Origin of the sequence: Lysinibacillus mangiferihumi, from assembly GCF_003049665.1 — a bacterium.
Taxonomy (GTDB): domain Bacteria; phylum Bacillota; class Bacilli; order Bacillales_A; family Planococcaceae; genus Lysinibacillus; species Lysinibacillus mangiferihumi.
This window is the reverse complement of the sequence record NZ_PYWM01000038.1, coordinates 1-42512: the sequence shown is the minus strand read 5'-3', so window position 1 is coordinate 42512 and position 42512 is coordinate 1. Positions and strand designations below refer to the sequence as shown.

41 protein-coding genes, 1 other RNA gene, 1 pseudogene and 1 riboswitch are annotated in these 42512 nt (G+C 36.6%); of the genes and pseudogenes, 27 read left to right on the top strand and 16 right to left on the bottom strand.

Annotated elements, in window-relative coordinates; all coding sequences use genetic code 11:
* Window positions 1-43: 43 nt before the first annotated feature.
* Both C9J37_RS28565 and C9J37_RS23865 read right to left on the bottom strand, forming a co-directional pair.
* Window positions 44-211: a hypothetical protein gene (locus C9J37_RS28565; protein ID WP_158497882.1), complete on the bottom strand. Its 168-nt coding sequence runs from the start codon at window positions 209-211 to the stop codon at window positions 44-46.
* Between the two features lie 21 nt (window positions 212-232).
* The gene (locus C9J37_RS23865) at window positions 233-436 is read right to left on the bottom strand and encodes a helix-turn-helix transcriptional regulator (RefSeq protein WP_107897406.1); all 204 of its coding nucleotides are present in this window, start codon (window positions 434-436) and stop codon (window positions 233-235) included.
* A 166-nt stretch (window positions 437-602) separates the two neighbouring features.
* Between C9J37_RS23865 and C9J37_RS28560 the strand changes: the two genes are divergently transcribed.
* The 3 genes from C9J37_RS28560 to C9J37_RS28555 all read left to right on the top strand — a co-directional run bounded on the left by C9J37_RS28560 (window position 603) and on the right by C9J37_RS28555 (window position 1998).
* Window positions 603-779 carry a hypothetical protein gene (locus C9J37_RS28560; RefSeq protein WP_167397425.1) on the top strand — a complete coding sequence of 59 codons (177 nt, stop codon included), beginning with the start codon at window positions 603-605 and terminating at the stop codon, window positions 777-779.
* A 21-nt stretch (window positions 780-800) separates the two neighbouring features.
* Window positions 801-1694 carry a helix-turn-helix domain-containing protein gene (locus C9J37_RS23860; protein WP_167397424.1) on the top strand — a complete coding sequence of 298 codons (894 nt, stop codon included), beginning with the start codon at window positions 801-803 and terminating at the stop codon, window positions 1692-1694.
* A gap of 136 nt (window positions 1695-1830) precedes the next feature.
* Window positions 1831-1998, top strand: a complete 168-nt coding sequence (locus tag C9J37_RS28555; protein WP_167397423.1) for a hypothetical protein — start codon at window positions 1831-1833, stop codon at window positions 1996-1998.
* Between the two features lie 140 nt (window positions 1999-2138).
* On the opposite strand, the gene ssrS is transcribed toward C9J37_RS28555, so the two are convergent.
* Window positions 2139-2331: non-coding RNA, 6S RNA (ssrS, locus tag C9J37_RS23855), on the bottom strand.
* A 242-nt stretch (window positions 2332-2573) separates the two neighbouring features.
* On the opposite strand from ssrS, the gene C9J37_RS23850 reads away from it, so the two are divergent.
* On the top strand, window positions 2574-2912 hold the full coding sequence (locus C9J37_RS23850) for a zinc ribbon domain-containing protein YjdM (protein WP_107897405.1): 339 nt from the start codon (window positions 2574-2576) through the stop codon (window positions 2910-2912).
* Window positions 2913-2964: 52 nt separating this feature from the next.
* Here C9J37_RS23850 and C9J37_RS23845 read toward each other — a convergent pair whose 3' ends face one another.
* Together C9J37_RS23845 and C9J37_RS23840 are read right to left on the bottom strand one after the other, a co-directional pair.
* Window positions 2965-3471 (bottom strand): zf-HC2 domain-containing protein, encoded by a 507-nt coding sequence (locus tag C9J37_RS23845; RefSeq protein ID WP_107897404.1) that lies wholly within the window; start codon window positions 3469-3471, stop codon window positions 2965-2967.
* A gap of 95 nt (window positions 3472-3566) precedes the next feature.
* Entirely contained in the window at window positions 3567-4208 is a 642-nt protein-coding gene (locus tag C9J37_RS23840) for a YfbR-like 5'-deoxynucleotidase (RefSeq protein WP_029747446.1), read from the bottom strand.
* Window positions 4209-4380: 172 nt separating this feature from the next.
* Between C9J37_RS23840 and C9J37_RS23835 the strand changes: the two genes are divergently transcribed.
* A complete protein-coding gene (locus tag C9J37_RS23835; protein WP_024364661.1) occupies window positions 4381-4821 on the top strand; it encodes a DUF2269 family protein in 441 nt (146 codons plus the stop codon).
* 104 nt (window positions 4822-4925) lie between these two features.
* Here C9J37_RS23835 and C9J37_RS23830 read toward each other — a convergent pair whose 3' ends face one another.
* Window positions 4926-7949 (bottom strand): hybrid sensor histidine kinase/response regulator, encoded by a 3024-nt coding sequence (locus C9J37_RS23830; protein WP_107897403.1) that lies wholly within the window; start codon window positions 7947-7949, stop codon window positions 4926-4928.
* Between the two features lie 303 nt (window positions 7950-8252).
* Between C9J37_RS23830 and C9J37_RS23825 the strand changes: the two genes are divergently transcribed.
* Window positions 8253-9269, top strand: a complete 1017-nt coding sequence (locus C9J37_RS23825; protein ID WP_107897402.1) for a GGDEF domain-containing protein — start codon at window positions 8253-8255, stop codon at window positions 9267-9269.
* Between the two features lie 52 nt (window positions 9270-9321).
* On the opposite strand, the gene C9J37_RS23820 is transcribed toward C9J37_RS23825, so the two are convergent.
* Window positions 9322-10449, bottom strand: coding sequence for a response regulator (locus C9J37_RS23820; RefSeq protein WP_107897401.1), 1128 nt, complete (start codon window positions 10447-10449; stop codon window positions 9322-9324).
* A 546-nt stretch (window positions 10450-10995) separates the two neighbouring features.
* Here C9J37_RS23820 and C9J37_RS23815 point away from each other — a divergent pair.
* The 10 genes and pseudogenes from C9J37_RS23815 (at window position 10996) to nhaC (ending at window position 22379) form a co-directional block, all read left to right on the top strand.
* Window positions 10996-11787: a 3D domain-containing protein gene (locus C9J37_RS23815; RefSeq protein ID WP_107897400.1), complete on the top strand. Its 792-nt coding sequence runs from the start codon at window positions 10996-10998 to the stop codon at window positions 11785-11787.
* Window positions 11788-12019: 232 nt separating this feature from the next.
* A pseudogene (locus C9J37_RS29165) lies at window positions 12020-12808 on the top strand (RNA-guided endonuclease InsQ/TnpB family protein); the annotation flags it as partial.
* Between the two features lie 208 nt (window positions 12809-13016).
* Window positions 13017-13529 (top strand): superoxide dismutase family protein, encoded by a 513-nt coding sequence (locus C9J37_RS23805; RefSeq protein ID WP_235617233.1) that lies wholly within the window; start codon window positions 13017-13019, stop codon window positions 13527-13529.
* Between the two features lie 644 nt (window positions 13530-14173).
* Window positions 14174-14731 (top strand): superoxide dismutase family protein, encoded by a 558-nt coding sequence (locus tag C9J37_RS23800; RefSeq protein ID WP_107897398.1) that lies wholly within the window; start codon window positions 14174-14176, stop codon window positions 14729-14731.
* A 436-nt stretch (window positions 14732-15167) separates the two neighbouring features.
* Window positions 15168-16163, top strand: a complete 996-nt coding sequence (locus C9J37_RS23795; RefSeq protein WP_107897397.1) for a TAXI family TRAP transporter solute-binding subunit — start codon at window positions 15168-15170, stop codon at window positions 16161-16163.
* 206 nt (window positions 16164-16369) lie between these two features.
* Window positions 16370-16879 (top strand): DUF1850 domain-containing protein, encoded by a 510-nt coding sequence (locus tag C9J37_RS23790; RefSeq protein ID WP_107897396.1) that lies wholly within the window; start codon window positions 16370-16372, stop codon window positions 16877-16879.
* A complete protein-coding gene (locus tag C9J37_RS23785) occupies window positions 16876-18912 on the top strand; it encodes a TRAP transporter permease (RefSeq protein WP_107897395.1) in 2037 nt (678 codons plus the stop codon). The genes C9J37_RS23790 and C9J37_RS23785 overlap by 4 nt, the downstream gene beginning before the upstream one ends.
* A 238-nt stretch (window positions 18913-19150) precedes the next feature.
* The gene (locus C9J37_RS28550; protein ID WP_167397422.1) at window positions 19151-19294 is read left to right on the top strand and encodes a hypothetical protein; all 144 of its coding nucleotides are present in this window, start codon (window positions 19151-19153) and stop codon (window positions 19292-19294) included.
* 243 nt (window positions 19295-19537) lie between these two features.
* Window positions 19538-20653, top strand: coding sequence for an amidohydrolase (locus C9J37_RS23780; RefSeq protein WP_025218494.1), 1116 nt, complete (start codon window positions 19538-19540; stop codon window positions 20651-20653).
* Window positions 20654-20930: 277 nt separating this feature from the next.
* The gene (nhaC, locus tag C9J37_RS23775; protein ID WP_024362726.1) at window positions 20931-22379 is read left to right on the top strand and encodes a Na+/H+ antiporter NhaC; all 1449 of its coding nucleotides are present in this window, start codon (window positions 20931-20933) and stop codon (window positions 22377-22379) included.
* A 182-nt stretch (window positions 22380-22561) separates the two neighbouring features.
* Here the strand turns inward: nhaC and C9J37_RS23770 are convergent, their stop codons facing one another.
* Window positions 22562-23803, bottom strand: a complete 1242-nt coding sequence (locus tag C9J37_RS23770) for an HTH domain-containing protein (RefSeq protein WP_107897394.1) — start codon at window positions 23801-23803, stop codon at window positions 22562-22564.
* Between the two features lie 81 nt (window positions 23804-23884).
* On the opposite strand from C9J37_RS23770, the gene C9J37_RS23765 reads away from it, so the two are divergent.
* The gene (locus C9J37_RS23765; RefSeq protein WP_107897393.1) at window positions 23885-24997 is read left to right on the top strand and encodes a mandelate racemase/muconate lactonizing enzyme family protein; all 1113 of its coding nucleotides are present in this window, start codon (window positions 23885-23887) and stop codon (window positions 24995-24997) included.
* Between the two features lie 12 nt (window positions 24998-25009).
* Window positions 25010-25690, top strand: a complete 681-nt coding sequence (locus C9J37_RS23760) for an N-acetyltransferase (protein WP_107897392.1) — start codon at window positions 25010-25012, stop codon at window positions 25688-25690.
* A 55-nt stretch (window positions 25691-25745) separates the two neighbouring features.
* On the opposite strand, the gene C9J37_RS23755 is transcribed toward C9J37_RS23760, so the two are convergent.
* Window positions 25746-26456, bottom strand: coding sequence for a Fe-S oxidoreductase (locus tag C9J37_RS23755; RefSeq protein WP_107897391.1), 711 nt, complete (start codon window positions 26454-26456; stop codon window positions 25746-25748).
* Window positions 26457-26573: 117 nt separating this feature from the next.
* Here C9J37_RS23755 and C9J37_RS23750 point away from each other — a divergent pair, with 117 nt between their 5' ends.
* Window positions 26574-27005 (top strand): DUF4395 domain-containing protein, encoded by a 432-nt coding sequence (locus tag C9J37_RS23750; protein WP_107897390.1) that lies wholly within the window; start codon window positions 26574-26576, stop codon window positions 27003-27005.
* A 264-nt stretch (window positions 27006-27269) separates the two neighbouring features.
* Here the strand turns inward: C9J37_RS23750 and C9J37_RS23745 are convergent, their stop codons facing one another.
* From C9J37_RS23745 to C9J37_RS23735, 3 genes are all read right to left on the bottom strand, one after another.
* On the bottom strand, window positions 27270-28244 hold the full coding sequence (locus tag C9J37_RS23745; protein WP_107897389.1) for a DMT family transporter: 975 nt from the start codon (window positions 28242-28244) through the stop codon (window positions 27270-27272).
* Window positions 28245-28487: 243 nt separating this feature from the next.
* Window positions 28488-29717 carry a peptidase T gene (pepT, locus tag C9J37_RS23740; protein WP_107897388.1) on the bottom strand — a complete coding sequence of 410 codons (1230 nt, stop codon included), beginning with the start codon at window positions 29715-29717 and terminating at the stop codon, window positions 28488-28490.
* A gap of 71 nt (window positions 29718-29788) precedes the next feature.
* The gene (locus C9J37_RS23735; RefSeq protein ID WP_025218500.1) at window positions 29789-30439 is read right to left on the bottom strand and encodes a lysoplasmalogenase; all 651 of its coding nucleotides are present in this window, start codon (window positions 30437-30439) and stop codon (window positions 29789-29791) included.
* A 190-nt stretch (window positions 30440-30629) separates the two neighbouring features.
* Here C9J37_RS23735 and C9J37_RS23730 point away from each other — a divergent pair, with 190 nt between their 5' ends.
* On the top strand, window positions 30630-32309 hold the full coding sequence (locus C9J37_RS23730; RefSeq protein ID WP_107897387.1) for a hypothetical protein: 1680 nt from the start codon (window positions 30630-30632) through the stop codon (window positions 32307-32309).
* 47 nt (window positions 32310-32356) lie between these two features.
* Here C9J37_RS23730 and C9J37_RS23725 read toward each other — a convergent pair whose 3' ends face one another.
* Together C9J37_RS23725 and chrR are read right to left on the bottom strand one after the other, a co-directional pair.
* Window positions 32357-32782, bottom strand: coding sequence for a hypothetical protein (locus C9J37_RS23725; RefSeq protein WP_107897386.1), 426 nt, complete (start codon window positions 32780-32782; stop codon window positions 32357-32359).
* Between the two features lie 203 nt (window positions 32783-32985).
* On the bottom strand, window positions 32986-33717 hold the full coding sequence (chrR, locus tag C9J37_RS23720) for a class II chromate reductase ChrR (RefSeq protein ID WP_107897385.1): 732 nt from the start codon (window positions 33715-33717) through the stop codon (window positions 32986-32988).
* Window positions 33718-34025: 308 nt separating this feature from the next.
* On the opposite strand from chrR, the gene C9J37_RS23715 reads away from it, so the two are divergent.
* Window positions 34026-35546, top strand: a complete 1521-nt coding sequence (locus tag C9J37_RS23715; protein WP_107897384.1) for a succinyl-CoA:acetate CoA-transferase ScpC — start codon at window positions 34026-34028, stop codon at window positions 35544-35546.
* Window positions 35547-35606: 60 nt separating this feature from the next.
* On the opposite strand, the gene C9J37_RS23710 is transcribed toward C9J37_RS23715, so the two are convergent.
* A complete protein-coding gene (locus C9J37_RS23710; protein ID WP_107897383.1) occupies window positions 35607-36236 on the bottom strand; it encodes a glycerol-3-phosphate acyltransferase in 630 nt (209 codons plus the stop codon).
* 155 nt (window positions 36237-36391) lie between these two features.
* Window positions 36392-36505: riboswitch (SAM riboswitch) on the top strand.
* 114 nt (window positions 36506-36619) lie between these two features.
* On the opposite strand from C9J37_RS23710, the gene C9J37_RS23705 reads away from it, so the two are divergent.
* The 3 genes from C9J37_RS23705 (at window position 36620) to C9J37_RS23695 (ending at window position 40104) form a co-directional block, all read left to right on the top strand.
* Entirely contained in the window at window positions 36620-37921 is a 1302-nt protein-coding gene (locus tag C9J37_RS23705; RefSeq protein WP_024362740.1) for an O-acetylhomoserine aminocarboxypropyltransferase/cysteine synthase family protein, read from the top strand.
* A 398-nt stretch (window positions 37922-38319) separates the two neighbouring features.
* Window positions 38320-38706 carry a hypothetical protein gene (locus tag C9J37_RS23700; RefSeq protein WP_107897382.1) on the top strand — a complete coding sequence of 129 codons (387 nt, stop codon included), beginning with the start codon at window positions 38320-38322 and terminating at the stop codon, window positions 38704-38706.
* A 411-nt stretch (window positions 38707-39117) separates the two neighbouring features.
* The gene (locus C9J37_RS23695) at window positions 39118-40104 is read left to right on the top strand and encodes a homoserine dehydrogenase family protein (protein ID WP_024362742.1); all 987 of its coding nucleotides are present in this window, start codon (window positions 39118-39120) and stop codon (window positions 40102-40104) included.
* A gap of 54 nt (window positions 40105-40158) precedes the next feature.
* Here C9J37_RS23695 and C9J37_RS23690 read toward each other — a convergent pair whose 3' ends face one another.
* Complete coding sequence (locus tag C9J37_RS23690; protein ID WP_024362743.1) at window positions 40159-40389, bottom strand: MerR family transcriptional regulator; 231 nt, start codon at window positions 40387-40389, stop codon at window positions 40159-40161.
* A gap of 154 nt (window positions 40390-40543) precedes the next feature.
* Between C9J37_RS23690 and C9J37_RS23685 the strand changes: the two genes are divergently transcribed.
* The 3 genes from C9J37_RS23685 (at window position 40544) to C9J37_RS28545 (ending at window position 42331) form a co-directional block, all read left to right on the top strand.
* Window positions 40544-41404: a DMT family transporter gene (locus C9J37_RS23685; protein ID WP_107897381.1), complete on the top strand. Its 861-nt coding sequence runs from the start codon at window positions 40544-40546 to the stop codon at window positions 41402-41404.
* 101 nt (window positions 41405-41505) lie between these two features.
* Complete coding sequence (locus C9J37_RS23680) at window positions 41506-42198, top strand: response regulator transcription factor (RefSeq protein WP_107897380.1); 693 nt, start codon at window positions 41506-41508, stop codon at window positions 42196-42198.
* A complete protein-coding gene (locus tag C9J37_RS28545) occupies window positions 42176-42331 on the top strand; it encodes a hypothetical protein (RefSeq protein ID WP_162832719.1) in 156 nt (51 codons plus the stop codon). The genes C9J37_RS23680 and C9J37_RS28545 overlap by 23 nt, the downstream gene beginning before the upstream one ends.
* Window positions 42332-42512: the final 181 nt, after the last annotated feature.

The following is a 42512-nucleotide window of genomic DNA, read 5'->3' as shown; positions in this document are numbered from 1 at the left end:
TGAAAGTACATAAAAAAACAGACAACCATAATTAGTTATCTGCTTAAAATAATTTTTTAATAGCACTTTTTAAAGATGGTTTACGTTTTTTCTTAATCAATGGCTTTGGCTTTTTAATCTTAATAGGCTTAATTCCAGTTGCTTCGTATATTGCCTTTTTAGCTTGTTTCTTTAATTGTCGCTTCTTTTTACTAATCAACTTTTTAAACATGGTTAGTCCTCCACAGATTATTTATATCTTCGTGCCATCTTCCATTTCAAAATATATTTCAAATTTAACCTCTAATGCTTCTGCAATCTCTTTTAATTCACTCATTTTAAAATCATTACGTTTTAATTTATTTGATAGGTTTTGCGTAGATGTACCTATCTTCTTTGCTAAATCAGTAATAGTCAGTCCCTTTTTTATTAGCAAAATTTTAATCTGCTCAGCCATATCCAACCCTCCACTTCATTTATTAATTTCATTATACACTAAAGAGTTTAAAAATAAACATAAAAATGTTTACATATAAATTTTTGTGTGTATAATTAAATTATTAAGTTTAATATTATTATTAATAAATGTAACTTTAAACGATATTTTAAGTGAGGTGAACAAATTGAAAACCATCCAACAACGCAATGAGTACCTTCAAGCAAAGATGAAACAACACAAGGCAATTACAGATGTCCACAAGTATCAGCGACGCTTGAAATGGATTATAAGGTATCACAGTCTGTTGACTGATTTAGAAGTAAAAGAAATACGTGAGAATTTACGAAAAACATTTAAGTAATATGAAAACGAGGTGAAAACGATGGCATTCGAATACTTAGCACAATATACAACATTCGATTCAGTAGCAGATATGGATAAGAGTGTGGAAGACCACATGGCGGTTCATTACTATGATTTAACAGAATCAGAGCGTGCCATCGTTTATAAACTTGCTTCTCATAGTTTAGAACATACTGGAGCATGTCATTTAAAAGCATCTACAATTGCTGATGCATTGGAGATCAGTACGAAGACGGTTTATCGTAGCGTAAAAAAATTAGAGTCATTAGGCATCATTGAAAAAGTACCAGGAACGAAATTAAACGGTATTAAAGGGGCTAGTATTTATCGCATTTTACCTTATGTCCCATCGAGCGTGTCCCAACGAATAACAGCAGATGAAGCTAGTAATGACGCGGTTTGTCGTCCACAATCTGAAAACCAACCATCTAATTCTTTTAATCTTTTAAATTCTAAACAAGCAAATAATATTATGAGTCTAGGTAATGAATTGGCTTTGCAAGTTGAAAAGAAAAAAGAGTATATGAACGAGTATCAAGTCATGCTATTTGATTTCATGAATAGCTTACCGTTAGCAGATAACTTAAAAGATGAAATGCACAAGGTTGTATTGGCAGCACAGGTTCAAAGTGCACCTGACTTCATTAAAGCTAAAAATGTGCTATTCAAAATTGCTATGGATATTAAAGAAGGTACATTAACTGTAGCAAGTACATTAAGAGCTGTATTTGTAGGAGCGTATAGCAAGGCTGTAGAGCGTTCAAATAATAGGTTATATAAATCACCTTCTATAGAAGAAACATCATATAAAGAACGTCCTGTTCCTTTTTATAATTGGTTAAAGGAAAGGGATAGCCTTCCACAATCAACGGTGCATGGTGAACCATCGTTAGAAAACTGGCTTGAATGGTGATCGCTATGAACTACAGGGGAAAGAAAAAGGGGTTTAGTTATTTTCGAGTTCATAGCGATTCCCCCTTACAGACTTCATCATTTACTTAACTGGAATGTTTTAAACAATAAATTATTTATAGAGAGGGGAAGAGAACGTGACTCATTTCGAATACATGGAACAACAGGGGCAATTAACAATATTTGATTTATTGGACCAATATGAAGAAATGGAATTTAAAAAGTCTTCCACAAATGTTAATAGGCCTGTTGATAAGAAGAAATTAAAAGGGCCACGTATTGTTGGCTATATTGTGCGGAGGTAAACAGTCGATTATGTTTATTTGTTATAAATTACAAAGAAGTTTAACCCCAATTTAACCCCATCGGTTATTTCGGCATTAAAAAAGCACCTTAACCAAATTGGCTAAGATGCTATATAAACCTTGATATAACAACATTTAGAGTAAAAGCCGCGTATGCCGTAGTTATTATAGAAAGTTTTAAACCACCACTCCTCAAAGTGGGTGTTCGCAGAAGTTTTCCTGCTTATCCTCATGCACCTTGGTGTGAGGCCCGTCATTCCAACTCCAATAATAAAACTCCCTTTTACAGCTTAAAGGTTAAAACTTAATATTATACGAACAATGCAGCCTTTAAGGATATAATAAGGCATGCTAAACAAACTTGCAAGTAAGATGGTTTATGAAAAAAAGTCAATGGGCACATGCTATAAAATAAAAAGTTATGGCCGAAAAATAGTTGGATAATAAGGCATCGTTTCATATATTTTTCACAAATGCGAACAAAAAATACGAACAACCTTTGCGAAATCAGACTAAGTGTGTGAAGATAGGAGCATAATCATTTATCTACCGAAAAATAAAGGGAGGAAGCAGAGATGGCAGCATATCCAAATTGTCCAAAATGTAATTCTGAATACACATATGAGGATGGCACTAATTTTGTTTGTCCAGAATGTGCACATGAATGGAGCACTAATGCAACAGAGCAGGAGTCAGATACACTCATTGTAAAAGACGCAAATGGCAACTTGTTAGCAGATGGTGATGCGGTAACAGTTATTAAAGATTTAAAAGTAAAAGGAAGTTCTTCAACATTAAAAATTGGTACAAAAGTGAAAAGTATTCGTCTTGTTGAAGGGGATCACAATATTGATTGTAAAATTGACGGTTTCGGTGCAATGAAACTAAAATCAGAGTTCGTCAAAAAAGCTTAAAAATTGGCATGATAAATGAGCATCTTTCGTAAGGAGAGATGCTTTTATCATTTTAAAGCCTACGTAAAACAATGGCAAAAGCGGCACCGAGTAGGGCAAATATGGTATGTAAAAGAGCTATATAGCTTGCACCAACTATAAGTGAACCAATATCGATAAAAGAGAAATTCTTCATATAGAGTGGATTGCTAAAATTATTAATAATGGCCCAGACGAACACAGGTATAGAGCTTATGGCAAAGACAATCCAAATATTTTTATAAAATAAATAAGTTAGGCAACCGAAAAGACCGTATAGTATGACGAAGCTTTTATGATTGCCAAGTAAAGATGAATTAAGGGCAAACATAAAAGACAGCACGATAAAAACAAGATGAAAAAAGGTTAATGTGCTTTTCATCGATAGGTTTTGATTTGTGGATAGTTGTGTAGCGGCCAAATGCTGACATGATTTACATGTAGCTAAATGCTGTTCAATAAATTCGGTCGTATCGGCTTGGAGGCCATGTGTTTTATATAAAGGTAGTAAATCTTCTACAATTGAACATTCATGTGACAATATTTTCCCTCCTATCACTCCTATTATACGACTTTTTTTAGGAAATAAAAAAAGCCTTCCGTCGATCAATTCATCGGAAAACTTGTACATGCACGTTATTTGTTTGTGTCTAATACTTCATTTGTGAGCGCTTGTATATCAATATGTGTTTTTTCTTTTACAGCATCTTTTAATATTTCAGTTCTGAAATAGCGAACTGTTGCTGGAAGAGGAATCAATAACAGCTTGGATAGTGCCGTTTGATACATGTGGACAAATTCCATGTCGGTATTGCCGCGTTTTAATTCTGCAAAGGCTTCGTAAAATTGATCTAATTTGTCTGCGAATTCAAGTAAACGACCTTCTAGTGTTTCGTCTTTTCCTTCTTTCATGCGTTCAAAAAAGATGTCTTGGAACTCTTTAGGGATTTCGTTCATAATGAATTTTTCCATCATTTTTTCTTCCACATGTGCAAGCATTTGTTTTAGCTCTGGGCTAGCATGCTTTACTGGTGTTTTAATATCTCCGATAAATACTTCAGCGAAATCATGATTGATGGTTTTTTCATATAACGATTTCCAATTCACTGTAGCTCCATTCATTTCTTCCAGCGTTGCAAAGAACATGGCATACTGTGAGACTTTCCAAGAGTGCGCAGCCACATTATGTTCTTCAAATTTGAAGCGGCCCGGGCAACGAATAATACGTTCTAAATCATTAAGACTTGTAAAAAATTGATGAATTCCTATAAGAATCACTCCTTTTTGTTTCTATAAGTGCATGTTACTATAATCCATACCCTCTTTGTTCAGATTTCAAACAATTTAACAATGATTCACGTTGCATTTACAAAGGATTCACAATTATTATGAGAGAACGCAAAGGGGAATGCTATAATGAGTAAGACTTGTTAAAGGGAGAGTATGCAATATGCTATCGATTTATACACTTCTTCTATATATACATATTTTAAGTGCAGTACTTTCGATTGGGCCATTGTTTGTTGTTTTAGTAATTGTTAAGAAAATGCGTACAGCTGCGCATGTTGAAATGCCACCATATATCCAAGTATTTCAAGGTGCAATTACGATTGTTAAACACGCGGGGCATGTGCTAGTTGCCTCGGGTATTTTATTAATGTGGCGTGGAGGATATCCATGGACAACATCGTGGGTAATCCTAACATTTCTTGTGATGGGTGGTTCGATTGTCTTTTTAGCTAGAGCCTTTAAACCAACTATCCGCACGTTCGATACGCCCGCTTATCATCAGCAAAAATTTGCTTCATTGTTACAGCGTAAAGCATGGATGTATATTGTATTATTGCTGATTATGTTATGGCTGATGGTAGCAAAACCAGTGCTTTGGTAAATTGTTTGAGTGACTGGCACTGCCGCAACCCTCGCTGATGCGAGGGTTTTTGCGTCTTGTGCCTTGAGCGGTTGCAAGAATTGTTTGAGTGACTGGCACTCATATTATTTGGGGATGTGGAAGGTGATGGTTGTGCCTTCATTTGGTGTGCTTTTGATTTGTAACCTTTGACCATAAATTCTATTGAGACGGAGGTCCGTATTGCGTAGTCCAATGCCTCTACTTGTTGTATTCGTATCGGATAGCAATTGTGCTAATGTCGTGGCGTCTATACCAATACCGTTGTCAATTACACTGACGGTCACATAATCGGCAAGCTCTTTGATTCGAATACAAACAGTGCCACCATCTTTTTGTTTTAATACACCATGTCGTAATGCATTTTCTACAAGCGTTTGCAAAGAAATTGGGGGAATCTCAACATCAATCTGTTCATCAATATCCCACTCAATTTGTAATAGTTCCCCAAAACGTTGCTGTTCGATATAAAGATATGAACGGACGAGCTCGAGTTCATGACGCAGAGGTACAACTCGTTGCAGGTTCTTTACATCGAAGCTTGCGTGGAGATATTTGCCGAAGTGATGCATTAAGTCAATCATTCGATCTGGGTCAATTGTACTCAGTGAGGCAATTGTATTAAGCGTATTATATAAAAAATGAGGCTGTATTTGTGCCTGAAGCCAAGCAGTTTCCAAATGTAGCTGCTGATTGATACTATATTTTAAATCAATTAAAGCTCGACAACGTACTTTTAGTTCCAAAGAATTAATGGGTTTCGTTACATAATCATTGGCCCCATGTGCAAACCCAGTATACACATCTTCAGGATTATTTCGAGCAGTTAACAATAAAATTGGTAGCTCTAGCAAGGTATAATGTTGTCGAATGTTTTCAATTAAGGCATATCCAGAAATATAAGGGAGCATGGCATCAATAATGACTAAATCCCATCTTTGTAAACGCAATAAATCCAGTGCCTTTTCGCTACTTGTAATGGTTGTAATGTTATATTCTGTAGCAGAAAATAAACTTCGCATCATTGTTAAATTTACAGGGTCATCATCGACCATTAAAATTTTAAACTGCTTTTCAGTAGGAGAAGCTTTTAACTGCGTGTTATTCTCCTGTAAATGAATATCCTCTGGTCGTTCATCATTCACTTGTCCCACCTCTACCATGACATCCGCAATGGGTATAGTGAAAAGCAAATCAGCTCCTTTATTAAGTAATGATCCTCCATGTAAATCAATGAGTTGCTTAGAAATCAAAAAACTAAGATGAATTTCTTCATTATCTGCAAGCCCTTTGTCAGAAGAAAAGAGATGTTCGTGAAGATTAATATCAGGATTGTTCGTTCCAGACTCTGTCAGTTTGATATAAATTACAGCCATATTTCTTTCTATTGTGGCGCTAATTTCGATTAAACTAGTGTTCGTATTTTTAATAGAACTGTGTAGCAGATTGAACAGAATTTGAATAAGCCGTTTTTCATCGGCTAGCACAAGAGGGAAGTCTCTTGCAATAGAAGATGTCATTTGAATTTGTTTTCCAACAGCAATAAAACGTAGCATATCAAATACTCCAGACACCACGCCTTGAATGCGGACATTCTTTTTATGAAGATGTAAATTTTTATCTTTTAATCGCGTATAATCCACGATGTCATTGAGCGTAAAGGACATACTGCGTCCTATATCAATTAAATATTTTAAATTCTGCTTGTCTTCCATAACAAAGCAATTGTTTGGATTATCATAAATTGTTTGTCCTAAAGTAATCATTTTATTCATAGGGTCCCAAAGCTTTTGTGCATTGCTTAATAAAAACTCATCTTTCATTTCCCCATCTTTTTGTAATTTGGCAACAAGCAGATTAATCTGTTGTTGATTTTCATAAAAGCGTTTAAACCAATAACCTGCAAAGCCCAGTGCAATCATTAAATAGTCAAATGGATAAAACGGGATGTCTAATACAAAAGACATTTTTATAAGACCCCAGATAATTCCGTTGGTTGTGCCAATAGCTGTAAATGCAATAAAAGCTGAACTTTCTTGATTTCCTATATACTCTTTTAAAGCCAGTACAACAACATATAAAAATGACACCACATAAAGCATAAAGAAGGCCAAGTTAGCTGTGTGTAGCCATTGAATAGGTAATAGGATAATAAGTAGCGCGCCTAAGGCATACAATGTTGTAAACCATCGGAAATATTTTGCTTGTTGATAGCGCACTAATAAGACACGAATAAACTGTACAAAGAAATAGGAAGCACCGAGATAAATAAGATTGGATAGCTTTAAGGACCATACATAATCCAAATGTAACCAATCAAGTATGGAACGATCATAAGTAATGAGTTCGTCAGCTAAAGGTAACAGAAAACCGACGGTGAACAACAATACGATTTTTTTACGATAAATAAAGAGGAAGACAAGAATGCTAAATAACGCAAATAAAATAAGCAACATCGAAATAGCTACAAGTGATAATTGTGTAATGAACTGATGGTGCATCATGGCTGACGCAGAGCTAAAAGAAAGACGTTTATCTATAACCATATTGGAGGGTGTATCAAAATTGGATACATGTAAAATGATGTCGATTTCAGACTGCTCTGCAGTGAAATATATGGTGTAAGGAGCGGCCTGTCCTTTATGAGTGCTGGGATTTGGTGACACTACGCCAGACTGCCCCGCAAGTTTCCCGTTAATATATATCGCTGATGCTGTAGAGATTGCAGGAACTCGGATAGCATAACGGTGATTTGAATGGTCATTAGCACTTAATAAGATTTTTACACGATATGTACCAAAATGTTGTTTTGTTGCTGAACCCTTTTGCATAGGAATTTTACGGACAGTTTGTTCGATGGAACTGCTTGTCTGATTGCTGTTAGGTGTTTTTAACAACACTTCAGGATAATAGAGCCATTCACCATTGATTTGATAGATCTCATCTTCTGATAAAGTTTGCTGGCGCATATCTAAAACACCTGCTTGTGCACTGGGCTGATGATTAGAAGGTGTAAAATATGCTAGCCAGAGTAGACGGAAGATCGTTAGGACGATAAAAATGATTAGAATAACTAGCAAATGTCTTACGATAGGTTTTCTCAACGCCAATATAAAGCCTCCTGTAAGTTAAATAGTAGATTGTATTGTTTTACCATGCCATGAAATAAAGAAAAAGAAAATATGCATTTCGCTCTAAAGAAAACTTTATGTATATAAATTGAAGATTTTCACACATTATTAGTGCTTTTTGAGTAATTATGTTTTGAGTTACAGAGGTTAAAACAATTAGTTGTTAAGTATTTTTTAAGAGGTATGACGTATAATGATGAAATAAAAACTTTTAATATGAGAATTGAACTTATTATATATAGCTTTAGCAAAATATCATCTCAATGGGAGAAATGATCTATTGTGGAGAAATTTAAGTTAAATTTATCGTTTGTCATTGTTAGTATGATAATAATTGTTGTACTCGTTACATCAAGTATCAGTATTTGGATTAGTTATAAAAGTTACAGTGAAATGCTAACACAGCCTAACCATGCTTTACAGGAAGCGTTTATAGAGGAAGTTTCTGATATAGCTGAAATCTATGTACAAGAGTCATTACAAAACTCACAAACAGAATTTTTAGTTAAGGATAGGCTTGAACAGGCAGTAAGTCAGTTACAAAAAGAAAGTGTTGTCTCTGTTAGTGTGTTTTTTAAAAAAATAATTCTTCCTTTATTGTTAATAGTAGCAATCGTTTTCATATTGGTACTGTGGTTTGTGTTGAAAATTATTCGACCTCTACAAGATATTGTTAAAAGTGGACAAGAGGGCTGTGGAATTAACGATTTAAAATTAGTGAATGACTGGTATGCTGAGGCGAGCAACTTGAAAGATGTCATGTTAAAGGTAAAAGCTGATTCACAAAATAAAATTAAGGAATTGACTGACCAGTTGAAATTAGATTCTTTAACAGGTATTCCGAATCGCCGAAGCATGGATCAAGTATTAAGTAATTTAATTGCAGAGAAAGTGCCACATGCCATTATTTTAATCGATTTAGATGAATTCAAAAGTGTCAATGATACATATGGGCATACAGTGGGGGATGAGGTTTTAAAAGCTTTTGCAAACAAAATGAAGGAAAGCGTTCAGGGAAGTTGTTTTAGATATGGAGGAGAGGAGTTTTTAATTATTTTGCCTTATACGGCAATTGAAGACGCCGTTAAATTAGCAGAGGAATTGCGAGTTAAACAAGCGCAAGCTGAAAATCCTAGTGGTCGTCCAGTTACCTTGTCGGCAGGTGTTACCGTTTTTTCTTCCTCGATTTGTGACCCGAATCAGTTAATAGCTATTGCTGATCAGGCATTGTATGAGGCAAAACAATCCGGTAGAAACTGTATACGTGTGGTGGAGGATTTCTCTCGGATTAGTAATTAATTACCTTCATCAACCAAAAAATGTAGCTGTCTCTTAGGAGGCAGCTACATTTTTACTCTTGCGCTATTGTTGCGTATAATTCTATAGTCTCTTGATTAGGTAAAATATCTAGGTCAGTAAACAAAGTCTTCTTAAAGTCTTTGTAAACTTTTACTGCATTAGCACGATTATCTTCTTCAATATAGAGTTGAAGAAGCTCTTGGATGATTTTATCTGAATAAGGGTTGTAGTCGAGCATCACTAGTAAAGTACGCTCTCTTTTTTCTGCATTGTTTGTTGTCTTATAATGCTCAACTAAGTAATTTAGTAAAAGCGTAATTTGGTTATGAATGAAATTCGACTTACTATGAATCCAAGAGTAATCTAATGTAGCCATGTATTCTCCATGAGAGTTTTGAATAAATGCTTCGGCTCTTTCTACATCTAGCTCCCCGAATTCCTCTTTGTGCTTTAACAGGTGCTCTAATTCTAAGACATCAGATTGAAAATTGTCTAGCTGTAAAATATAACAGCCGTTTACATATTGTAAAACGTTATAGTACCCTAAAGCTGAGAGAGTTGTACGTAGATAAGAAACAGTTGTATGAAGTTGCACTCTTGCCTTTTTATATTCAGTTTCAGCCCATAATGCTTCGATGATTGTATCTCTTGGCACATGGCTGTTGAGATTAGATAAAAGAAAGGCAAATAATTCTTTTGTTTTAACAGTTCGCCAATGCACGATGTTCTTATTATGTAAGACAGTGAATCCGCCTAAGCACTGGATACTAAGGGAGCACTCATTCTGTTGCACTCGAGTAGGGAGGGCTATTTCTAATTGGAATAGTTCATGTATCCTATTTATAGTCATCTCTAGTCGAGATTTAGAAATAGGCTTTAGTAAATAGTCTAAGGAATTAATTTCAAATGCCTGTACAGCATAATCTCGATACGCTGTCACAAAAACAATACAGACATTCTTCTTCCACTCCTTTAATATTTGAGCAATTTGCAAACCGTCCATTCCTGGCATTTCAACATCTAAAAAAGCGACATGATAATCCAATGTAGGTGCCTCATCAAGCAAATCTTTAATTGTTGAAAAAGCTTTAACAACCTCTACTGAATCAAATTCTTTCAACTTTTTTTCCATGTTTAAAAGAGCTAACGGTTCATCATCTGCAATGATTACTCGAATCACAGTAGGACACCAACTTTCAAATTAGTATATGACCTAACTATTTGTATTTTAGGTATTACATATAGTGTTTAAATTGTAATTATTAGGTTAATAAAACTTTATTTTACATTAACAGAGTAAACGCAATAAGTATACATAGTGATTCATTTGCTAAACACATTTTTTCTACAGCAACTAGAGTAGTGTGAATCCCCATTCGATTACTGTTTGGTTTAACCCATTAACAAAGTTCACTTTATAAAATCGCGTTCAAGGCATCTCCTTTTCTACTTTATCGGCTATAAAAACTGCATTTCCATTATATAAAATATGCAAATAGATTGTAGAGGTTTGATCTTAATTTTCCATATAATTGTTTAATTGGAGAAAAAATTGATTGAAATTGTATATTTTACTGATTAAATAGTAATAATTTGTAATATCAGGTCCAAGTCCTGTGATATTTAGTGCATTCTACAATAATGCTTGTATACTTAAGAGCCTAATTCTCTAGTGTGCTAGCAACAGATTGCAGAAAATATAAAACAACTGGAGGTATTACTTATTATGAAGAAAAAGGCAATAGCATTAGCTGTAGCATTGACTCTTGGCATGGGGATGTTCGGGAGTACCACTTCTGCTAAGGGAGTATATACTGGTCAGACGAGCAACATACTTTGGGGAATCTCACCTATTTATAATTTGAGTTTAGCCGAGTTGCAACAGTTAGATGAATTTGATTCGATATGGATTAATCCTGATCAGACCTTGAGTATGGAAAAAATACTGGAGGAAGAAAAGACAGATGACACCCACCTTATTGAGGCCGGTGATACATTATTCAGTCTTGCTAAAGTTCATAATGTTAAGGTGGACGATTTAAAAGAATGGAATAACCTCACATCTGATTTAATTTTAGTTGGTGAAACGTTAGCTGTTAAAGCTTCAGCAGCAAAGCCAAAAACAGCAAAAACCATTGCACAGAAGCCTGCAACAAAACAAGCTTCAACAAAAACGGCCACAACAAAACAAGCTACAACAACTGCAAGTGCTCCAGCGAGTCAAAATGGTCAGACATATACAATGCGTGCAACAGCTTATACAGCATATTGTAAAGGTTGTTCAGGTATTACAGCAAACGGGACAGACATACGCTCAAATCCAAATTTAAAGGTGATTGCTGTTGATCCCCGTGTTATTCCCCTTGGAACGAAGGTGTGGGTAGAAGGTTATGGCGAAGCGATAGCTGCTGATACTGGTGGTGCGATAAAAGGAAATAAAATTGATGTATTTATTCCATCTGATGGACAAGCTCGTAATTGGGGTGTTCGAACAGTTACGGTAAAAATTTTAAATTAATACAACATAGGGATTTCTCAGTATTTTTCTGAGAAGTCCCTTTATTTGTAATGAGGATAAATACCTATTTATGAGTTGCGCAAGTATTCTGATAAATGATAAACTTATAAAAAAGGGGGATGATACAGTTTAAATGAATCTATACAAATATAATTAATTTTTTAGTTGTTGCAGTGTAATCTCATTGTTGCAAATAAGATAGGCAAAACAGTTCAAAGAGAGTTGCTAGAGAATGATACTGGCAAAGAAAGTTAGATTATACCCAAGTGAATCCCAAGAACAAAAGTTATGGCGATTAGTAGGAACAGCGAGATTTATTTATAACTGGACTCTTGCAAAACAAGAAGAAAATTTTGAAAATGGCGGCAAATTTATAGCTAATGGTGTTTTAAGGAAAGAATTGACCCAATTAAAGATAAAGGAATTGTCTTGGTTAAATGAAGTATCTAACAATGTATCAAAACAGGCGGTTAAAGATGCTTGTGATGCGTACAAAAAGTTTTTCAAAGGGTTAGCAAATAAACCAACATATAAAAGCAAGAAAAAGGGCAAGAAGCCTTTATACAATGACAATGTAAAGTTAAAAGTAAAAGATAGAAAGATGGTACTTATTTAAAAGAGGGGGTGTTAGAACGAACGAGCAATTACCGCTCGGTGTTAAATACAGTAACCCTAGAATAAGCCATGACAATAAGTATTGGTATCTATCAGTGGGTATAGAAAATGAAGAAATACTAGAAGAATTAACAGATGTTTCATTAGGAATAGATGTTGGAATTAAAAAATTAGCCGTTTGTTCAGACGGCAACGTGTATAAAAATATAAACAAAATAAAAAAGGAAAGGAGTATGTCAAAACTAAAAATATTATAAAACTTGAAAAACGGATACGACTAGTCCACAGAAGATTGACTAATATACGGAATAATTATCTTCACCAAACGACAACAAGTATAGTGAAAACCAAGCCATACAGAGTTGTAATAGAAGATTTAAATATTAAAGGCATGATCACCAACAAGATCATACTAATATGTAGGATGCGTTGTATCCGAATTTACGCCCTCGGAGAGTTATATCAAACGAAAGTAGATGGGTTACTTGTAGCGATCAAAATCGGACTCGTTGAACAGGGAATTAAACAAGATTTATAGATATTTATAGATTTTTGGCAACGGTAAATTAATGAAACTGACAACTTTATTGATTATTTCTTTAGGTGTTTTTTTGGTGGGCTGCGCTGATAAGGATGAGAAGGCGGAACAACAATCAGTATCAGATAGCTCGGTTGCTTTAACTGCCACTGCGAAAGTAATTAATTCGGATAATGAAAGTTTAGGAGAAGCCAAATTTGAAGAACAGGCTGATGGTGTTAAAGTAACGGTTACGGTAAGTGGTTTACCTGCTGGAAAGCATGGTATGCATATACATGAAGTGGGGAAATGCGAAGGGCCGGATTTCGGTACTGCAGGAGGGCATTTCAATCCAACGCAGAAAGAGCATGGCAAGGATAATCCGCATGGCCATCATCTCGGGGATTTACCGAATTTAGAGGTAGCGGAGGACGGTACTGCAACTATGAGTGTCTTGGCAGAAGGTGTAACGTTACAAAAAGATGCTGAACACTCTTTAATGGATGGAGAAGGTACTGCCCTTGTCATTCATGAAAACGAGGACGACTATATGACAGATCCTACTGGTGAATCGGGCGGTAGAATTGCATGTGGTGTTATTCAATCATAATAGAGAAGGAGGCTGGGACAAAATGAAAAAGTGTTAGATTGATGGCAATCAATCTAACACTTTTTTGCTGCGCCGTTTTTGTCCGCTTCGGGGGTGCTTTCCGCTCAGCACAGTAAGCCGCAACCCTCGCTAACGCGCGGAATGCCTGCGTCTTACGCTGTGTGCGTTCTGAGCAGGAGTTACCCCTCCGCTACCAACAACTAGTGAACCCTTCTAATTTATTATTCATTGCAAAAGAAATAATAGTAAATATGTTCTATATATTTTCTTAGCAAAAATTTATCGAAACCAATGTACCTCTATTTAAGATTTTTAAGTTATGTCCCAGCCTGTTTTATTATTGGAGTTTGCATCGATAACAAGGTTTAATTACTAACTGATGGAAACGCAAGTGGTGCCCCCTGCTTAAACAGTACAATGTAAGCAAAGGGTTACGGCTTACTATGATTGGCATCAACGGCATAGTAAGCATTAGATTAATTGGGGTCAATCTAATACGCTCAATATAAAGACTCAGCCATTAATTACTGTTACAAGCAGTTTTCATGATATTACCTTTTGATTTGTGTGATGAGAAAACACCAGTATGTATTGCATAACTATTGGTAGAGATGGGTACCATCAGAAATAGAGGAGGTAATAACATGAAAAAAATATCTATATTAATTATTTCTTTGACTGTCTTTGTCGGAGGGTGCAATCTTTTTGATAAGAAAGATGAAAAAGTAGCCGTTAACTCTAATGCCAATTCGTCTTTAACGGCAACTGCAAAAGTAATTGGTTCAAATAATGAGAGCTATGGGAATGCTTTTTTTGAGGAAGAAGACAATGGGGTTAAAGTAACTTTAGCATTAAGTGGTTTACCAGCAGGCTCGCATGGTATTCATATTCATTCAGTAGCGAAGTGTGAAGCACCTAAGTTTGAATCGGCAGGTTCGCATTTTAATCCAACAAATAAGGAGCATGGAAAATTAAATCCTAACGGCTATCATTTAGGTGATTTACCAAATTTAGAAGTTGGTGAAGATGGGACGGTAGATTTAAATTTCTTAGCTGAAGGTGTAACATTACAAAAGAATGCTGAAAACTCCTTAATGGATGGAGAAGGTACTTCATTAGTTATTCATGAATCAGCAGACGATTATAAAACAGATCCTGCTGGTAATTCAGGTGCAAGAATTGCATGTGGAGCAATCCAATAAGGAAGTTAGTTCGCAAATTTGTTAACATAAAGTTGAAACACCCTACCACTACGTATTGTGGGGTGTTTTTTTGCGTTACAGGCTGCTCGCATAGACGGGCGTGGCTTATGCATCCTCCACCACTACGTTGCATATTAGGTTGTGAGTTTCATCCTATTTTCCATGTAATAAAAATAAATAGCTAGCAAGGAGTATGTTTTCATACAATATGTATACATTTCTACACTAGTATTTTTTATTGTAGTAGAGTATTTTTTAGTTTATTAGAGAAAAAAGAAGGGTAAATAACAGTGTATTATAATTGGGCGTTGTTCGCATTTATGACATTTTGTATAATTATAATTATCTGAATTTACTATAAACAGGTTGACATAATTATACTAAATTTGGTAATTTTAAATTGATTCTTAATTATAACCAAAGGGGGAAGGTTAATATGAAGAAAAAGCAATTTAGATTATTCATGCTATTAAGTGCCATTGCGCTACTAATTTTAGCGGCATGTGGATCTGATAGTAGTACAGGTTCGGATAAGGAAAATGGGAATGGTGATGCAGCTAGCACTGAAAAGCCGAAATTTTTAAGTTTATTAACGGGTGGAACGCAAGGTACTTACTATGCATTAGGTGGTACATTTGCTGATTTAATTACAACGGAAACAGGTATTAAAACGACAGCAGAAGTTTCACAAGCATCTGCAGCTAACATGACTGCCTTGCAAGAGGGTAAAGGTGAGATTGCGTTTGTGCAAACAGATATCGCTTATTACGCAACTGAAGGTAAATTTATGTTTGAGGGTAAAAAAATTGATACGATTGCAGCATTAGGTGCACTTTACCCAGAGACTGTGCAATTAGTGACAACTGAAGCTTCTGGTATTAAAACATATGCAGATTTAAAAGGGAAAAAAGTTTCTGTAGGGGCTCCGGGTTCTGGGACTTATGCCAATGCTGAACAATTACTTGAAATTCATGGTTTAACAATGAATGACATTAAAGCGCAAAATCTTGATTTTGGCGAGTCTACTGATGGTCTTAAATCAGGTCAAATCGATGCGGCATTTATTACTGCTGGTACACCAACAGCGGCTGTAGAGGCATTAAATGCGACGACAAAGGTTAATATTATCGGTGTAGATGCTGGTAAAGCAGATGAGCTTATTGCCAAATATCCTTACTATGCAAAAGATACAGTAAAAGCTGGCACTTACGGTATTGCGAGTGATACAGAGACTGTGTCAGTACTTGCAATGTTAGCAGTAAATAAAAATCTTTCGGACGATGTTGTTTACAATATGACGAAAGCGATTTATAGTAACACAGGAAAAATTTCACATGCAAAAGGTGCGTTTATTAAAGCTGAAACTGCTTTAGATGGTATCAGTATCGATATTCATCCAGGTGCTCAAAAATACTTTGATGAAAATAAATAGACAACATCGCATTACATGTTCAAAGCTATTGAAAAACTTATATTTGCTCGTAGTTTAACAAGGTGATTTTTGGACATTGATAAAGGGTTTTTATATTTTCTTAAACATGAAAGGGGCTCGGATTGCGTAAAGCTTCGGGTCCCTTTTTGTTACATAAAGGTGCTAGCAAAATAGCGAATAGTTTTTAAAGTGGGGGAACAGATGTGATGCGAAAGAGGAGAATAGGTTTAGCCGTATGTTGTATATGCTTCGGCATCATTATTTTTCTTCCTCTTCAAAAGGTATTCGCATTTACAGAAACACGGATAGACCATCCAATCGTACATTATATTCCACTAACATCTGATGAGGATTTTCGTATAAGGTACACACACTCTATCCATAAATCAGATGTACTGGAATATTATCGCTGCGTAGAAGAACAGCGTATTCAAATGATTGGAATGGAGTATGAGGACTTAGCAATTGGGATGCCTGGCTACGCTGAGGAAAATCAAACGTTAACACAACGCGATGGTAAATATTTTTTGCAATTTGACAAGGAAATCATTGAAAACTTCACAATTTATATCGGGGATTTAGACTTAGACCTTGTGTTTGTTTACAAGGAGCATGAATACGATTTAAAAAAAGATTTGCAAAGGGGTAAGTCCTATTTATTTGAGGTGAAGCGATTATCGCTTTATGAACGATGGAAAGGAGTTAGGATGAAATGACAAAACAGCATGAACGTAACACCGAAGTAAAAGAAGAATTTGAACAAATATCGGCCGAAGCGCAACAAGCGATACTTGAAAAATACGATATCGAATCCAATGTGCGGACGATATCAGGCATTATGAAACATATAATCTTCTTTGGATTATTGGCATTTTCATTGTTTCAATTGTATACAGCGATTTTTGGGCAATTTACAGCACCCATTCAACGGACGATTCACTTAGGGTTTGGTTTAGCTCTGATTTTCTTATTATTTCCAGCCCGTAGAAAGGCGCCAAAGCATAAAATTGCATGGTTTGATTATATTTTATCGTTATTATCGGTAGTAGTCGGTTCATATTGGGCATTGAATTATACAGAACTTGTTAATCGCAATGGGACCATTACACAGTTGGATTTTATAGTCGGTTTAATAGCTGTTTTTCTTGTGCTTGAGGCTGCACGTCGAGCGGTAGGTTTACCGATAACGATTATCGCAGTATGTTTTTTAATTTATGCCTATTTCGGTCCTTATTTCCCAGCCTTTATGGCGCATAGAGGTCAGGATTTTGAAAGTATTGTGAATCTGATGTTTTATACGACAGATGGTATTTTAGGAACACCGATTAGTGTATCGGCTACATTTATCTTTGTATTCTTATTATTTGGGGCATTCCTTGTGAAAACAGGAGTTGGGCAATATTTTAATGATCTGGCTGTAGCATTCGCTGGAAAATTAATTGGTGGGCCAGCAAAAGTAGCTGTCTTTTCAAGTGCTCTACAAGGTATGATTTCAGGAAGCTCTGTTGCCAATGTAGTCACATCTGGTTCATACACGATTCCGATGATGAAAAAGCTAGGATACCGTAAAGAATTTGCTGGTGCAGTTGAAGCGGCTGCTTCTACTGGCGGGCAGTTAATGCCTCCGATTATGGGTGCTGCGGCATTTCTAATGGTGGAGTTCATTGGACGTGAAATTACATATTGGGATATTGCAAAAGCAGCTGCTATTCCTGCGTTGCTGTATTTTACAGGTATTTGGATTATGACGCATTTTGAAGCGAAGCGTGTCGGCTTAAAAGGCTTACGTGATGATCAAATGCCAAATCGTAAAGAGGTATTTAAGAAGATTTATCTGTTACTACCAATTGTTTCTATTATTATACTGATGCTAACAGGTACGCCTGTTATGCATGCTGCACTGTATGGGATTTTAATATCCATTGCAGTCGCGATGTTTAACAAAGATACACGCTTAAAGCCGAAAGATATTATCGATGCACTAGTTGAAGGAGCTCGTACAGCACTCGGTGTAGTTGCGGCAACAGCTTGTGCGGGTATTATTGTAGGAGTAGTGGTTAAAACAGGTTTAGGCTTAAGTTTAGCTAATAGCTTAGTAGCTTTAGCTGGAGGAAGTATTATTTTAACACTTGTCTTCGTAATGATTGCTTCACTAATTTTAGGAATGGGTGCTCCAACAACGGCAAACTATGTTATTACATCAACCATTGCAGCACCAGCGATTGTGGCGTTATTATCTCCGAATACACCACAAGAATTAGTGCCAGTTGTTGTCTTATTATCGGCTCACTTCTTTGTGTTCTATTTTGGTATTATTGCCGATATTACACCGCCCGTAGCACTCGCTGCATTTGCTGCTTCTGGAATATCAGGTGGCGATCCAATTAAGACTGGTGTAAACTCTGCAAAACTTGCCATTGCAGCATTTATTATTCCGTATATGATTGTTTTCTCACCAGCTTTATTAATGATTGATACAACGATACCGCAAATATTATGGGTAGTCTTTACGGCTGTTACGGGAATGGTTGCAATTGGCGCTGGCGTAATTGGCTATTGGTATCGTAAAGTGTTGTGGTTTGAACGTCTGATTGCCATCGTAGCTGGACTATTGCTCATCTATCCTGAAAAATTCTCTGATTGGGTAGGTCTCGCAATCTTTATTGTGCTTGTAGTGATTCAAATTTCAACGCAACATAAGTATGGCGGTAACGGTATGGACAATGATAATAAAAGCGTAACAGCTTAAGAAAATCGAAAAAAGCATCCAAGTAAAGTAGTCACTTGGATGCTTTTTTGATATGGAAAAATGGAGAGGGATGACCATTGCTGTTTATTCGAAATTTTTTTAAGTTTATCTTATCTCAAAAAGAGATGAAATAGATATATATTATGCATAATGAGTATTATTTATTGATTTTTAATAAAAAGTTAGTATATAATAAAATTATCAGAAAATTCAATTAACAAAGGGGGGGTGACGTGGAATGGAACAATTGTTAAACTCGAAATTTGAAACGTATTTGATGGATCAAGATGCAGAATTACTGACATCAAATCAAAATATTGAGGAGCAAACAAATCAAATCCAATATGAAGAATATCCAGAAGGTTTTTTTTCAAGTTTATAACGCATTTTCAAAAGGCTGTGCTAAAAGTGGAACGACTACTTTTAACACAGCCTTTTACTATTGCATAAAAGTATAGTACAGTCACCTTTTTATGAAGTTTACATAAAATAGTAAGAAGTGTTGAAGCGTTTTATTATGAAGTTATATGATTTTAAAATGGATATAGTACTAATTTCATATATACTTTTCTAAAAAGCTTTCATGTATAATGGGGGAGAAAAAAAGGTATATCGAGGTGTGGTTATGACAAGTGCAGCAATGTTAGAAGAATCAATGTATCAATGGTTTGAACATTTTCATAATTATCCAGAAGTAAGTTGGAAGGAGTATGAAACAACTAAGAAAATTGCATCTATTTTAGATGACTTAAACGTATCTTACCGTTTATTAGGTGATGTGCCAGGGTTAATTGCTGAAATTGGTACAGGCGATGAGATTGTAGCAGTTCGTGCAGATATTGATGCGTTATGGCAAGAAGTAGATGGTAAATGGCAAGCGAATCACTCCTGTGGTCATGATGCTAATATTACAATGGTACTAGGAGCGCTATTATTGCTTAAGGATCGACCGCTGCAACATCGCGTCAGATTTATATTCCAACCTGCTGAAGAAGTGGGAAATGGTGCTTGTGCAGCATTTGACCGTGGAGCAGTTGACGATGTTTCGCATTTATTTGGTGTTCACTTGAGACCGATTGAAGAGTTGCCTTTAGGAAAGGTTTCACCTGCTATCCACCATGGTGCTGCCTATTTTCTAGATGGAACAATTCATGGTATTGATGCCCATGGTGCAAGACCGCATCAAGGTAAAAATGCGATTGATGTCATTATGGCAATACAATTAATGTTAAATAGCATTCATTTATCTCCATTCGAGCCACACTCTGCCAAACTAACTAAAATTATTGCGGATGGTGGTAGCACGAATATTATTCCAGGTAGTGCTAGCTTTTCAATGGATATTCGGGCGCAACATAATCATCAGTTAGAATTACTTCGAAGCCGCATTGAATCGGGACTAAAATCAATCCAACAGCAGTTTGAAATTGAAATGAATTGGAAATGGGTCGATTTCACACCTGGTGCAGAGGTTTCACCAATTGCTGCTGAAATGGCTAAAAATGCTATTTTAGAAACACTCGGAGAGCAATTTTTGGCGGATGAAATTACAACACCAGGAAGCGATGATTTTCATTTTTATACAGTCAAAAAACCCGAACTAAAAGCGACAATGATTGGCATTGGTGCTAATTTAGTTCCTGGGCTGCATCATCCAAAAATGACTTTTGAACGAAGTGCATTAATAGACGCATCGAAAGTTCTTGCGTGTGTATTAGAAAAAAAGCCCATCCATGAATAGGTAATTTGAAGAGGTTCTATCCAAGCTCTACACGTTGGATAGAGCCTCTTTTTCCTTGCTTTTCGGGAAGAAATGCATAAAAATACGCGTTTTTGAATGGTTTGTAATTGCTATTTGGAAGCGTTTTTTTGCCCTTTAATATTCAGAATTGCTATAGAAGCATAAAATTTTTGCGTTGACTTTATATTTTTTGAATATTAAGCTAAAAATCGTAAAAATATATTTGCACTGATGAAATGCAAATTTATAATTGGGTGCAAAAAAAGGGGATGGGACAATGAAAAAGGATATTAGTGCAAGTTGGGCGCTCCTGACTTTTGCAATAATGATAACGACAATGCTAGTGACAGTAGTTATGTTAGAGCAAAGTCCACACGTGCCACTTATTGTAGGAACAATTGTGGCAGCAATTGTTGCCAAAAAACACGGCTTTAAGTGGATGGAAATAGAGGAAATGATGTATAAAGGTATTCGTCTAGCACTTCCAGCCATTGTCATTATTATTTTAGTAGGTTTGACAATTGGAGCATGGATTGGTGGTGGAGTCGTTGCTACCATGATTTTTTACGGCTTAAAGTTAATTTCGCCAGCTTGGTTTTTAGTAACGATCTTGCTATTATGTTCAATCGTTTCGCTAGCAATCGGTAGCTCATGGTCAACAATGGCAACAATCGGTGTTGCTGGTATGGGTATCGGTTTAAGTATGGGGATTCCTGCACCGATGATTGCAGGAGCAGTAATTTCAGGTTCATATTTTGGTGATAAAATGTCACCTTTATCGGATACAACAAATCTAGCAGCGGGCTTAACAAATACAGATTTGTTCGACCATATAAAACATATGCTATATACGACAATACCTGCATTAATCATTACACTTGTCGCATTTGGGTTTATGGGCAGAAGTTTTGCTGACGTAGCCATGAATTCTGAAAAAATACTGACTACGCTTGATGTTATGGAAAAAAGCTTTGTGATTTCTCCGTGGTTATTACTTGTCCCAGTTGGCGTTATTGTCATGGTGGCAAAAAAGGTTCCTGCGATACCAGCATTAATTATTGGGATTATTTCAGGATTCTTATTACAAATTTTTGTGCAAGGTGGATCGCCAACGATGGCTGTTCAAGCATTACAAGAAGGATTTGCTATTTCGACAGGAAATGAAATGGTGGACGAGCTCTTTAATCGTGGTGGCTTAGATTCAATGATGTATACGGTTTCAATGACGATTGTAGCCATGACATTCGGTGGGGTGTTAGAATATTCAGGCATGTTAAAAGCACTGATGGATGTCGTTGTGAAATTTGCTAAATCTACAGGCAGCCTTATTGCTTCAACAATTGCCGCATGTATTACAACAAATGCAACATGTTCAGAGCAGTATATTTCGATTGTTGTACCTTCTCGTATGTTTGCAGGCGTTTATCAAAACCGCGGCTTGCATTCGAAAAATTTATCGCGTGCGCTTGAAGATGGGGGAACGTTAACATCCGTATTCTTCCCTTGGAATACTTGTGGTGTATTTATATTAGCAACGTTAGGTGTTAGTGCAATGGAATATGCACCTTATGCAATACTAAACTTTGTTGTGCCGATTATTTCAATTATTTATGGTTATGTCGGATTTGCTATTGTTAAGATGACACCAGAAGAAATTGAAGAGGCAAACCAACGTAAAAAAGATGCGCAAGAAAATGAAATGAATAATATGGTCGTAGCAGACTAAATTAAAACGAGTTTTGCTCAAATAGAGGGAATACTCTGAAGAATAGTGCTTATTAAAGCCAAAGAGGGCAAGCCCCATCACGTAGCTAACTGTTGGCAAGAAGAGACTTTGTAATCATGATGTATACCATGAGATGAGGTGCTCGTTTGCCAAGGAAAGTGTTGTGATGGGGCTTGTTAGTTCTATGAATAGGTTGCAAAATTTAATTCGTAAATTGTACGTGGTCGCCCCTGCTGATGGGTCATTTCTTCGCCAACAATGTTCGCATAGCCGTGGTCAACTAATTTTTTGATAATACGTTCAGTAGTCCGACGAGTAACTTGTAAGTATTCTGAAAGATTTTGCGCTGTAAATTGTGAAGATTGTCGTTCTCTACTAAATTGAATAATTTTCGATATATTTAACGGGCTTAAGCTTGTCTGTTTAGCCATTTGTAAAATATACGGATCTTTTGTTTTTAAAGAGAGTTTACCTGCTGATTTTGGAAATGGACCTAAAAGATTTTTTTGTTCATCTAAAATATAAATTTCAAATGGTTTGGAAAATTTTAATGCATATGTAGCATTTTCAGCAGCTTCATATATTGAGTGTCCATAGCCAAAGGCGAGCCTAAAGGGCGTGTTTATTTGTTGCATTAGGTGCGATAAATTTTCCATGTCGAGTGCATTTTGTAAATGTCCAGCTGTTGTATAAAGCTCATAATAATGAGGGGTAATTTCCTTATAGGTTGCACGTATAGCTGCTGTAATTTGCTGTACAATGTCTGCACATTGGTTATTTTCAGGAACAGCTAAAAATCCAACGACTGCTTTTGCCGATTCGGATTTAGTAAGCAGTGATTTTGATTTCGTTTCTTCAAGACATTGGATAATGGAACTTTTTGCATCTAACATGCGCATTGCAGGAATGTTTTGTAGCTGTAATTCATCAAATACACTATGAATGCTTGTAATAACAAAATCAATTTGTTTGGCTTCCCAAAGAGCGACATGTTTTTTCAAAATATGTTTTGATGTTTCTGTAATGCAAATGGGGTGAACATATGGTTTTGTTCCGGTATATTCTATCTCTGTTAGAACATTATCGACAAAGATAGGGTGCATGACATCGATAGATACCCTTTGTAAAGAAATTGCTTTATTTGCAATAAGTGATAATAAAGTCGTCGCAATGGTTACCTCATCTTGCTTTAAATAATTCCAAGGAATCGGCAATGATTCGAGGGATGATTGTGCATGTAAATAGGGTAATGTTCCCCCGAGTAAAAGAGCATCACATGGTTTAATTTGTTTTAATAATGACGGTGCTTCGGAAGGCTGATTGTAAAGATAAAATTCTAATTGAATATTCTCTATATTTTGTGCGATACTAAGTATACGTTTCATAAAAGCTTTAGAACAAATAATTGCTATTTTTGTAGGCATTGGCATCGTTCCTTTTCTATATTTTTTAAGCGATTAACGACGTATTAACGACAATTATAAATTACAGGAGTATGATATAAAATGAAAATCCAACAAGTAGAAATTTTTGCAATCCAATTACCACTTATCGATCCTTTTATTATTAGCTATGCTACTTATGATACAATGCCTTCTATCATTTTGAAAATAACAACAGATACAGGCATTGTTGGTTATGGTGAAGCGGTACCTGATGAGCATGTAACAGGTGAATCATGGGAAAGTACGTATGCAGTGTTAAAACACAAACTTGTCCCAGCAATTATTGGAGAAAATCCAATGGCTTTTGAAAAAATCCACGATAAAATGAACCACATCGTAAAGGATGTACCTGCTGCTAAAGCGGCAATTGATATTGCATGTTTTGATATTGCCGGTAAAGCGCTTCAAGTACCAGTATATCAGTTACTTGGCGGTCGCTATCATGAGAAATTCCCGATTACCCACGTGTTAAGTATTGGCACTCCGGAGGAAATGGCAAATGAAGCAGCTAGACGCGTAGAAATGGGCTATCAATCATTTAAAATGAAGGTAGGAACGGAAGTTAGACGTGACGTTGCTCGTATCAAAGCAGTACGTGAGCGTGTAGGCGAGGATATTGCCATTCGTGTAGATGTCAACCAAGGATGGGGCAATGCTTCTACAACTTTACAAGGTTTACGTTTACTAAAAGATTTAAATATTGATTGGTTAGAACAGCCTGTTGATAGTGAAGATATTGACGGCATGGTAGAAATTAAATCTAAATCTGATGTCACGTTAATGATTGATGAAGGACTTCGAGGCGTACGTGAGATGCGTGAAATTATTTTGAAGCGTGCAGCAGATAAAGTAAATATTAAACTAATGAAATGCGGTGGAATTTATCCTGCTATGAAATTAGCTGTCATGGCGGAAATGGCAGGTATCGAATGTCAAATTGGTTCAATGGTTGAGTCATCTGTAGGTTCAGCGGCTGGTTTCCATGTAGCATTCTCGAAAAAAATTATGACTAGTGTAGAATTAACAGGCCCACTTAAATTCTCGAAGGATATTGGTAATTTACACTATGATGTACCGTTCATTTGTCTAACAGAAAAACCAGGCTTAGGTGTCGATGTAGATGAAACAGTACTTAAGGAACTATGTGAATTTTCAACAATAGTCACAGCTTAAGGAGGCGTTAACATGGATAGAATTTATGAAGGAATGCTAGGAGAAACGCCTTTTTATGTTACGAAATTACAACTTCAGCATTTACCTGCGATTGAGAAGTTACAGCAAGAAGTTTACGAGACTTTGCCAGACCAAAGCATTTTACAGCCTTTAACGACGGAAGAATTCGAATACATTTTACAGGGAAATGGTTTGATGATTGGGGCATATGTAGAGCATGAGTTAATCGGCTTTCGAGCATTATTAAATCCACCTATTGATAACGATCACCTTGGCTATGATTGCGGAATTCCAGAGGATCAGTTCCAACGTGTTTTATATCAAGAGATATCCAATGTTTCCCCACATTATCGCGGCTACGGATTACAAAAAACATTAGCAACGGTTGTGATGAACGCTATTGATTTGGATTGCTACGATTATGTTTGCTCTACGGTTAAACCGTATAATATACCGAGCCTAAAAGATAAATTTTCACAAGGGCTTGTCATAAAGGGCTTGAAGATTAAGTATGTTGATAAATTGCGATATATTTTCTATAAAGATTTACAACAGGGTCAACCAGTTTATACTGAAAAACAAGCTGTTTTGATGGGGGATACTGCCATGCAGCAGCAACTGTTAAAAGCGGGATATACGGGGACTGCCATGTATGAAGAACAAAATGACTGGTTCGTACTATATGAAAAATAGGATTTAAAATGAAGGAGTGCCTTCCTTTCACACTGTGTGAGAGGAAAGGCTTTTTTTATTTCTTTAGTGGGCAAAATCCACAAGCAAGTAAGCCAGGGATATCTTTTGAAAAACAGCAAGATTTACGGACAGGAACGTTAACTAAATTTGTAGGGCTTTGACCACCAGTATAGTCAGCCCACCAAGATTTTTGTGAAAAACGGGCCCACGTTTTAGGGTTCTCTAAAGCCTCAATGTCTTCCATTGCCTGGTCTGCTAAGCCAGGGTTAGACAACAGTTGATGATAATGCCAAAGTAGATAACCAAAGAAATTTTCCCAAATTGTTAAAGGGGAGATGGATGTTACTTTACGCAGTTGCTGTACGATGACATGCCCATCATATAAAATTTTTTCAATCACAGTTTGTCTTTCATCTTCATCCACGTAACGCCAATCATTGGGGTTCACAAACATGGCAACTGTAAAGCTATTGAATTCCTTGGCCGCATCAAAACGAATGTCAATTGGCTTTCCATCCCATACTTCATCATAGGCAGCGAGCATATATAGCTGCATTGCAAAAAACATACCGTAGCGACGTGCAAAATGGGAAATAGCTGCGGTTTCCGTTGCCGCATCCGTAATACCCATCATAAGGTTTAAAAAATCGGGATGGTAAAAGTCTTTATGTATATCAGCTAATGTAAATAATGTTCGTTTTGGTTCTGTTGTATAAATACTGTAGGAATTCAGTTGTCTTACTTGATCCATCGTTAAAGCTGGCACTGTCATCACCTTTTCTTTTCAATCATTAACATCCATTATAAATTAATCATTTTTACTTCACAAATCGAATGCAATATAGTAAAATACATTAAACATATCTGAAAGGTAGGTTTTTAAATGTCATTGCCACATGCAATTCCAAGACCACTTGTACGACTCAATCAATGGACCATTTTGTTAAGTGTCATAGCGACATGGGTAACAGGGCTTGCTTGCATATTAGTCATTCCTTTAGTCGCTAATTTACTTGGTGTTTTATGTAATTTTAATCCCATTATCCGATTGGGAAAACTGTTTTTGAAAAAAGCACCAGCTTCCTATATACCTGAAGACGCCCAACAACAAAAATTTAACTCTAGTATTGCTAGCATATGTTTAGCTGGAGGATTCGTTGGATTTTTCTTTAACTGGCATGTAGTAGGGTATGTATTGACAACAATGGTAGCCATCGCTTCATCTGTTGCTATTGCTGGTTTTTGTATCGGTTGCTTTTTGCATTTTCAACTAAAACAGTGGCAATACAGAAGGTCACTTAAGAAGGCATTGTAATTATTTGAAAAATTTTTAAGTTAATTTAAAGATAATAGTTGACAATTTAATTGATAATGATTATCATTATCAATGTAAAGATTATTCCTCCTCTGCAAAACGAGTGTAGAGAGGATGAACTTTAGCTACTTTTCTCCAGAAGTTTGCTAGTTCATAAAGCGCTCCTAAAACCCCCCTCATTTTTTGGGAACGTAAAATCTCTAGACGGCTTATTCCTATGATGAATGAGCCGTCCTTTTTATTTTTTAGCAGCACCCTCATATGTTATGAAGATTGTTCAGATGGGGAGGTGTGTTTGGTCACATTCTTTTTTCCAAGTACCATTGTATAGTAGCTATGCAACAACATACCGACAATAATAATACCAAGTCCAGCAAGGGCAATTGGATCAGGAAAGGCAATGTTAAGTAGTAGCACCTCACCAATAATGACAAATAGTATTTCAGTTGATTGGGTTGCTTCCACAGCGGCTAGTTTGCCTTGATGTTCGCGCACACGGTCTGTTGCGATAAAAAATAGAATGGTTGCAATGACACCAGAGCTAATCCCGACTAGTAATGATTGTAGAACTTGGTTTAGTGAAGGTAGACCAACCGTTAAAACAGCATATAGCGCCATGATAATCCATGTAGGCATGGAAGCGATGGTCATACCAAGCACACGCTGAAATGTATCAATACGTCCTCCGCATATTTCCATCATTTTTCGATTACCGAGTGGATAAGCAAAAGCAGCTATCACTACAGGTAAAATCCCTAGCAGTAGATTTTTAGTTGGGGCAGACTGTGCCTGTGGTACTTGAATAAGCAATATTCCAACTAGAATCACACATGAAATAAGTAAGGAAATTAACGGGATTTTCTGACGTACTGTTTTTCCAGCGATTACTGATACAAAAAGTGGAGCTAAAAGGACACCAGCAACGATTGTAAATTGCCATGTACCCGAAACGAGCCAACCTGGGCCGAATGCTGCAGCAAATGTAAGTGGTGCATAAAATAGTACAAATCCAACGAAGCTCCATAAAAGCCAAGCCCTTGGTTTGTTTTTCATTTCATTGGTAAGTGGTGAAAAGCCTTTACGATAAAAGACAATAGCTAGTAAAAACGGCAACATGAAAAAATAACGAAGTGATGCACTCCAGAGCCAGCTACCACCTTGCATTTCCATCGCGTGATTTAAAATAAATGTCACCGCAAAAAAAAGTGAGGCTAAGATGCCTAGTGCAATTTCTTTCATAATTCATCACCCTTAACTTTTATGTAGTTTGAAAATTCAGTCATTAATTTCGGCAGAAAAAGTAATATCTGAAGTTTAAGTAAAAATCCGCGTTGCCTCCTAAGAAAGTAAATGCACGACATTGCGTAAGCTGTGCTTATCGTGCCTTGCTCTTTGGGAGCCAAGCGGATTTTAGTATCTGAAAGACTTTTTATAAAGACTTTCTTTTTTTATATTTCTTATTGCTTGAATTAAGGTTAAAACTTATTTGCCCTGTTGTTCAAATAGTTGCACGATTTCAAGAATAACTTGTGTCGCTTTTTCCATTGTTTCACCAGAGACATATTCGAATTTACCGTGCATGTTTTCTCCACCTGCAAAAATATTTGGTGTAGGTAAACCCATGTAGGAAAGTTGAGAACCATCAGTACCACCGCGAATCGGTAATGTATTCGGAGTAATATCTAATTTTTCCATTGCTTGACGGGCGATGTCAACAATTTCTTTTACAGGCTCGATTTTTTCACCCATATTATAGTATTGATCCTCGATAGAAATTGTCAGTGCATCTTTGCCAAATTGTGCTTGTATTTTGGCAGCAGCATCTCGCATTAATTGCTTTTTCTCTTCGAATTTTTGACGATCATGGTCACGTACAATATAAGAAAGCTCTGTATGTTCAATAGCTCCTTTGAAGTCCATTAAATGGATGAAGCCTTCATAACCTTCTGTTTTTTCAGGAACTGCATCTGTAGGCATTTCATTTTGGAAGGCAATTGCCATCGTGATAGAGTTGACCATTTTATTTTTGGCTGAACCTGGGTGTACACTCGTTCCCTTTGTTGTTACTTTAACGCCAGCAGCATTAAAGCTTTCAAATTGTAGCTCACCAAGCGGTCCGCCATCCATTGTGTAGGCATAGTCAGCGCCGAATGCAGCAACATCAAATTTATGTGGGCCGCGGCCAATTTCTTCATCAGGTGTGAAAGCTACACGAATTTTACCATGCTTAATAGCAGGGTTATTTATTAAGTATTCCATAGCAGTCATTATTTCAGCGATGCCAGCTTTATCGTCCGCACCTAGTAATGTTGTACCATCTGTTGTAATTAGCGTTTGGCCTACATAATTTTTTAGTTCAGGAAATTCAGTTGGAGACATGATTAAATTTTCGTTTAATTGAATGTCACCGCCATCGTAGTGATCGATGCGTTGAGGATTCACATTTGTACCAGTGAAGTCTGTAGCTGTATCCACATGCGCTAAAAAGCCAATTGTGGGAACTACTTTATCTGTATTTGCTTCAAGTGTTGCAAATAAATAGCCATTGTCATCTAGTGTAATGTCTGTTAAGCCGATTGCAGCCAATTCATCCTTCAATACATGCAATAAATTAAATTGCTTTTGAGTGGAAGGAGTAGTTTCACTTGTGAAGTCGGATTGTGTATCGATTTTTGCGTAGCGAATTAATCGCTCGATTACTTGTTCTTTCATAGGTATATGCAGCCTCCTTTGTAGGTGTCTGGCACTCAAACAATTCTGAATTGTTTGAGTGCCAGGCACTTTCATTGTACCACTTTACTTCGGATTTCGGAATATTGAAGGATGCTCAATGCAATAAGTATTTGCGCACTATAATAGGTCATCATAATAACCTCATGCGCAAAAGGTAATGGCATGATAAACTTATTAATTGCTAAATAGGAATCGGATGCGATAAATAATAAAGCGCCAATAATAGCAAAGGGAGAACCTGTACGAATAGCCGTCCAGCCCATCGTTAAAATGATAGAAATATAAGCAAGAACTGCAAAAGTAAGTACGGTTTCTCCAGATTTAAACACGGTACTGGCAATCCAGATAGCCATTGCGGCACCATATAGCAGTAATCCGATTTTTGCCCAAGTTGGTACTGGCTGTTCACTAGTACCTGAAAAGGCGAAGATATAAAAAACATGACCGATTAAGAAACTTGTAAGACCAATAAGAAACCATTGTAATGTGTAGTCTCCTATCATACAAAAAACTAGACCTATAATAATGAATAGTTGATATTTTTTAATCGATTGTACTTTTTGGGTTATCGCCATAAATATTATCAAAATCATCGGAATGACTTTGAATATTAGTTTTACACTTTGGTCAATATGCGAGAAGAAAAAAATATAATAAAGACCAAGCACAATGATACACGTTAACAACCATTTTTTCGCCAAATTTTTCAGCCCCTTTTCTTTGAAATTCTCTATCCATGCTTAAAATCCTTTATTCGTCATTAAGCTGTATTATTCAGAAATGTTTCACCAAAGAGTAGAAGGGAAGAAGTGTCCGTATAATTTATGTTTGAAACTTTTTTAGTATGTAACCGTAAATAAGAAGACAGTAAGTGAGGAGAGGGTGAACGAAATGACTAAGCTATTGATAGCTTCTGCAGTCATTGCAATTATTGCGAGTGTATTATTAACACCGCTAATAACGAAAAAGCGTGAAGATGGACAATCGAAAAAAGTAATTGGCTACTTTTTTATCGGAGTCTTTGTTATAGGATTTATTGCATCAGGTATTACGCTATATGTTACAAAAATTGATGTTAACTGGCTTGTCTTTTGGCCAGTGATTATACTACTCACTTTGAGTGGTGCATTTCTTGCAAGTGGTATTGAAAGAAAAGTGAAAGGTGTTTTATTTTTAGCAAGCTTATTCGTCGGCGTATATGTATTGTCCGCACCGCTATGGAATGCTAACGATAAATTCAAATCTGCGGAAATGAAAGAAGAGGTTGAAATCAAGCCGTTTGATGAAACACAAACGCCAGCCAGTGTTCCACCAAAATTCGTCCGCAATAAAATGAAAAAAGCTTTCGGCCAAGTACCGAATACAAGCTATTACGAACTAGGACGCTTACAAATACAAAAGGTAAATGGTGAATATGTTTATATTGCGCCTGTTGAATTTTCAGGTTTCTTTAAATGGATGAACGGCAAAACGACACCTGGTTATTTTACAATGAGTGCGACAGACTCAGCGGATAACCCAAAATTTATCGCACAGGAAATGAAATATGTTCCTTCTGCCTATTTAAATGCTAATTTGGAGCGTCACATGCGCTTGCAACATCCTTTCCTTATTTTTTATGGGGATGTTCAGCTTGAAATCGATGATGACGGTAAACCGTACTATATCCGTTCCTACGGTGAGTTTATATCTGCTCGAAATGGCTTTAATGTACAAGGGATTGTCCTTGTAGATGCATTAACAGGTAAATCTGAAATTGTGAAATTAGCAGATGTCCCAGCATTTATTGATGGAGCTGTTTCACCTGAGACAGTAAGTTTACAAAATAGCTATTACGGAAAATATGTGCATGGTTACTGGAATAGTATGTTTGGCAAAAAAGATGTCAAATTACCTTCTGATGAAGGGACTGAATCGAATGTAAGTCCGATCTTTAATGAGGAAGGCGAAATGTACTATTTCACAGACTTCACGAGTCCAAAAGAGGGCGTGGATTCAATGCTGGGCTACTCATTAACGAATGCACGAACTGGTGAAGCGACATATTATACAGGAAATCAAGATGCTTCATATATGGATTCACAAGGAAATCTACAAATTATTGAAAAGAAATTTATTGAGAAGAAGTGGGCAGGAGAAATGCCTGTATTGTATAACTTTTACGGAGAAGCAAGTTGGCTAACAGCGGTGCTCGATGCGAATGGCTTCTTACAAAATTATTTTATCGTTTCCGCAGCAAATCCTGAAATCTCAGCCTATGCAACAACACCAAAAGAGGCGTTGAAATTATATAAAACAGCGCTTAGTCGCGGAGGAAGTACGGTTGAAGGTAGTTCAAATGCGGAAGAGAAAAATGCAAGTGGAACAGTACTGCGCGTTTATAAGGAACGCCTAGGTGACTTTACCATTGTATCGTTTTTACTGAATAATGGTGAAAACTATTCAGTAAGTGCAGAGACGGAGCCTCTTGCGATTTATTTACAAGAAGGTGACGAAGTAGTTATTACGTATGGTGAAACAGGAGAGCAGTTTTTACCAGTACGCTCGCTAATTATTAAAGGGTTACAATAAACAAAAGACGATCAGCACAATGAATTTTGTTGGCTTGATCGTCTTTTTTATGTAGTTTGCGTTTCAATGTAACGGTGCATTTTTTCTTTATGATTTGTAAAAAGTGTAGAGGCATGATCATTTAATGCCAGTATTTCTTGAATATAACCATGTAACAAATTCGTTTCATATTCGAAAGAGAACGATGTTTCACTGTCTATTATATGCTCCAATAAAAGTGCATGTAGCACTACCACTTCTAGGTTCTGGGTATTCGTGACAAATTTTAAATTTAAAATGGTTGTATAGGAAACGAATTGATCGACATAGGCAATGGCTTCTTTGTATTGCTTGACATCAATATGTTGTTCAAGCCTCTTTCTTAAAAGTACACAGTCATTATTTAAGTCTTGTATTTTTAAAAATAAACTTCTTACACTTCTCTTATGTTGTTGTTCTAGGGTACGAGCAAGATGCTTATTAACATAAGACATTTTTGCATAACTCCTTTCGAGATAGGGTCCTTCTATTAATATTAAAGGAAAGGTAGGAAAAGGAAAGAGTCTTTTCGTTTAATTTGTACCTGATTTTAACATATCATGCAAGACAAAAATACTACATAAGCTATAAATAATGGTTCGAAATATAAAAAAAGTGGAGTTATTATCATACGATAGTAACTCCACATAGTAAAAAGTTATTTCCAATTAAAACCTTTCTGTGCTAAGAAGCGATTGATGAAAGGACGACGTTGTTCAATTAAAAAATCAGCCATTTGCTTTGTCCAGTTATCAATTTTACGATTGGAGGAGCGGCTATTGTAATAAGCTTCCATTGTTTCATTGTAAGCTGGTAAAAGTTCCTCGTATTTTTCACAATTGTACTCATTTTCATGTAGGACAGCAGCTACTGGTAAGCGAGGTTTGACTTCATTGCGTCGTGCAGGAACGCCAATTGTTAAACCAAACAATGGGAAAACATAATCTGGTAGATTCAATAATTCACTAATTTCTTCAGGCTTATTACGTACACCCCCAATATAGCAAATGCCATAGCCCATTGATTCAGCAGCAATAACAAAGTTTTGTGCGAATAACGAAACATCTGCTACACCAACGAGGACATTTTCAGCCGAATCTGCCACAATATCAACGCCTTCTAATTTCCCAGCCATTTGCAGACGTTTAAAGTCTACACAAAAGACAAAAGCACCACCCGAAGTTTCGTATTGACGTGGATTGCCAGAGAGCAAACCGAGCTGTTCTTTTTTCGCTTCGTCTGTTACCCAAATTACGCTATAGGCTTGTACAAAGTGAGAGGTTGCCGCCATCTGTGCTGTGGCAATTAAATCTTCAATAATTTCTTTAGATATAGGATTTCCATCGTAAATACGAACTGAAGAGTGGTTACGTAATAATTCTTTCACCATTTAAAAATTCTCCTTTTCCCCTTAAATATACCAAGAGCATATCACGCTTTTTCGCTAAAATCGAATAAACTTCAATAAAAAAACTTAAAACAATTTATAAAAAACTATTTTTGAATAATTTGATATAGGACAAAAATACCTCGTAAAGTAAAATATATTGTTAGATATAGCTTAAATGTTCTCTTTGGTGTAAAATTATGTATGGCGACAGATTATTTATCTACTGTATTTTGACATTTGTGGGTGTACTGATGTATAGGACGAATAATCTAGTTGAAGCAATTAAATGTGGGATGGAGGAATAAGGAATGGATGAAAAGTTAGCAAAAAAGCTTCGTAATGAACAGTTACGAAACAAAGTTGTAACAGCAGAAGAAGCAGCATCTTGGATTAAGGACGGCATGGTACTTGGTATGAGCGGATTTACACGTGCAGGCGATGTGAAAGTGGTACCGCTTGCACTTGTGGAGAAAGCGAAAACAGAAAGCTTCAAAGTAGATGTATATACAGGTGCATCACTTGGACCAGAAGTCGACCAATACTTAGCCGAAGCGGGTGTAATTCGCAAACGTGGTCCTTTCCAAGGAGACCCAGGTATTCGAAACATGATCAATAGTGGAGAAGTCACTTATGTTGATGCCCATTTATCACATAATGCGGAACTAGTACGTCAAGGTATTATTGGTCCGATTGACTTTGCTATTATTGAAGCTGCTGCAATTACAGAAGATGGCTTATTAATTCCTACAACTTCAGTTGGTAACTCTCCGATTTTCGTACAAGAAGCAGATCAAGTAATCATCGAGCTAAACGTAGCCCAGCTTGATGCATTAGAAGGCGTGCATGATATTTTTGTACCAGGACCACAAGGTAAACGTGATCCAATTCCAATGCTAAATGCGTCAGATCGTCTTGGCACAATTGGCATTCCACTAGACTTAAACAAAGTAAAAGGTATTGTTATTTCAGATATTTTAGATGCGCCATCAACGATTGTTCCTGCTGATGAAGAAACAGATATTATGGCAAATCATTTGCTGAACTTCCTGCGTGAAGAGATTAAAGTAGGTCGTTTAACGACAAGTTTACGCCCGTTACAATCAGGTGTAGGTTCAGTAGCAAATGCCGTATTATTAGGTTTCAAAGATTCCGAGTTTGAGAATTTAGAAGTTTATTCAGAAGTACTGCAAGATGCTGTTTTTGAATTAATGGATGCTGGAAAAGTAAGCTTTGCATCTGCTACTTCTATTACCCTATCGGAAGAGGTAGGAAACCGTGTTTATGGAAATTTTGAAAAATATGCAGATAAATTAGTATTGCGTCCACAGGAAATTTCTAATCATCCGGAAATTATCCGTCGACTCGGTTTAATTTCTGTAAATACAGCGCTTGAACTAGATATTTATGGGAATGTAAATTCAACTCATGTTTCTGGCACACGAATGATGAATGGGATTGGTGGTTCTGGTGATTTTGCTCGTAATGCACGGTTAGGTATTTTTGTGACGAAATCGTATGCAAAAGGCGGTAAAATTTCTAGTATCGTACCAATGGTTTCGCATGTAGACCATACAGAACATGATGTAGATATTATTGTCACAGAACAAGGTGTTGCAGACTTGCGTGGTTTAGCACCGAAAGAGCGTGTAGGTCGTATTATTGAAAACTGTGCGCATCCAGACTATAAGGAACAATTATGGGCGTACTTTAACGAAGCGAACGAGGCAACAGGCGGACACCATACACCACATATTTTAGAAAAAGCGCTTTCTTGGCATGTCAATTTAGCTAAGAACGGTACAATGCAAGATCCATCATTTGCAAAATAATGATATAAAAAAGCCTTGAGAGTTTGTTTATTGTCTCTCAAGGCTTTGATTTGTTTACGTTTATTTTTTAAAGGCAGATGTTACTTTAGGCTCTGTTCCTTGGATAAGCCGTTTAATATTTTCAATATGCAACATAAGCGCGATAGCAAAAAGAACAATTGAAATCATTGTTGGTCCAATCCCGGGTATCCATAAATAAGTTGCTGTACAAAAAACAATATAAAATACAAGCACACCGATGATTAAATAATTTGTTGTTAAAGATAAAATGACAAATAACATAAGTGCAAATAATGCAATTTTCCAATCAATAGCGAGCAATATGCCTATGATTGATGCAGTTCCTTTGCCGCCTTTGAAGCCCATATGGAACGGGAAGTTATGACCTAGTATTACACTAGCAGCTATTGCATAGGTTAATAACCACATTTGTACTTCAGTAAACTGTGAAGCATTGGAGGAAAAGTAGTAAAGTGCGCAGAGCACGGCAGCAACTCCTTTACCTATATCAATAAGTGCTACTAATATGCCGTATTTCCATCCAAGAGAAAGCGTTGCGTTTGAGGCACCCGCATTGCCATGGCCAGTCTTTTTTAAATCTACTCCAGATAGAAACTGTGCCACTTTAGAGCCATGAATACAGCCGATTAGATAACCAATAATAATAAAAATAATCATGGCTTTTACCATAAAAATACTCCTTTCAAACTATATTTTTATATAGTGTATGTGTTCTTATTACGTAAAGGAGCAGACAGAAGTTTCAGAAAAAAATAAATTTTACTGTTGACAGAAAAAAAGTCTATGTTTATACTGTGTAACAACGATGGAAATTGAATCACATACTCTTATCAAGAGCGGCGGAGGGATAGGCCCTATGATGCCCGGCAACCAGTGAGTGACGAACTTGCTAAGGTGCTAATTCCTACAGATTCTTACTTGGATCTGGCAGATAAGGGGAGGAAAACTTGCAACCGCAACCCTCTTCTTAACTGAAGGGGGTTTTTGTTTTCTCACATAAATCCTCCTCATCTCCGGTACCATCGTAAAAACCCATTTAGGAGGAAGAAAACATGTCGAATTTTAAACCAGAAACTTTACTATTACACGGTGGCCAAGAGCCAGACCCAGTGACAGGCTCCCGAACTGTACCGGTGTACCGTTCAACAGCTTTCGTATTTAAAGACACTGCTCATGCGCAACGTCTTTTCGCTTTAGAAGAAGCGGGCAATATTTATACACGTATTACAAACCCAACTGTAGATGTTTTTGAAAAACGCGTCGCTTTATTGGAGGGCGGTACAGCAGCAGTAGCACTTTCATCAGGTGCAGCAGCTATCGCATTTTCAATTTTAAATCTTGCAGGAGCAGGGGATGAAATCGTAGCAGCAAGTTCTTTATACGGAGGAACATATAACTTATTAGCAAATACACTACCAAACTACGGTATTAAAACAATTTTCGTAGATGAAACAAATCCTGAGAATTTCCGATCTGCCATTAATGAAAAGACAAAAGCAGTGTTCGCTGAAATTTACGGAAACCCAAGCTTAAAAGTGCTAGATGTAGAGGCAGTAGCTACAATTGCACATGACAACGGTTTACCTTTAATTATTGATAGCACTTTTGCTTCACCATACGGCTCAACACCAATCGATTTCGGTGCAGATATCGTCGTTCACTCAGCGACAAAATGGATTGGCGGTCACGGTACAACTTTAGGTGGTGTAGTTGTGGATGCGGGGAAATTTGATTGGACTCAAGGTAGATTCCCAGGATTTACAGAACCTGATGCATCTTATCACGGATTACGATACGGTATTGATACTGCAGCGGCTGCATTTGCCACAAAACTGCGCGTGCAATTACTACGTGATTTTGGACCAACATTAAGTGCAGATGCTGCATTTAACTTATTACAAGGTTTAGAAACGCTTCATTTGCGTATTCCTAAACATAATGAAAATGCCTTAGCAGTTGCAGAATATTTACGTAACCACCCATCTGTGGAGTATGTAAACTATAATGGATTAGAAGATTTTGCTACACATGATTTAGCGAAGAAATATTTGAAAAATGGCTTCGGTTCAGTGCTTACATTTGGCATTAAAGGTGGACGAGAAGCAGGCCGTCAATTAATAGACAGCGTAAAATTATTTTCACACGTAGCAAATGTAGGCGATGCAAAATCACTAATTATTCACCCGGCGTCTACAACTCATCAACAATTATCTGCTGAGGAATTAATCCAAACTGGCGTTTCCGAGTCGCTCATTCGCTTATCAATCGGTTTAGAGGCAGTTGAGGATATTATTGCAGATTTAGAACAAGCTATTGCACAAGTAACAACTACTGAACAAAAAGTAGAAGCATAACCTATTTAGATAAACAAAGATGTATGTTGTAGCGTTTACGTATTTTCTCATTCGAAAAGCCTCATTTGGTAATGCGTATAACGTTGCTACATTCATCCTTACCTCATTCGGTGAGTTTCCAGAATTTTTTTATAAATAATACCTAGTAATTTTATAAGTATTGTTGACTTGATTAAAACCATGCTGTATACTAGGGATTAAGTAAAACGTTCGAAAGGCTACCAACCTTGAACAAAGTGATGATGTTACTAAACTTTCACCGCCATTCATTAGGCGAAAACAACTAATTTGTTTTCATAAGTGCTCCCCCACTTTTGAATATATACATGAAAGGGGGTAGCTACATAGCCAGTAGCTACTCTCGCTTTCCATAACTGATCGAAAAAGGAGTGTTATCAATGGGAAATATTTATCGTGCACAAAATGTAACTGCTTATCTTATATATGAATTAAATGAAAGCCATCATTTTGTAAATAATATGGCCATTCAATACTTACTTTCGACAGTTGAATCAAAATGGCAACAAACCTTTGGACATAGTGCTTTTGAAGAAATCGTATATGCTAAAGAAGAAGGCTATACAGTAAAAGAAGTTTTTGAAGAGTATAAAGTTCATGGTACAGACCATATTGCACTACCTGCGACAGAGTATTACTTACAATACGGGTCATTTCAACTAATTGAGCGCACATATGCCATACCGAACTTTACACAGGAAGAAATCAAACTAGTACAATCAGCTTTAGCACAATATCGTTATCGATTATTTTTACTAGCAAGTTAACTTTCCCTTATATTTTTTAGCTCATTCTCTACTGCTATAGGGAATGGGCTTTTTGTTGTGCTAAGTTTTTTGTTGAATTTGTTTCGACTTTTCAAGACAGCCATTCTATAGGTAGTATCTTCATACATATATAATAGAAGAAAGGCATTTTTTTTTATAAAAGAATCGTCAATATTTGTTCAAAAATTATAGATTTATTAAAAAAACGTATAATAAAGGCAATGAAACCGATTTCTTTTGCACGCCTAGAAAAAACAAATGTCCATCCTAGAAAGATTTTTCTTGTGCAATGGATTTATTTGCGTTACAATTTTCTTTAGGTTAAATTTTGAATTATTTGAATATGTGCTTGTAGGCACAAACTTTATATAGAGAGAAAACTGGAGAAATGTACGTTGGAGGGAATCAAGTATGGCAACTATAAAGGCAGCGATCTTAGGATTTGGAACTGTAGGTCAAGGGATTTATCATATTTTAAATGAAAAGCGTGAAGAGCTAAAACATAAATTAGGCATTGAGTTAGAAGTAGCAAAAATATTAGTAACGGATGCTAGTCGTGAACGTGTTCCAGGCACAGCTCACTTAATGACAACGAGTATGGATGAAGTGTTGGCAGAGCCTGGCATGCAAGTTGTATTCGAAGCGATTGTCAATGAAGAGCCGGCATTTGGCTATTTAAAGCGTGCGGTTGAACATAAATGTCATGTGATTACAGCGAACAAAGTGATGTTTGCCAAACGTGGCTTAGAGTTACAGGAGCTTGCAAAGGCAAATGGTGTTTTCGTTGGCTTTGAAGCAACTACAGCAGGTGGTGTGCCTGTTATCAAAACGATGAAAAATATTTTGCTTGTAAACGATGTGAGTCGAATTCAAGGTATTTTGAATGGTACTTCAAACTATATTTTAACAAAAATGCGTGCGCAAGGCTGGTCATTCGAGAAAGCCTTAAAAGAAGCACAAAACTTAGGGTATGCAGAAGCGGATCCTTATAATGATGTGTCTGGTCAAGATGCTTTTAAAAAGCTAATGATTTTAAGTGCATTAGCATTTGGTGAGCAACCAGATTGGGCTGATGTTGAAGTAATTGGTATTGACTGTATCTCTGCTGAACAGGTGAAAGATGCTTGTGAAAAAGGCTTGCGTTATCGCCATGTAGCCGAAGTGGAGAAATTAGCGAACGGTAAAGTGGTGGCAAAAGTCGGGCCACAACTAGTAGATAAAGAGCATCCACTTTATCCGGTAGATGATGTTAATAATGCGGTTGCGCTTGAAACAAACTATATTGGTACATTAACATTGGTAGGACCAGGTGCAGGGATGTATCCAACAGCAAGTGTGATGGTGGAAGACTACGCTGAAATTATCGGAAAACGCGCTGGGTTCGTTGTAAGTATTTAAGTATGTGGTGCCAGTCACTCAAACAATTTTGAATTGTTTGAGTGACTGGCACTTTTAGTCTTCATCTTTAACGTCAATATCTTCAGGAATGGGTGTGTTACGCCAAATTTCTATTTCTTCTTTTATCCGTTCTAGTTGTTCAAAATAGGTGCTAAATTGTGCACTGTTAATTAGTAATTGATGACCATCATATATGGAACGGATGCGTCCTTCATAAACAAGTCGTAGTACTTGTTCCTCTGGCATGCCAAGATCAATGGCTGTTTCTTCAATGGTTTTATACATAAGCGGTCGCTCCTTTTGATGTACCTATTATACCTTCTCTCGAATGGAAAGCATAATGATGGATTAATGTAAGGAAAGGAAATTGGGAATTGTTTGATTTTGGATAAATCTGTATAGTTAGTAGTAATCGTGTTATAGGCAGGAGGGATAAGCAATGGTCTATCCATATTTTTTTGTTCTTCTAGCAGCTATTTTATGGGGAATGACAGGGACAGCACAAACTTTTTTAGATAAAGGTGTATCTCCCATCGCTGTAGCGACGATTCGTTCAGCAATTGGAGGAGGTTTATTATTAGTCGTAGTCGTGTTATTACGTAAAATCTCTTTTCGGACATGGTCCTGGAAATGGACAATATTAGCGGCCGCAAGTATTGCCTTATTCCAAGGTCTTTTTTTTACTTCCATCCGTTTAACAGGTGTAGCGATTGGAACCGTTGTGACAATTGGGAGTGCACCCATGTTTTCAGGCGTACTAGAGTGGTTATTTTGGAAAATACGCCCCTCTAAAGTATGGGGTATTGCCACAATCATGACGATTACAGGTTGTATTTTATTATTCATCAATAGTGGAGATCGTGCTATTCATTTAGGTGGGGTTGGGCTAGCCGTTTGTGCAGGATTATCTTTTGCCGTGTACACAAATATGAGTAAACAATTAATGGCGCAGCAGGAAGCATTGCCTGCAGTGGCGATGACATTTTCGATTTGTGCAGTATTGTTATTACCGTTTTCCATCAGTAGTGGCTTTAGCTGGCTTGCAGAGATGCAAAATTTATGGACAATGATTTTTATGGGCGTTATGTGTACAAGCATAGCGTATTTATTATTTTTAAGTGGGCTCCAGAAAATTAGCTCGTCCTCTGCTGTAACGTTGTCACTTGCGGAGCCATTGACTGCGGCCATGCTCGGGGTATTGCTAGTTGGAGAACATCTAAGTTCAACATCTTGGGTAGGTGTAGCCATGTTGCTTGGAGGAATTGTGGTTCTAACATTTACCGGAAGAAAAAATAAATAAGTATGAACAATAGGTAAAAGCTTAAGAAATTCTTCATTTTTATCCTAGTTGGTTTTTAAGATTTAAATTGTACACTATTAATTGAGAGCGAGGTGTATATCATGACGAAGTTAACAGTTCTTGTAACAGATGATGATCAAGATATTCGTGATGGTATTGAAATTTACTTAAAAAATGAAGGCTATCATGTTATTAAGGCAGCAGATGGTGTGGAAGCGATTGAAAAGCTGGAAAACAATGAAGTCCATTTGATTATTTTAGATATTATGATGCCTAATATGGATGGCATCACTGCGACGTTTAAAATACGAGCAGAACGCAATATTCCAATAATTATGCTTAGTGCGAAAGCTGAAGATGGAGACAAGATTCATGGGTTATCTGTTGGGGCAGATGACTACGTAACAAAGCCATTTCATCCACTAGAGCTGTTGGCGCGTGTTAAATCACAATTGCGTCGTTATGTACAACTTGGGACGTATAATGACGGAGTTGCGAAGGTGGAAATTGATGGTTTAGTGCTAGATGAAGATGCCAAGGAAGTAGTGTTAGAAGGCGAACCAGTTCGCTTAACACCCATTGAATACAAAATTACAGAATTATTAATGAAAAATGCAGGGCGTGTGTTTTCGATTCGAGAAATTTATGAACGTGTCTGGAATGAGGAAGCTTATAATGCAGAAAATATTGTAGCAGTCCACATTCGAAAAATACGGGAAAAAATTGAAGCGGATCCGAAAAATCCACGTTACTTAAAGGTGGTGTGGGGCGTTGGCTATAAAATGGAAAAATAAAATAGAAAAGTATGCCACGATAGCAGGGTTTGTGGCAGGTGTAATCGGTCTAATTTATTTCGGTATTTATGCCTATCAAATGGTCAATGCTCGCTCCTCCGAAATGCTACAGTTTTTTGAAAAAATTTTTTAGAGGAGCGTTAAAAACATGATGAAAAATTGGAAACCTCTTCTTACACTTATTTGTTTAACGTGGTTTATATTCGGTGTGTTTACATTTTCAAAAATTGGTTATCAGTATGTAGGAAAATCTTATTTTCAATCTGAAAACTTTCAACATGAACTGGACAATTTCCTAGCAGAAATAGGACCGC

Excerpts from the sequence above, each read along its gene's own strand:
- C9J37_RS23860 (WP_167397424.1), top strand. The coding sequence starts at position 801 with ATGGCATTCGAATACTTAGCACAATATACAACATTCGATTCAGTAGCA.
- C9J37_RS23710 (WP_107897383.1), bottom strand. The coding sequence starts at position 36,236 with ATGGTAAAAGCCATGATTATTTTTATTATTATTGGTTATCTAATCGGC.
- C9J37_RS23690 (WP_024362743.1), bottom strand. The coding sequence starts at position 40,389 with ATGTATAAAACCATTGAAGAAACAGCCATTGATCTTGGCATGCCAGAG.
- C9J37_RS28550 (WP_167397422.1), top strand. The coding sequence starts at position 19,151 with ATGGAACAATTGTTAAACTCGAAATTTGAAACGTATTTGATGGATCAA.
- C9J37_RS23715 (WP_107897384.1), top strand. The coding sequence starts at position 34,026 with ATGGATGAAAAGTTAGCAAAAAAGCTTCGTAATGAACAGTTACGAAAC.
- C9J37_RS23680 (WP_107897380.1), top strand. The coding sequence starts at position 41,506 with ATGACGAAGTTAACAGTTCTTGTAACAGATGATGATCAAGATATTCGT.
- C9J37_RS23745 (WP_107897389.1), bottom strand. The coding sequence starts at position 28,244 with ATGAAAGAAATTGCACTAGGCATCTTAGCCTCACTTTTTTTTGCGGTG.
- C9J37_RS23685 (WP_107897381.1), top strand. The coding sequence starts at position 40,544 with ATGGTCTATCCATATTTTTTTGTTCTTCTAGCAGCTATTTTATGGGGA.
- C9J37_RS23835 (WP_024364661.1), top strand. The coding sequence starts at position 4,381 with ATGCTATCGATTTATACACTTCTTCTATATATACATATTTTAAGTGCA.
- C9J37_RS23790 (WP_107897396.1), top strand. The coding sequence starts at position 16,370 with ATGCGAAAGAGGAGAATAGGTTTAGCCGTATGTTGTATATGCTTCGGC.
- C9J37_RS23815 (WP_107897400.1), top strand. The coding sequence starts at position 10,996 with ATGAAGAAAAAGGCAATAGCATTAGCTGTAGCATTGACTCTTGGCATG.
- C9J37_RS23750 (WP_107897390.1), top strand. The coding sequence starts at position 26,574 with ATGTCATTGCCACATGCAATTCCAAGACCACTTGTACGACTCAATCAA.
- C9J37_RS23705 (WP_024362740.1), top strand. The coding sequence starts at position 36,620 with ATGTCGAATTTTAAACCAGAAACTTTACTATTACACGGTGGCCAAGAG.
- C9J37_RS23850 (WP_107897405.1), top strand. The coding sequence starts at position 2,574 with ATGGCAGCATATCCAAATTGTCCAAAATGTAATTCTGAATACACATAT.
- C9J37_RS23770 (WP_107897394.1), bottom strand. The coding sequence starts at position 23,803 with ATGCCTACAAAAATAGCAATTATTTGTTCTAAAGCTTTTATGAAACGT.
- C9J37_RS23700 (WP_107897382.1), top strand. The coding sequence starts at position 38,320 with ATGGGAAATATTTATCGTGCACAAAATGTAACTGCTTATCTTATATAT.
- C9J37_RS23730 (WP_107897387.1), top strand. The coding sequence starts at position 30,630 with ATGACTAAGCTATTGATAGCTTCTGCAGTCATTGCAATTATTGCGAGT.
- C9J37_RS23725 (WP_107897386.1), bottom strand. The coding sequence starts at position 32,782 with ATGTCTTATGTTAATAAGCATCTTGCTCGTACCCTAGAACAACAACAT.
- C9J37_RS28565 (WP_158497882.1), bottom strand. The coding sequence starts at position 211 with ATGTTTAAAAAGTTGATTAGTAAAAAGAAGCGACAATTAAAGAAACAA.
- C9J37_RS23785 (WP_107897395.1), top strand. The coding sequence starts at position 16,876 with ATGACAAAACAGCATGAACGTAACACCGAAGTAAAAGAAGAATTTGAA.
- C9J37_RS23780 (WP_025218494.1), top strand. The coding sequence starts at position 19,538 with ATGACAAGTGCAGCAATGTTAGAAGAATCAATGTATCAATGGTTTGAA.
- C9J37_RS23760 (WP_107897392.1), top strand. The coding sequence starts at position 25,010 with ATGGATAGAATTTATGAAGGAATGCTAGGAGAAACGCCTTTTTATGTT.
- C9J37_RS23765 (WP_107897393.1), top strand. The coding sequence starts at position 23,885 with ATGAAAATCCAACAAGTAGAAATTTTTGCAATCCAATTACCACTTATC.
- C9J37_RS23695 (WP_024362742.1), top strand. The coding sequence starts at position 39,118 with ATGGCAACTATAAAGGCAGCGATCTTAGGATTTGGAACTGTAGGTCAA.
- chrR (WP_107897385.1), bottom strand. The coding sequence starts at position 33,717 with ATGGTGAAAGAATTATTACGTAACCACTCTTCAGTTCGTATTTACGAT.
- C9J37_RS23795 (WP_107897397.1), top strand. The coding sequence starts at position 15,168 with ATGAAGAAAAAGCAATTTAGATTATTCATGCTATTAAGTGCCATTGCG.
- nhaC (WP_024362726.1), top strand. The coding sequence starts at position 20,931 with ATGAAAAAGGATATTAGTGCAAGTTGGGCGCTCCTGACTTTTGCAATA.
- C9J37_RS23800 (WP_107897398.1), top strand. The coding sequence starts at position 14,174 with ATGAAAAAAATATCTATATTAATTATTTCTTTGACTGTCTTTGTCGGA.
- pepT (WP_107897388.1), bottom strand. The coding sequence starts at position 29,717 with ATGAAAGAACAAGTAATCGAGCGATTAATTCGCTACGCAAAAATCGAT.
- C9J37_RS23865 (WP_107897406.1), bottom strand. The coding sequence starts at position 436 with ATGGCTGAGCAGATTAAAATTTTGCTAATAAAAAAGGGACTGACTATT.